The organism is Halolactibacillus halophilus (assembly GCF_900115605.1).
GTDB classification, from domain to species: domain Bacteria; phylum Bacillota; class Bacilli; order Bacillales; family Amphibacillaceae; genus Halolactibacillus; species Halolactibacillus halophilus.
Window position 1 is genome coordinate 1 of sequence record NZ_FOXC01000008.1, and the last position, 57,671, is coordinate 57,671.

Annotated in this window: 56 protein-coding genes and 2 pseudogenes (1 of these 58 running past the window's edge); 28 read left to right on the top strand and 30 right to left on the bottom strand. The window is 38.8% G+C overall.

Annotation, left to right across the window (positions count from 1 at the left end; translation table 11 throughout):
* On the top strand, positions 1-181 hold a 181-nt coding region (locus tag BM098_RS13670; RefSeq protein ID WP_234987411.1), incomplete at its 5' end, for a hypothetical protein.
* Positions 182-245: 64 nt separating this feature from the next.
* Complete coding sequence (locus BM098_RS04340; protein ID WP_089830796.1) at positions 246-872, top strand: chloramphenicol acetyltransferase; 627 nt, start codon at positions 246-248, stop codon at positions 870-872.
* A 275-nt stretch (positions 873-1,147) separates the two neighbouring features.
* Here the strand turns inward: BM098_RS04340 and BM098_RS04345 are convergent, their stop codons facing one another.
* Positions 1,148-1,801: a YkyA family protein gene (locus BM098_RS04345; protein ID WP_089830947.1), complete on the bottom strand. Its 654-nt coding sequence runs from the start codon at positions 1,799-1,801 to the stop codon at positions 1,148-1,150.
* A 231-nt stretch (positions 1,802-2,032) separates the two neighbouring features.
* Between BM098_RS04345 and def the strand changes: the two genes are divergently transcribed.
* From def to rnjA, 3 genes are all read left to right on the top strand, one after another.
* Positions 2,033-2,590, top strand: a complete 558-nt coding sequence (gene def / locus BM098_RS04350) for a peptide deformylase (RefSeq protein WP_089830797.1) — start codon at positions 2,033-2,035, stop codon at positions 2,588-2,590.
* 295 nt (positions 2,591-2,885) lie between these two features.
* Positions 2,886-3,095 (top strand): DNA-dependent RNA polymerase subunit epsilon, encoded by a 210-nt coding sequence (locus tag BM098_RS04355; protein WP_089830799.1) that lies wholly within the window; start codon positions 2,886-2,888, stop codon positions 3,093-3,095.
* A gap of 3 nt (positions 3,096-3,098) precedes the next feature.
* Positions 3,099-4,766 (top strand): ribonuclease J1, encoded by a 1,668-nt coding sequence (gene rnjA / locus BM098_RS04360; RefSeq protein WP_089830801.1) that lies wholly within the window; start codon positions 3,099-3,101, stop codon positions 4,764-4,766.
* A 96-nt stretch (positions 4,767-4,862) separates the two neighbouring features.
* Here rnjA and BM098_RS04365 read toward each other — a convergent pair whose 3' ends face one another.
* Entirely contained in the window at positions 4,863-5,534 is a 672-nt protein-coding gene (locus tag BM098_RS04365) for a potassium channel family protein (protein ID WP_089830803.1), read from the bottom strand.
* A gap of 99 nt (positions 5,535-5,633) precedes the next feature.
* Here BM098_RS04365 and BM098_RS04370 point away from each other — a divergent pair, with 99 nt between their 5' ends.
* Positions 5,634-7,667: a BCCT family transporter gene (locus BM098_RS04370; protein ID WP_234987412.1), complete on the top strand. Its 2,034-nt coding sequence runs from the start codon at positions 5,634-5,636 to the stop codon at positions 7,665-7,667.
* A 97-nt stretch (positions 7,668-7,764) separates the two neighbouring features.
* On the opposite strand, the gene BM098_RS04375 is transcribed toward BM098_RS04370, so the two are convergent.
* The gene (locus BM098_RS04375; protein WP_089830805.1) at positions 7,765-9,594 is read right to left on the bottom strand and encodes an ABC transporter ATP-binding protein; all 1,830 of its coding nucleotides are present in this window, start codon (positions 9,592-9,594) and stop codon (positions 7,765-7,767) included.
* Positions 9,595-9,614: 20 nt separating this feature from the next.
* The gene (locus BM098_RS04380; protein WP_089830807.1) at positions 9,615-11,363 is read right to left on the bottom strand and encodes an ABC transporter ATP-binding protein; all 1,749 of its coding nucleotides are present in this window, start codon (positions 11,361-11,363) and stop codon (positions 9,615-9,617) included.
* A 230-nt stretch (positions 11,364-11,593) separates the two neighbouring features.
* Here BM098_RS04380 and BM098_RS04385 point away from each other — a divergent pair.
* Positions 11,594-12,154 (top strand): annotated as a pseudogene (locus BM098_RS04385) (mechanosensitive ion channel family protein); the annotation flags it as partial.
* Positions 12,155-12,230: 76 nt separating this feature from the next.
* On the opposite strand, the gene BM098_RS04390 reads toward BM098_RS04385, so the two are convergent.
* From BM098_RS04390 to cbpB, 3 genes are all read right to left on the bottom strand, one after another.
* Entirely contained in the window at positions 12,231-13,352 is a 1,122-nt protein-coding gene (locus tag BM098_RS04390; RefSeq protein ID WP_089830811.1) for an N-acetyldiaminopimelate deacetylase, read from the bottom strand.
* A gap of 113 nt (positions 13,353-13,465) precedes the next feature.
* Positions 13,466-14,185, bottom strand: coding sequence for a 2,3,4,5-tetrahydropyridine-2,6-dicarboxylate N-acetyltransferase (gene dapD, locus BM098_RS04395; protein ID WP_089830814.1), 720 nt, complete (start codon positions 14,183-14,185; stop codon positions 13,466-13,468).
* A gap of 77 nt (positions 14,186-14,262) precedes the next feature.
* A complete protein-coding gene (gene cbpB / locus BM098_RS04400) occupies positions 14,263-14,721 on the bottom strand; it encodes a cyclic-di-AMP-binding protein CbpB (protein ID WP_234987413.1) in 459 nt (152 codons plus the stop codon).
* A 234-nt stretch (positions 14,722-14,955) separates the two neighbouring features.
* Between cbpB and BM098_RS04405 the strand changes: the two genes are divergently transcribed.
* From BM098_RS04405 to nfsA, 7 genes are all read left to right on the top strand, one after another.
* Positions 14,956-15,405: a YkyB family protein gene (locus BM098_RS04405; protein WP_089830816.1), complete on the top strand. Its 450-nt coding sequence runs from the start codon at positions 14,956-14,958 to the stop codon at positions 15,403-15,405.
* A gap of 56 nt (positions 15,406-15,461) precedes the next feature.
* Positions 15,462-16,610: an aminotransferase class I/II-fold pyridoxal phosphate-dependent enzyme gene (locus tag BM098_RS04410; protein ID WP_089830818.1), complete on the top strand. Its 1,149-nt coding sequence runs from the start codon at positions 15,462-15,464 to the stop codon at positions 16,608-16,610.
* 250 nt (positions 16,611-16,860) lie between these two features.
* The gene (gene lepB, locus BM098_RS04415) at positions 16,861-17,382 is read left to right on the top strand and encodes a signal peptidase I (protein WP_089830820.1); all 522 of its coding nucleotides are present in this window, start codon (positions 16,861-16,863) and stop codon (positions 17,380-17,382) included.
* 16 nt (positions 17,383-17,398) lie between these two features.
* Positions 17,399-18,553: a zinc-ribbon domain-containing protein gene (locus BM098_RS04420; RefSeq protein WP_089830821.1), complete on the top strand. Its 1,155-nt coding sequence runs from the start codon at positions 17,399-17,401 to the stop codon at positions 18,551-18,553.
* Positions 18,550-19,677: a S1C family serine protease gene (locus BM098_RS04425; RefSeq protein WP_089830823.1), complete on the top strand. Its 1,128-nt coding sequence runs from the start codon at positions 18,550-18,552 to the stop codon at positions 19,675-19,677. Before BM098_RS04420 ends, BM098_RS04425 begins: the two co-directional genes overlap by 4 nt.
* A gap of 112 nt (positions 19,678-19,789) precedes the next feature.
* Complete coding sequence (locus tag BM098_RS04430) at positions 19,790-20,527, top strand: hypothetical protein (protein ID WP_089830824.1); 738 nt, start codon at positions 19,790-19,792, stop codon at positions 20,525-20,527.
* Positions 20,528-20,558: 31 nt separating this feature from the next.
* Positions 20,559-21,305 (top strand): oxygen-insensitive NADPH nitroreductase, encoded by a 747-nt coding sequence (gene nfsA, locus BM098_RS04435; protein WP_089830826.1) that lies wholly within the window; start codon positions 20,559-20,561, stop codon positions 21,303-21,305.
* Between the two features lie 246 nt (positions 21,306-21,551).
* Here the strand turns inward: nfsA and BM098_RS04440 are convergent, their stop codons facing one another.
* A complete protein-coding gene (locus BM098_RS04440) occupies positions 21,552-22,538 on the bottom strand; it encodes a quinone oxidoreductase family protein (RefSeq protein ID WP_089830828.1) in 987 nt (328 codons plus the stop codon).
* A gap of 116 nt (positions 22,539-22,654) precedes the next feature.
* Here BM098_RS04440 and BM098_RS04445 point away from each other — a divergent pair, with 116 nt between their 5' ends.
* Entirely contained in the window at positions 22,655-22,933 is a 279-nt protein-coding gene (locus BM098_RS04445) for a hypothetical protein (RefSeq protein WP_089830830.1), read from the top strand.
* A 34-nt stretch (positions 22,934-22,967) separates the two neighbouring features.
* Here BM098_RS04445 and BM098_RS04450 read toward each other — a convergent pair whose 3' ends face one another.
* Complete coding sequence (locus tag BM098_RS04450; RefSeq protein WP_089830832.1) at positions 22,968-23,423, bottom strand: DUF6884 domain-containing protein; 456 nt, start codon at positions 23,421-23,423, stop codon at positions 22,968-22,970.
* Positions 23,424-23,702: 279 nt separating this feature from the next.
* Between BM098_RS04450 and ilvD the strand changes: the two genes are divergently transcribed.
* From ilvD to leuD, 8 genes are all read left to right on the top strand, one after another.
* Entirely contained in the window at positions 23,703-25,370 is a 1,668-nt protein-coding gene (ilvD, locus tag BM098_RS04455) for a dihydroxy-acid dehydratase (protein WP_089830834.1), read from the top strand.
* Positions 25,371-25,718: 348 nt separating this feature from the next.
* Complete coding sequence (gene ilvB / locus BM098_RS04460; protein ID WP_234987414.1) at positions 25,719-27,443, top strand: biosynthetic-type acetolactate synthase large subunit; 1,725 nt, start codon at positions 25,719-25,721, stop codon at positions 27,441-27,443.
* A complete protein-coding gene (gene ilvN / locus BM098_RS04465; protein WP_089830836.1) occupies positions 27,440-27,961 on the top strand; it encodes an acetolactate synthase small subunit in 522 nt (173 codons plus the stop codon). The genes ilvB and ilvN overlap by 4 nt, the downstream gene beginning before the upstream one ends.
* 122 nt (positions 27,962-28,083) lie before the next feature.
* Positions 28,084-29,115 carry a ketol-acid reductoisomerase gene (gene ilvC, locus BM098_RS04470; protein ID WP_089830838.1) on the top strand — a complete coding sequence of 344 codons (1,032 nt, stop codon included), beginning with the start codon at positions 28,084-28,086 and terminating at the stop codon, positions 29,113-29,115.
* Positions 29,102-30,631 carry a 2-isopropylmalate synthase gene (locus tag BM098_RS04475; RefSeq protein WP_089830840.1) on the top strand — a complete coding sequence of 510 codons (1,530 nt, stop codon included), beginning with the start codon at positions 29,102-29,104 and terminating at the stop codon, positions 30,629-30,631. Before ilvC ends, BM098_RS04475 begins: the two co-directional genes overlap by 14 nt.
* 5 nt (positions 30,632-30,636) lie before the next feature.
* On the top strand, positions 30,637-31,710 hold the full coding sequence (leuB, locus tag BM098_RS04480; protein ID WP_089830842.1) for a 3-isopropylmalate dehydrogenase: 1,074 nt from the start codon (positions 30,637-30,639) through the stop codon (positions 31,708-31,710).
* Between the two features lie 14 nt (positions 31,711-31,724).
* A complete protein-coding gene (gene leuC, locus BM098_RS04485; protein ID WP_089830844.1) occupies positions 31,725-33,125 on the top strand; it encodes a 3-isopropylmalate dehydratase large subunit in 1,401 nt (466 codons plus the stop codon).
* 18 nt (positions 33,126-33,143) lie between these two features.
* Positions 33,144-33,734 (top strand): 3-isopropylmalate dehydratase small subunit, encoded by a 591-nt coding sequence (gene leuD / locus BM098_RS04490; protein WP_089830846.1) that lies wholly within the window; start codon positions 33,144-33,146, stop codon positions 33,732-33,734.
* An 84-nt stretch (positions 33,735-33,818) separates the two neighbouring features.
* On the opposite strand, the gene BM098_RS04495 is transcribed toward leuD, so the two are convergent.
* The 13 genes and pseudogenes from BM098_RS04495 to BM098_RS04555 all read right to left on the bottom strand — a co-directional run.
* Positions 33,819-34,865, bottom strand: coding sequence for a lactonase family protein (locus BM098_RS04495; RefSeq protein WP_089830848.1), 1,047 nt, complete (start codon positions 34,863-34,865; stop codon positions 33,819-33,821).
* A gap of 202 nt (positions 34,866-35,067) precedes the next feature.
* Positions 35,068-35,604: an RNA polymerase sigma factor gene (locus BM098_RS04500; RefSeq protein ID WP_089830850.1), complete on the bottom strand. Its 537-nt coding sequence runs from the start codon at positions 35,602-35,604 to the stop codon at positions 35,068-35,070.
* Positions 35,605-35,676: 72 nt separating this feature from the next.
* On the bottom strand, positions 35,677-37,611 hold the full coding sequence (locus tag BM098_RS04505) for an MFS transporter (RefSeq protein ID WP_089830852.1): 1,935 nt from the start codon (positions 37,609-37,611) through the stop codon (positions 35,677-35,679).
* Positions 37,586-38,482: an ABC transporter ATP-binding protein gene (locus BM098_RS04510; protein WP_089830853.1), complete on the bottom strand. Its 897-nt coding sequence runs from the start codon at positions 38,480-38,482 to the stop codon at positions 37,586-37,588. Before BM098_RS04510 ends, BM098_RS04505 begins: the two co-directional genes overlap by 26 nt.
* Entirely contained in the window at positions 38,475-38,864 is a 390-nt protein-coding gene (locus BM098_RS04515) for a GntR family transcriptional regulator (RefSeq protein ID WP_089830855.1), read from the bottom strand. The genes BM098_RS04510 and BM098_RS04515 overlap by 8 nt, the downstream gene beginning before the upstream one ends.
* A 501-nt stretch (positions 38,865-39,365) precedes the next feature.
* Entirely contained in the window at positions 39,366-39,575 is a 210-nt protein-coding gene (locus tag BM098_RS04520) for a hypothetical protein (protein ID WP_089830857.1), read from the bottom strand.
* Positions 39,576-39,728: 153 nt separating this feature from the next.
* Entirely contained in the window at positions 39,729-40,172 is a 444-nt protein-coding gene (locus BM098_RS04525) for a DUF5392 family protein (RefSeq protein ID WP_089830859.1), read from the bottom strand.
* 153 nt (positions 40,173-40,325) lie between these two features.
* Positions 40,326-41,048 (bottom strand): amino acid ABC transporter ATP-binding protein, encoded by a 723-nt coding sequence (locus BM098_RS04530; protein ID WP_089830861.1) that lies wholly within the window; start codon positions 41,046-41,048, stop codon positions 40,326-40,328.
* Positions 41,041-41,700: an amino acid ABC transporter permease gene (locus tag BM098_RS04535; RefSeq protein ID WP_089830863.1), complete on the bottom strand. Its 660-nt coding sequence runs from the start codon at positions 41,698-41,700 to the stop codon at positions 41,041-41,043. The genes BM098_RS04530 and BM098_RS04535 overlap by 8 nt, the downstream gene beginning before the upstream one ends.
* 64 nt (positions 41,701-41,764) lie before the next feature.
* Positions 41,765-42,616: a transporter substrate-binding domain-containing protein gene (locus tag BM098_RS04540; RefSeq protein ID WP_089830865.1), complete on the bottom strand. Its 852-nt coding sequence runs from the start codon at positions 42,614-42,616 to the stop codon at positions 41,765-41,767.
* A gap of 93 nt (positions 42,617-42,709) precedes the next feature.
* Entirely contained in the window at positions 42,710-43,873 is a 1,164-nt protein-coding gene (locus BM098_RS04545; protein ID WP_089830867.1) for a M20 family metallopeptidase, read from the bottom strand.
* A gap of 321 nt (positions 43,874-44,194) precedes the next feature.
* Positions 44,195-44,971, bottom strand: a complete 777-nt coding sequence (locus BM098_RS04550; RefSeq protein ID WP_089830869.1) for a Cof-type HAD-IIB family hydrolase — start codon at positions 44,969-44,971, stop codon at positions 44,195-44,197.
* Positions 44,972-45,327: 356 nt separating this feature from the next.
* Positions 45,328-46,161, bottom strand: a pseudogene (locus BM098_RS04555) (S66 family peptidase); the annotation flags it as partial.
* Between the two features lie 134 nt (positions 46,162-46,295).
* On the opposite strand from BM098_RS04555, the gene BM098_RS04560 reads away from it, so the two are divergent.
* From BM098_RS04560 to metA, 4 genes are all read left to right on the top strand, one after another.
* Positions 46,296-46,517 (top strand): DUF1659 domain-containing protein, encoded by a 222-nt coding sequence (locus tag BM098_RS04560; RefSeq protein ID WP_089830873.1) that lies wholly within the window; start codon positions 46,296-46,298, stop codon positions 46,515-46,517.
* 40 nt (positions 46,518-46,557) lie between these two features.
* A complete protein-coding gene (locus BM098_RS04565) occupies positions 46,558-46,773 on the top strand; it encodes a DUF2922 domain-containing protein (RefSeq protein ID WP_089830875.1) in 216 nt (71 codons plus the stop codon).
* A gap of 71 nt (positions 46,774-46,844) precedes the next feature.
* A complete protein-coding gene (locus tag BM098_RS04570; protein ID WP_062322183.1) occupies positions 46,845-46,985 on the top strand; it encodes a YvrJ family protein in 141 nt (46 codons plus the stop codon).
* A gap of 130 nt (positions 46,986-47,115) precedes the next feature.
* Entirely contained in the window at positions 47,116-48,024 is a 909-nt protein-coding gene (gene metA / locus BM098_RS04575; protein WP_089830877.1) for a homoserine O-acetyltransferase MetA, read from the top strand.
* A 96-nt stretch (positions 48,025-48,120) separates the two neighbouring features.
* Here metA and BM098_RS04580 read toward each other — a convergent pair whose 3' ends face one another.
* The 5 genes from BM098_RS04580 to rlmN form a co-directional block, all read right to left on the bottom strand.
* Positions 48,121-49,794: an alpha-glucosidase gene (locus tag BM098_RS04580; protein ID WP_089830879.1), complete on the bottom strand. Its 1,674-nt coding sequence runs from the start codon at positions 49,792-49,794 to the stop codon at positions 48,121-48,123.
* A 73-nt stretch (positions 49,795-49,867) separates the two neighbouring features.
* The gene (locus tag BM098_RS04585; RefSeq protein WP_089830881.1) at positions 49,868-51,550 is read right to left on the bottom strand and encodes an alpha-glucosidase; all 1,683 of its coding nucleotides are present in this window, start codon (positions 51,548-51,550) and stop codon (positions 49,868-49,870) included.
* 392 nt (positions 51,551-51,942) lie between these two features.
* Positions 51,943-52,470 (bottom strand): permease, encoded by a 528-nt coding sequence (locus tag BM098_RS04590; protein ID WP_089830884.1) that lies wholly within the window; start codon positions 52,468-52,470, stop codon positions 51,943-51,945.
* Positions 52,461-52,949: a hypothetical protein gene (locus BM098_RS04595; RefSeq protein WP_089830886.1), complete on the bottom strand. Its 489-nt coding sequence runs from the start codon at positions 52,947-52,949 to the stop codon at positions 52,461-52,463. The genes BM098_RS04590 and BM098_RS04595 overlap by 10 nt, the downstream gene beginning before the upstream one ends.
* A gap of 189 nt (positions 52,950-53,138) precedes the next feature.
* Entirely contained in the window at positions 53,139-54,206 is a 1,068-nt protein-coding gene (rlmN, locus tag BM098_RS04600; RefSeq protein WP_089830888.1) for a dual-specificity RNA methyltransferase RlmN, read from the bottom strand.
* A 437-nt stretch (positions 54,207-54,643) separates the two neighbouring features.
* Between rlmN and BM098_RS04605 the strand changes: the two genes are divergently transcribed.
* Positions 54,644-54,844, top strand: a complete 201-nt coding sequence (locus BM098_RS04605) for a cold-shock protein (protein WP_062322196.1) — start codon at positions 54,644-54,646, stop codon at positions 54,842-54,844.
* Between the two features lie 153 nt (positions 54,845-54,997).
* On the opposite strand, the gene BM098_RS04610 is transcribed toward BM098_RS04605, so the two are convergent.
* The 3 genes from BM098_RS04610 to BM098_RS04620 form a co-directional block, all read right to left on the bottom strand.
* A complete protein-coding gene (locus tag BM098_RS04610) occupies positions 54,998-56,008 on the bottom strand; it encodes a PepSY domain-containing protein (protein ID WP_159430109.1) in 1,011 nt (336 codons plus the stop codon).
* Between the two features lie 88 nt (positions 56,009-56,096).
* Positions 56,097-57,443, bottom strand: coding sequence for a HAMP domain-containing sensor histidine kinase (locus tag BM098_RS04615; protein WP_089830892.1), 1,347 nt, complete (start codon positions 57,441-57,443; stop codon positions 56,097-56,099).
* Positions 57,444-57,445: 2 nt separating this feature from the next.
* Positions 57,446-57,671: the 3' end of a response regulator transcription factor gene (locus tag BM098_RS04620; RefSeq protein ID WP_089830894.1), read on the bottom strand. It continues 455 nt past the right edge of the window; 226 of the gene's 681 nt are visible here — the last part of the coding sequence; its start codon lies beyond the right edge, outside the window; the stop codon is at positions 57,446-57,448.

Below are 57,671 nucleotides of genomic sequence, written 5' to 3' on the forward strand. Positions count from 1 at the left end.
GGCTATCGCCCAACCGACATTCATCTCCCCCTTACCGTTGGGCTACGCCCTTCACACGCTTGAAGAGGGAGACTTCTTTCGGAAGTACGTTAAAATTATATTGGATGAAGAATTTTCAGATGTAAGGTTGGGCAATCCGATTACAACACAAATGACTCTATTGGTTATAGCAATGTTTTAAATGCAATGGTATACTTTTTAAGTACTATACTACCACTAAAAATCACTGTTTTAAGGAGGCAATTATGGAATACATTGATTTTGATAAATGGGATAGAAAAGAACACTATAAATTCTTTGAGCATATCGACTATCCTCAATTTAATATTTGTTTGAACCTAGACGTTACAAATTTCAAAAAATTTGTGGCAACTAATAATCTATCTTTCTATTATAGTATGATTTATGCATCAACCTATGTTATGAATCAGATTGAAGATTTCCGCTATAAGATCAGAGAAGGAAAAATCATCCTTCACAGTTCTTTACAACCATCTTTTACTGATATGGAGGCTGGAGAGCGTCTATTTAAAATCGTTACATTACCCTTATCTGAGAATATGAAGGCGTTCTCAAATATTGCAAAGAAAACGTCCCGATCTCAAAAGCAATATTTCCCTGAAAACAAGGTCGACCAAGATCAATTGATATACTTCTCATCCATTCCTTGGATTACATTTACTAGCATATCAAATGAAATCGTTATGGATAAAGAGGATTCTATTCCTAGGATATCATTTGGAAAATATTTCGTACAGGATGATAAAATATTATTACCCTATTCAATACAAGTAAATCACATGCTATTAGACGGGGTTCACGTTAGTGAATTTATAAATAAGTTACAAACATTACTTAATGAAGTTAATTGAAACCTCCCTTTCTAATAAACTTTAATACATGTTTTAGTATGAAATTTTTATTCATTAGTTGAAGTTTATGCACCTGGTGTCCTTAGGTTCTTCTTCACAAAAGATACACTCGTCATTCACTAACAGTTCTTACTGCCAAGTCTGGAGTGGATTTTCACTACCACGTTATTGCCTATACTTGGCGTACTAAAAAAGGTGGACAAACATTAATCTGTTTGTCCACCTTTTAATATCGATTAGCTACATAAATAACTTCATCACTTTCTACTCAAAACTTACTCTTCATAAGAAATATTCAGATCTGATTGTTCATAAAATTGACGCTTCGCTTCATTAAATGCATCTGTTTCTTCATTAAATAGTTGATTTTTATCAACAACGACTTGATATTGAGCATTAACTTCTTCTACTTGCTCAGAAAAAGTTGCTTCTTCTAAATCTTCTTGTTTTAACAATTCATATAACGCTTTATCAAGTGACAGCGAAGTTTGATAAGCATCATTGAGCTCAACAAAAGCATCATAGCGCTGGTTCATTTCTTCAATCATCGCTTCTGCCGCTGTCTTTAATTCGCTCTCTTCCAGTTCATCCACAAGTGGCACGACTTTATCAAATTCTTCTTTTGCGTTATCAATACTTGCTCGTTCATTATCTGTTAACGTTTCACGCTCTTCAATGGTCGTAATCGCTTCATCTGCTAATGTTTTGATTTCTTCATATTGATCAATACCTAAATCACTAATTTCTTGATAAATCGCTTGTTCTTGTTCTTCGAGTTCACTGATTGGTTGTTGTTGCTCAACAAAGCCTGTTTCAAATTCAACCGATGCCTCTAAATGTTGATAAATCTCTTCTTGGGTAGACTCACCTGAACATGCTGTTAACATGACGGCACTAAGTAGTCCAATTAATAATAGTTTTAATCGCACGTCTTTATCCTCCATTCATTCTGCCCTTTTTTCATATGCACGTTACATTATAACATAGGATGATCGTGTAAAAACAGAAAAAAATCTCTAGCGCACTAAACCAAGGTAACTAAAGCTTCTGTGAGCACTATTTTGAAGCGAATGTTTACCTTTCTTGTTTAAAATGTGTTACACTATGTTAAAGTTGGTCGTTCGTGATGGAATAATTTATATGCTAGAGGAGAATTTATTATGTTAACAATGAAAGATATCGTTAGAGAAGGACACCCTGCTTTGCGCGAAGTTGCAAAAGAAGTGGACCTTCCACTTAGTGCTGAAAACAAACAAATCTTATCGGATATGCTCGAGTTTGTTAAAAACTCACAAGATCCTGAAATAAGTGAGACATATGATTTGCGCCCCGGTGTCGGTGTAGCCGCCCCCCAATTAGGACTAAATAAACGTATGCTTGCTGTTCACTTTGAAAATTTAAAAGGTGAACTATATAGTGATGGCTATATTAACCCTAAAATCGTGAGTCATTCAGTCGAACAGACATATATCTCTACTGGAGAAGGCTGCCTATCAGTTGACCGAGAGGTACCTGGAATCGTACCACGATATAAACGTATAACAATCAAAGCTACCACCCTTTCTGGTGAGGAAGTGAAATTACGCCTTAAAGGTTATACTGCCGTTGTATTCCAACACGAAATCGATCACTTAAACGGCATTATGTTTTATGATCACATCAACAAAGACAACCCATTAGCACCACCACAAAACGCCACACCTTGTGATGTGGAATAAGAAATATTTTATCGAGTATAAGGGATAAAATGATGGTTTACTTTTAGTTAGGCGAAAAGTTTTCCAGTTGGACTTAGCAGGTTACTGTTTTCAAAAAGCCCAATTCGTACTATACTATAAGTATAAGGGTTGGATCGGATTATTAGTTTTTGCTTTTTGAAAGGAGCTGTTTCACATGTTAAGACGGCTAAGAGAAAAGCTTCGCAAGAAATGGAAAAGATTATTAAACCAAAATCGTGTCCCTAATGCTTAAGAATAAACACACAAATATAACGAAAAATTAAGGAGAGATGAAATGATATTTAAAGTATTATATCAAGATTTAGCATCAGAAGTACCCGTTAGAGAAAACACACATTCTCTATACATCGAAGCATCAAATGAGCGTGACGTGCGCTTTAAACTAAAGGACCGCGGCATCAACATCGAGTTTATCCAAACACTCGCAGGTGAGCACTTAGCTTACGAACAGCAGTCTGAAGATTTTTCACTGGAGACGGTGTAACCAATGAAATTCGTAAAAAATGATCAAACAGCTGTTTTTGCCATTGGCGGCTTAGGCGAAATTGGTAAAAACACATACGGTATTCAATTCCAAGATGAAATAATCCTTATTGATGCAGGGATTAAATTTCCAGAAGATGAATTGTTAGGGATTGACTATGTTATCCCTGACTATACGTATTTAATCCAAAATCAAGACAAAATTAAAGGTCTGTTTGTCACCCATGGTCACGAAGACCATATCGGAGGTATTCCTTACCTACTCAAAGAAATCAATATCCCTATTTACGCTGGTAAATTAGCAATGGGATTAATCAAAAACAAACTAGATGAACACGGCTTGTTACGTTCAGCTAAATTAAACGTCTACCAAGAAGATGATATCATTAAGTTTAGAAAAACATCGGTGTCATTCTTTAGAACAACCCACAGTATTCCCGATTCTTACGGTGTCGTTGTTAAAACACCACCTGGTAATGTTGTACACACCGGTGACTTTAAATTTGACTTCACACCCGTTGGCGAACCTGCTAATCTAGCTAAAATGGCTGAGATCGGAAAAGAAGGCGTATTATGCTTACTTTCTGACTCAACAAATGCCGAAGTACCAGGATTCACAATGTCTGAACGTGTCGTCGGTCAGAGCATTAATGATATCTTTAGCCGTGTTGATGGTCGTGTTATTTTTGCGACCTTTGCTTCTAACATTTACCGGCTTCAACAGATGGTTGAAGGTGCCGTAAATCATAATCGTAAAGTCGCTGTATTCGGTCGCAGTATGGAGAATTCGATTGCAATTGGACGTGAACTTGGTTATATTAATGCACCAGAAGATACGTTTATCGATTCACACCAAATCAATCGCTTACCAGCAAATGAAGTAACGATTCTTTGTACTGGTTCACAAGGTGAGCCGATGGCTGCTTTATCACGAATTGCTAACGGCACACACCGTCAAATTTCGATTATTCCTAATGACACGGTTGTCTTTAGTTCATCACCAATTCCAGGTAATACACTAAGCGTCTCACGCATGATTAATAGTCTTTATCGTGCCGGTGCTGAAGTTATTCACGGACCATTAAATGATATCCATACATCTGGTCACGGAGCACAAGAAGAACAAAAACTAATGTTACGTCTATTACGTCCAAAATTCTTCATGCCAATCCACGGTGAATACCGGATGCAGATGGAACACGTAAAACACGCTGTAAGCTGTGACGTCCCACAAGAGAATTGTTTTGTCATGGATAACGGTGATGTTCTTGCTTTAGGTAAAGACCACGCCCAACTAGCAGGTAAAATCCCTTCTGGTTCTGTCTATATTGATGGTAGTGGTATTGGTGACATTGGTAATATTGTCTTACGCGATCGCCGTATTCTATCTGAAGAAGGTCTTGTCATTGTTGTTGTCAGCATCAATATGAGAGAATTTAAAATCGCTTCAGGTCCAGACATTATTTCACGCGGTTTCGTTTATATGCGCGAATCTGAAGATCTCATTAACGAAGCACAAAAGCTAGTTGAGAAACATGTTTCAAAAGTGATGGAAAGAAAAACGACCCAATGGTCTGAAATTAAAAATGAAATCACAGATACGATTCAACCTTTCTTATTCGAAAAAACAAAACGTCGTCCAATGATTTTACCAATCATTATGGAAGTGTGATTTACAAAAAAACACCAGAACTGCCCAAAGGCATTCCTGGTGTTTTTTATTTGAATAAAACCCCTTCTTGATATCACAGACATCAAGAAAGGATTTTTAATCTTCAATAACTAATTGTTTTTCAAATCGGGAAATATCTTTGTCAGCACCAATAATGACAAGCGTGTCGCCTTCTTTAATCTTTTCAGAGGCCATTGGTGAGACATTAATATCATTAGAATTGGTCGATTTAATCGCCACAACGTTACAACCATAATTAGCTCGAATATCTAAATCTACTAACGTTTTTCCAACAATTTTTTTACCTGCTTTAATTTCCACAATACTGTGATCATCTGATAGTTCTAGGTGATCCAAGATATTACTTGAAATAATCGAATGCGCAATTTTCTTACCCATGTCTCGCTCTGGGTGAATAACTTGATCGGCGCCGATCTTCGTCAGTACTTTTTCATGATAATCATTTTGAGCTTTGACGGTAATCTTTTTAATACCAAGTTCTTTTAACATTAGTGTCGTTAAAATGCTCGCCTGAATATCCTCACCAATCGCAACAATAACATGATCTATATTTCTAATACCTAATTCTTTTAATACTTTTTCATCAGTCGCATCCGCAATCACCGCATGTGATGCAATATTTCGGTACTCATTAACTTTTGCTTCGGTTGAATCAATCGCTAGCACATCCATACCCTCTTTGCTGAGCTCACGACAAATACTGCCACCAAAACGTCCTAAGCCAATAACAGCAAATTCTCGTTTCATATTAAACCAGCCTCCTCTACACTATCCAATACCTAGTCTAGCATACTCTAGAAAAATGACAATAATAAAGTTTAAGTATTTTTCGGTTAAAGTTTAGACATGACAGATGCTATCATTGTCAAACTATCATTAAGAAAGTATAATATAGAAGTTGCAAATTATTCGAAAGGTGTGATTGATTATATGTCGAATGAAACCGACAAGAAAAAGGCATCAAAAAAGCAATCTAAAGAGGAATTAAAACAAAAGCGCACAGAAGAAAGAAAGCGTTTAATAATGGAACAAGAAAAGCGTAATCGCAAATTGGAATCTGAACGCGAACTTGCAATTAAGTTACGTAAAGCTGAAGTCTCCGCAAGAAAAGAAGCAATTAAAAATCGTGAGCCGTTTAAAGGGTTGCAAATCAATCCTACCGTTTCGTTATTTGATGAAGCTGGCAAAGAAAAAGTCGGCGAAAGAAACTGGGTACGCTTTGGGTTTGATATTCACCCACAAGTTACCATTGCCTCATCTTTAATTTTACTCTTATTCATTACCTTAACACTCATTTTTCCAACAGAAGCACAAAATTTATTCAATAATATTTTAACCATCATAACGAAAAATACGGGCTGGTTCATGATTTTTTCTGCGAATGTTTTTATTATTGCTGCTCTATTCTTTGCCTTTAGTCGTTACGGAAAGATTATCATCGGTGGACAAGAAGCAAAACCTGAATTTACTCGCTTCGCTTGGTATGCGATGCTTTTAAGCGCAGGTATGGGAATTGGTCTTTTATTCTGGTCTGTTGCCGAACCCATTCTGCACTTAGGTTCACCATCACCGATGTTTGATGCGATTGAACCTAATTCACCTGCCGCCGCCCAAGCAGCGATGGCATCAACTTTCTTTCACTGGGGAATTCACCCATGGTCGATTTACGCTATTGTTGGGCTTGGACTTGCCTTTTTTAGTTACAACAAAGGATTACCCCTTACAATTCGTTCATTATTCTACCCTTTAATCGGCAATAAAATTTACGGCTTATGGGGGAATATCATTGATGTTTTATCTGTCCTTGCTACTTTAATGGGACTAGCGACATCCTTAGGTCTTGGTGTGTCACAAGTAAATGCTGGCTTAAATCATTTATTTGGTATAGGAATCAGTACAACAACACAAGTGATTTTGATTGCTGTTATTACTGGTTTTGCCACAATTTCTGTTGTTATGGGATTAGATGGTGGTGTCAAACGCTTGAGTGAGATTAATATGATTCTTGCAGGCATCTTTTTAATCTTCGTTCTCGTCGCAGGCCCAACGGTTTACGTATTAAGTGGTTTTACGCAGAATATAGGCTACTACATTGCAAATTTCATGGAAATGAGTCTTTGGGCTGAAACCTTTAGAGCAACCAATTGGCAAGGGAGTTGGACCGTCTTTTACTGGGCCTGGTGGATCTCTTGGTCACCCTTTGTTGGTATGTTTATTGCCCGCATCTCTAAGGGCCGTTCTGTTAAAGAGTTTATTGTTGGTGTCATCGTTATACCAACCGTCATTTCATTTTTATGGATGAGTGTCTTTGGTGGCACCGCCATTTTTCAACAACTAAGCGGTGTCAGTGATTTAACGAGTATCATAGAGGTCGATGAATCTTTAGCTCTCTTCTCAATGCTAGATAACTTACCGATCTCGAGTGTATTATCTATTGTCGGCATTATTTTAGTGACGGTATTCTTCGTGACATCTTCCGATTCCGGCTCGCTCGTCGTTGATCACTTAACTTCAGGTGGTAAGATGGACTCCCCTGTGCCACAGCGGATTTTTTGGGCCGTAATGGAGGGCGTTGTTGCTGCTACATTGCTCATTGGTGGCGGTTTAACGGCTTTACAAACAGCGTCTATTATTACAGGACTCCCGTTTACTATCATTCTGTTAGTAATGATTTATTCACTTTATCTCGGCCTCCGACAAGAATTCTTGATTGAACGCGCCGTTGACCAGAAATTACAACAAGTAACAGACGACCACATCATATCAGAAGTGATTCAATCACGCGTGCATGATGAAGCGCTAGTCGATGCTGTTACTGAAATTTTAGTTGAAGACGCGCTATCAGATAAACAAGAAGACTCTTCATCAAAGAATACGTAGTGAGTTATATAACTCGAGTCATCAATTAAATCACTCTTATATGGTAAATAGAAAAGCACCTAAAACCTTTATTTAAGGTTTTAGGTGCTTTTGTTTGTTATAACTCATCCAGCATTTCGAATTGAGACTTCACGAGTTGATAATACTCCCCTTCATGTTCAATCAGCTGATTGTGATTTCCTTGTTCTAAAATTTCACCATGTTCAAGTACAATAATATTATCCGCTTCACGAATTGTCGATAATCGATGGGCAATCATAATCGCTGTCCGTCCTTTTAGTAATTTCTTTAAGGCTTCCTGGATTTTCATTTCTGCTTCTGTATCGATACTCGCAGTCGCTTCATCCAAAATTAAAATCTTTGGATTAGCTAACAAGGCGCGCGCGAATGAGAGTAATTGACGTTCACCGGCCGATAATATATTCCCCCGCTCTTCTACTTCTGTTTCATATCCATTCGCAAGGCGCATAATAAATTCATGTGCCCCGACAATTTTCGCTGAGTCCATCACTTCTTCATCTGTCGCTTCAGGACGACCAAAACGAATATTTTCCATAATAGAGCCAGAGAATATAAAAGTATCTTGTAAGACGACACTGATATGTGAGCGCAAGCTTTGAACTTTCATATCACGTAAGTCTTGACCATCAATCAACACACGGCCATTCGTTGGGTCATAAAAGCGACTAATCAAGTTCGCAATCGTTGATTTCCCCGAACCTGTATGACCCACTAAGGCGACTGTTGTACCCGGTTTGATATCCAATGATATATCATGTAAAGCAATCCGCTCATCATCGTAAGAAAAACGGACATGATCAAAGGTAATATGACCGGTCATATCATTAAACGGTAACGCATCATCTTTTTCATCAACATTCGGTTGTTCATCAAGAAATTCAAAAATACGCTCAGATGATGCCATCGCCACTAGCAATTGATTATAAATCTGCCCCAACCGAGAAATAGGTTCCCAAAACATCCCGAGATAAAAGGCAAAAGACACAAAAATACCAACAGAAATTGTTTCATTAATAATTAAATGAGAACCGTAAGCAATTAAAATAACCGTACCGATCGCATTGCTTAACTCTACAAATGGACCGAAATAAGCACTCTTTTTCATCGCCAAACGTTCTTTTTCAAAATTATTGGCATTAACGCCGTTAAAGTATTGCGTATTCTCTTCTTCTTGAATAAACGACTGCGTAATACGGACCCCTTGAATACTTTCATTAAGGTGTGAGTTAAGACGTGATTTCTGTAGTCGCACATCTTGCCAACTACGTCTAATATTCCGGCGAAGCTTTGTTGAAATATAAAACATAACCGGTAATATAACAAGTACCGCTAAAGCGAGCTGTGGACTCAAGAAGAACAGAATTGCCACAATCCCAATAAGCATCATCATGTCCATTAACAAATTGATAATCCCGTTTGTAAATAATTCTTGTAACGAGTTGACATCGTTTAAAATACGGACGAGAATGGAACCGGCCGAACGGTTATCAAAAAAGTTATGCGATAATCGTTGCACGTGTGAAAACAGTTCTTCTCTTAAATCATAAATCGTTTTTTGACCAAGCGTATTAACAATTTTAATCCGGTAGCGGTTCGCAATATAGTTTGCTAAATATAACACAGCAATCCCAATAATCAAATACATCAACAACGTTGTGTTACGATCGGCGATTGCTCTGTCAACAACATAGTCACCAATCAAAATTGGTACGGTTAATCTTACAATCATGTTAATGAGCATGACTGCCATTGCCAATGGCACAAGAGTTTTCATGTAAGGTTTTAAGTAGTTTAATAGCCGGGCCATTTGTTTCCAGTTAAACGGTTTTTCAACTGCAGATTCTTGCGGATAAAAAAAGCGTTTAGTATAAGCACTGTCAGCTGAAATTTTCTTTATTTTCGCCATGATTACACACTCCTTTCTCTCTATTGTTTACCCATGATTTGTTTCTTATCTTGATATTGAATGTCATAAATACGTTGATAGGGACCGCCATTATTTAATAAGTCGTCATGAACACCACGTTCAACAATTTCACCGTCTTCTAACACCAGAATCTCATCAGCATGTTTTAAGGATGAAATTCGATGAGCAATAATAAAGGTCGTCCGGTCCGTCATGACCTCTTTTAATGCGCGCTGAATTTGAAACTCTGTTTCCATATCAACAGCTGATGTTGCATCGTCTAAGACAAGAATACTCGGATTAATAAGTAATGCGCGTGCAATCGAAATCCGCTGACGCTGCCCGCCACTTAAGCCCATACCGCGTTCACCAAGCATCGTGTCATACCCTTTTGGCATCTCCATAATAAATTCGTGTGCCTGCGCACGTTTTGCTGCTACCACAATCTCATCTATCGACGCATCTGGATTACCGTAGGCAATGTTTTCCTTAATTGTCGTTGAAAATAAAAAAGGTTCTTGTAAGACAAAGCCAATATGACGTCTTAACGTTTTTAAGTCATAATCTGCGACATCTTTTCCATCAATATAGACATGCCCTTCAACTGGCTCATAAAAGCGGGTCATTAACTGAGTAATACTTGACTTTCCTGCCCCTGTTGAACCAATCAAACCAATCACTTTCCCTTGCGGAACATGGAAGGAAATATCTTTTAGAGCCGCATCATCGTCTTCAGTATACTTGAGCGTGACATGATCAAACACAACATCTCCATTAATGTGCGCATCTTCTATGGCTGACGTTTTTGATGTGATTGATTCTTCTGCTTCAAGAATATCAAGTAATCGTTCACCCGCTGCTTTTGCTTGGGAGAACTGGTTAACAATAAAACCAAGACGCATCAATGGGCCAATAATATAGTTCACTAAACTAAAGAAGGCCACTAACTCACCAAGCGATAATTGATCGTTCATAACGAGCCATCCACCAAAAATAAGCAAGGAAATCATCGCTAAATTCCCGATAAACTCCATGAACGGAAAGTACTTTGCCCAAATTGACGCCGTATTAATGTTCACCTCTTGATACTTTTTATTATCCGTTGTGAAGCGATCAATCTCAAAATCTTCTTTAGATAATGATTTAATTGTGTTCATCCCACTTACATTCTCTTGAATCCGCGTATTTAAATTCCCTAGCGATTTTCGAATCGAACGAAATGCCGGGTGAACTTCTGCATCGAATTTTTTCACGACAATAATTAGAAACGGCATCACCGCCATCGTAACAAGTGCGAGCGGCACCGAGTAATAAAACATAACAGCTAAACTCGTAAGCATCAAAAAGACGACTCGAATTAACTCTTTAAAACCAGCAGCTAAGAAGAACTTAAATCCTTCCACATCCATCGTTAAACGCGACATTAAATCACCGGTCCTCGCGTTATCATAATAAGTAAACGATAAACGTTGTAATTTTCGGTACAAGGCATTGCGTAAATGATACACTGCCGTCACACCAAATAAGTCACCTAAGTATTGTTGCGTGAAGTTAGCCATCCCCTTCACAATCATTAAAATGATAAAACCGATTGATAACACTGGAATCAAGTCATAATCTTCAGCTAAAATAACATCATCAATAGTAATTTGAAGCACCATGGGGTAAATAACTGTAATCGCTGTCACAATTAACACGAAAATAAGTGACGTTAAAAAATAGCGTTTATAAGGCCAATAAAATGCTTTCAATTTTTTAAAAATATCCATAAAAATAACCTCCTCTTCGCTTTATCTTTTACTAATATATCGGGTATCGAAATAAATTACTAGTAGTTTGCTTTATTTTTTGTAAAAATCTAAAAAATCAGCCCTAGGAATCAGACATTATTTTTCATTCATTAGACACACTTCGTTCACGTTCTATCGCCACCTATGTTTATTACCTCATTAGCTATTGGAAGGAAAATTATTTCAAAAATCCTCCATTCATCTACAAAGAAATAGAACCGCTGATTGCGAGTGCCGGTGTGGTTGGTTTGGCCGCTGGTTTTGGTGCTCAAGGGTTATTAAGTGGTGTCGTGACTGGATTCTTCATTTTACTCGGAAAGCAAATTGAGGTTGGAGAATATGTCACGACAGCCGGCTATAACGGGATTGTTGAGGAACTCGGTTTACGGACGACACAAATTAGAAGTTTTGACGGTACCCTTAACTTTATACCAAATCGTCATCTCGAGGGTATAAGCAACCACTCACGTGGTACGATGTGCGCACTTGTTAATATTGGTATCAGTTATAGCGATAATATCAATCATGCCAAAAGTGTCTGTGACTCATTCAGTGCAGATGAACGCTTCGTTGATGGTCCACAAGTCGGCGGCGTTCAGGTACTAGGCAATTTAGACGTTGTATTACGGGTCATCGTCCAAACACAAAGCATGGAACAATGGCAATGTGAGCGTGATATGAGAAAAGCCATTAAAGAAGCTTTTGATCAAAACGGGATTGAAATTCCCTTTCCCCAACAGGTCACACACATCGCAACAGAAGAGGCTTAAATAGATTTACGAAAAGGATGAGTAATGGCTCATCCTTTTTAATGATCTACTATATTCGGTTATCTAATCTCAAAAATTAATTAGTCATTAAATCCTGTAGTGTGCGGTATACAATATCTACACCGATAGCTAAGGCTGATTCATTTGGATTTAACTTTGCGTGGTGCAGGCCAAATGTCGAATCAACCCCCAGCCAAAACATAAACCCTGGTAAAGCTTTTAGGAAATAACCAAAGTCCTCACCCGTCATTGCTTCCTGCGCTTCTCGATATGTGTATCCACTTGATTCAACAGTGTTTTTAAACAGATTAACGAACCGCTCATCGTTATACACACCATAATAGTTCGACCCATAATCAATCGTAATCTCGCAGTGATGACTAATTTCAAAAGCACGAGCAAAGGCTTCAATCTCTGTTTTGATTGTTTGAATCGCCTTTGGATCGGTCGTTCGAATCGTTCCTTCTAATCGTGCCGTTTCTGCGATGATATTTTGTACCGTCCCAGCGGACATCTTTCCTACTGTTAGCACAGCCCCCTCAATCGGATTGGTCCGTCGTGATACGATTTGTTGAACGTTAACAAGAAAGGTACTGGCAGCTACTGCCATATCATGTGTGAGATGAGGGTAGGCCGCGTGTCCACCTTTTCCTTTAAAGTCAATAAACAGTTCACTTGTATTCGCAAACAACAGGCCTGGTTTCGTCGAAACGGTTCCAACCGGTAATTCTGGTGCAATATGCAAACTGAAAATTTCATCTACTTTAAGTGCCTGAAATTCCTGTGTTGCTAAAATTGGTTCCGCTCCGCCTGGCCCTTCTTCTGCTGGTTGAAAAATAAACACGACGTGATCTCTCAGAGGCGCTTTAATCACTTTTTCTAACACCCCTAAGGCAATGGTCATATGAAAATCATGACCGCACGCATGCATGGCACCTGGATGTGTTGATTTAAACGCTAAATCCGTTTGTTCATCAATTGGCAAGCCATCGATATCCGCTCGATAAGCAACTGTTTTTTGCGGATCGGTGCCGGTGACCTTAACAAATAAACCTGTCTTCCATTTGGTGACTTGTACGCGCTCGGTTTTCATTGCATCTATTTGCTCCAGTAATAATTGTTGCGTTTTTACTTCCTTAAAACCTAACTCCGGGATCTTATGCAATGCTTGACGTACGCTATGTAAATCCACGATTATTTCCTCCTATCCTTCTCTTTTGATTATTGTATATACGGGCAATGTCTTTAAACCCTTTCACGGAAAAAAGCAGGAGTTCCCTCCTGCCTTAAGTCTTTGTCATCTTTTACCGACTAGTCATTTAATTTTCGTAAAGCTTGCATAATTTCCGTTTTCACCTTTGTTTTATCATCAATTTCTTTTAAGACACGTGCTGGTGTTCCACCAACAACGGTATTAGCCGGTACATCTTTTGTGACAATAGCACCGGCAGCCACAACGGCTCCTTCGCCAATTCTCACACCTTCTAACACAACTGCATTAGCACCAACAACGACACCGTCTTCTACAACAACTGGATCAGCTGAAGGTGGTTCAATTACACCTGCTAAAACAGCACCTGCGCCAATATGACAGTTGTTACCGACAGTCGCGCGCCCACCAAGTGTCGCATTCATATCAATCATCGTTCCTTCACCAATGACCGAACCAATATTAATAACGGCACCCATCATAATAACCGCCCCGTCACCAATTTCAACTTGATCACGAATCACTGCGCCTGGTTCTATCCGGGCATTAAATTGTTTGAAATCAACCATTGGAATCGCTGAGTGGCGACGATCGTTTTCAACAACATAATCGTTGATTTTAGTTTCGTTTGCCTCTAGGTCCTCTTTTACTATATCCCATTCCCCGAACAAGACACCTGTTTTTGATTCAACAAATGCTTGCACCCCTTCAGAAAATCGAACGGTATCTAACGCTTCACCTTTTACATATACTTTCACTGGTGTTGCTTTTTTACTATCAGATATAAAACGAATAATTTCTTCTGCATTCATTTTGTTCATTATTTTTCCCCCTCTGGATTCACTAGTGTTACTTTACCAAAAAATGATTTGGTTTGACAAGTCTATTTTTTGAAAACTCACACATCTTTAAATAACGATTTATTTACGTGGATATATTTATTCATTTCCTTTAATAACGCCCGTCTTGTTAAGATACCATCAAAGTCACCTTGTTTATTCACTACCGCAATATAAGGATGATCAATTAAATATTTTAAACAGCGCAAGAAATGTTCCGATGGTAGGACAGTTGGGATATTTGTATCCATGACTTCATTAACTGTGACATCTGACAACCGTTCCATTTCAAATCGCTCAATCCCTAAAATTTCATTTAAGATAACATTCTTACTAATAATGCCGTGAAATTGATAATGCATATCTAACACTGGCACGGATGAATAACCGGATTTGACTAAAATAAGTAACGCATGTTCCAGTGGGTTATTAATTTGAACATGGGCAACCTTTTCTGATGATACCATTAATGATTCTGCTGTTAATTGTAATAATGGTAAAGCTTTTATTAAGCTCACAGCTTACAACTCCTTTAACTCACTAATCACTCACACCCTTTAGTGTATCATAATCATGCGAAAATAAGAAATAAAGTCCCCTAGGATTTTCACCAAATTCTAGACAAGATTTAGCTTAAATAATTGACAAAAGAATCAAACAAATCATAGTTTTTCCTACGCATTCATGATAAAATAAGAGACAAGTATTTTTCAGTCAACACTATCATTACGACAAAGGAGGCCTGACATATTATGAAACCATCAGTCAATGAGATCGCCCAAGCGTTGTTCGTCATTAATCGTCACGCTAAAACAGCTATCGATCCTAAAGAACTTTATGGATTAAAAAAACAAACCATTGATCAATTATTGAAAACCAATCAAGCCAAAAAAATTGGCCTGCAATATTCAAATCGCCCTAAACTCTCCTGCCAACACTCCACATTACTTGTGAAAGTCGGTCAATATTTCTTTCATATACCGCCTACAAAACAAGATTTTAAAACGTTTGAGCATCTCGGTGAGTTAGATCAGAATTATCGTAACCCACAAGTAAGACTATCTTTAAAACAAGCCAAGCGCATTCTTAATATTTATTTAGGCATTAAAGAACCATCTCAATCCTCCAAGAAAAAATCTACATATATGCCCTCCTTACTCGGGCGATGGAATTATGCCTATCACAAACAAAATAAACGCTAAACGTAACCAGAATAATATGTGTGATGCTATTGCTTCACAAGAAAGGTCGATATTGTATGCCTAAATCTATTAATTCAGCTGTTGAAGCGATTGAATTGTCTGGGATCCGGAAATTTTTTAACCTCGTCCAGGACAAAGATGATGTGCTATCACTTACCATTGGTCAGCCTGACTTCACCACACCAGAATCAGTGAAACAAGCGGCTAAAGATGCACTTGACACTAATAAAACCAGTTACACACAAAATCAAGGACTTTTTGAATTACGCGATAAAGCCAGTCAGTACATCAATGACTTATACAATACAACATGGACACCGGAACAAGTACTTATTACAGTTGGCGCATCTCAAGCAATTGATATCGCCCTAAGAACATTACTTACACCAGGTGATGAGGTTATTTTACCCTCTCCGATTTATCCAGGATATGAACCTCTCGTGACCTTACAAAACGCATCCGTCGTTGAAGTGGACACGACACCGACCGATTTTAAGTTAACGCCAGAGGCACTAGAGGCGGCCATCACAAAACAAACAAAAGTCGTGATTCTCCCCTATCCTTCAAACCCAACCGGGGTGACGTTAACAAGAGAAGAACTCAATCAGATTAAAGATGTCATTATTAAACATGACCTCTACCTTATCACAGATGAAATTTACAGCACCATCTCATTTGACACGCCCCATGTATCGATGGGTGTATTTGAGGAATTATCTGAACAATTAATTGTCATTAATGGTCTTTCAAAATCTCATGCGATGACCGGTTTTCGTATTGGCTTCTTATTTGGACCACGCAAATTAATGGATCAATTTACAAAAGTTCTCCAGTATAATGTGTCTTGCGCAACATCAACCAGTCAGTACGCAGCACTTAATGCTGTAACAAAAGCAAAGGATGCGCCTGTAAATATGCGCAAAGCTTATCTAGAGAGGAGAGACTATGTCTATCAAAGGTTAACGGCGATGGGACTTGAAGTTGTTAGACCGGGCGGTGCGTTTTATTTTATGTTTAAACTTAATGATTCTCGTCCATCTTTCGACTTAGCGCTTGATTTAGTTAACAAAGCTCGAGTCGCTTTTGTGCCTGGGTCTAGCTTTGGCCGTTACGGCGAAGGTTACCTCCGTCTCTCATATGCGTATAGTTTTGACACATTAAAAGAAGGGCTCGACCGATTAGAACAGTATTTATTACAACAATGACATAGACACGCCGTGCATTTTTCTTGATTGCACGGCGTGTTTAGTGTTTTATCACTTTAAAATGCACCCTACATGTCTCAATCACTTTACGGCAAACAAGCACTCACTTTAAATATCAGTTAATTCGATCATGAAGTCATTCTATTTAGTGGACAATTAACATAGGCAATATATTCAACCTGGTTTTTTTATGATATGATAAAAAAGGTACAATAAACGTGTCAATGAGAGCAGGAAAGGGACTTTTAGCATGACAAAACCTCACTTCACAAAAAAACAACGCATTGTATTGAGCGTTTTGACGTTCTTTTTTATCGCGTTTTTTATTCATCTGTTTATATTTAGAACAGCTATCGTCGATGGCCACAGTATGGCGCCAACCGTCAATGACAAACAAACGATTATGTATAATCGTCTCAGTTATTTATTCGACTCGCCTCACCGGGGGGATGTTGTTGTTATTAAGCGTGATGAACAAACGTACATTAAACGCATCATTGGTCTACCGACTGAAACATTAAGTTATCAGGACCAACAGTTATATATAGATAATATTCCGTATCGCCAAACCTTTATGACAGATGAAAGAAGTTTTTGGACCCATAATATTAAACCTACTTATATTCCCGAACAGTATTATTATGTCATGGGCGATAATCGCCAAAATAGTCGCGATAGCCGTAATTCACTCGGCTTGATTTCAAAAGAAAACATCATTGGTCGAGCTGAAATTATTATTTATCCTTTTGACGAATGGCAAGTGATTTATTAATGAAAGAAGTGATGATATGGGTTATTGTCCTAAGTGTGGGGCAAACGTGCATGATGATGAATTATTTTGTGTCGCTTGTGGAACGAAGTTACCTACTGACAAACATTTACGATTTCAAGCTAAAAAAATGACCAAAACAATATGGCTGATGCCGTTAATTAGTTTCATCGTGATCAGCCTTGGCTTTATTGGCATCAAGTGGTTACATCAACAAAGAGGAAATGAAGCAACAGAAGTATTCGAACAAGCTACAACTGCTTTTTATGACGAAGATTATGAGAAAAGTTTAGCTTTAACCGAGGAAGCAATGTTAATTTATCCTGCTTTTCAAGCAGCGGAAGATTTAAATAGATTGTTAACGTTATATCTTCATGATCATAACATCGACGATACATTATCTTATCAGGAAAAATTAGAACAGCTCCACCAGTTGCAAATTACATTAGATGATTACTCGGGTGATGCGATTGATCGATTCATTATGGACATCAAACAAACACAAGAACAACTCCAACTCGAGCAAATTGATAGCCGTCTTACAGATGATTTGTCTATTCAAGACTTACAAACATTGGTCTGGGAGATTGACGCCATTCATTCAACGGAAGCTTTATTGTTGAAACAACAATTACGCGAACGGCTGTCATCATCGATTGGTAGTTTCGCCAATAGTTACTTGGCTGACAATCGGTTCAATGATGCAATGGAACTCGTTGATAACGGTCTTTATTATCTACCAGAAGACCCGCGTCTATTAAGTTTAAAAGAAACTATTAATTTAGCACAAAATCAATTTGTGACGGCACTGGAAGAACGCATGCAAAAGGCGTATCAATCTTATGAAGAAGAAGTTGCCTTTAATCAATCACAAGCTGTCGATGTGTCTGATGTGTCCTTAACAGAAACATCATCACAGCAATTGAAAGTAAAGGGGCTGGTGAAAAGTGAAGCGACGGTTCCTATTTACCACATTGAAGTGACCTTTGAATTGTTAGATGAGTCAAATGATGTCATCGATACTCGCACGACATTTGTCTACCCTGATGTCCTCTATCCATATGATGAAGGACAGTTAGATTATATCTATTTAGATGATGAATTTAATGATGAGGCTGTCGATGTAAAGATCACCCGTATCTCTTGGTTATTGAATGAGGAGGAATCATCATGACATTTTTTCAAAAACGCTTCTCGCTTCTTGTAACCATCACCCTTCTTTTTGCAGGTGCCGTTTTTTTATATCACACTTATCAACAAACCTTTGATGAACCTCTTACGGCAGAACCTGTCGTCACGTATGAACCGACGAATAACCGCACCCAAACATTACAGCAAATCATTCATGAGGCACAGAAGAATGTTGTAAAAATATCCGTTGAAACACCGACATCGACAAGAGTAGGTTCGGGTTTTCTTTATAATAATCGCGGTGATATTATCACCAATGCGCACGTCATTGAAAATGCTTCTGTTGTCGAGGTGACGTTGTCGACGACCGAAACCTATCCAGCTGCCATTGTAGGTATGAGTAAAGAAAAGGATATTGCGGTCATTCGGGTCCCACAACTGATCAATCAGCGCCCTATGACGATTGATACAACCCAGTCCATTGATATTGGGACGGATATACTTGCGCTCGGAAGCCCACTCGGTTATCAAAATTCTGTGTCTGTTGGCATCATCTCTGGTACAAATCGTAGCTTTGATATTGATGGCTATTCCTATGATGAAGTATATCAAATCTCTTCAAATATCACGCATGGAAACAGTGGTGGCCCGCTGATTGATCAAACGACAGGAAAAGTTATTGGAATTAATTCAGCTGGTATAAGTGACACAGACATTGGTTTTAGTATTCCAATTAAAGATGTGATTGATGAGGTGACCGATTGGTCTGCGAACACATCAAATGACGCCCTTACCTTCCCATCAACGATTCATAATCAGTTAACATCCATTGATGATTACAAAGAAGACAGTTATTATCTTGTCCAATATTTTATCGATAGTCTGGCGATTCACGATTATATTAATGCTTACGCCTTATTAGGGAGTGACTATCAAAGTAATCATAACTATACCGATTTTAGGGAACATTATATTTCTTTAAAAACGATTGATCTAATCGAGCAACAACAAGCGGCTGTGGAAGATGATCAGTGGGCATTCACTGTGTTAGTAGAAGAATTCCGGGCTGAACAAGAACCAGAAACAGACACGTATACCTTTAAAGTTGGACTTGAAAATGATCAGCTGAAAATTATTGCGTACACAAATAATCATGATGAAGCTTAGATTCCTACCTGCTTTATCATGATTGTTTTAAATATTTTAGATATGACCATTCATTTTTGATTCAATAACCCTTATACTAAGAATAATCACAGATTGAATGGAGTGAACCTTAGTGCGATATCAAACTTTAATCTTTGCGATGGCAATGACGCTTATTTTCATTCTAGCTGGTTGTAGAGACAACTCACCTATCGTCGTTGAAGAACAAACGGAAACAATTGACCAAGAAGAAACAAGCCTCGTAGAAGAAACTGTAAAAGATGAAACAGTAGAAATCATTGAATTTCAATTAAAAGAAGAAATTGTGAAAATCAGCTTAGCCGATATCCCGATTATCGACCACTACTTAGCTCAGCACCAAAATAGAACGCGTGCAATTGAACAGATGACTCTCGCTCCAATTGAACTAACAGATAAAACGTTATATATCTTAACCTTTGCAAAACAAGATACAACTGGGAGTTACTTATTAATTAACACATCAGAACAAACATCAGTCTTAATAGCTGACCAAGTGACTTTAGAACGCTACGACTTATTGAATGAGGAAACGCTATTATTTAATTTTAGTGAGTCACATCGTGATGTTAATCTCAATCGCCACCAACTATTAGCTTACAATACAGATAAACTAGCAAGCCTGCCACTTGTAGTCACATCGGACAGCTTAAGCTTAACCCCCCTTAGTCTACAAACATTCACATGGCCCTTTATAGATGTTGTCATACATGACAATGAAACGATCCATTTAACACTACCAGCTATCATTGAACCAACAGATGAAGCGATCAACACCTGGGCCTCACTTGATGAAGCCCCTACGCAAATGGTTGACGTGACCATCGAATAATTTCACATTAATATTTAAAGGAGACCCACTCATGAACTCAATCATTGATACGATATTAAATCACCGCTCAATTAGAAAGTTTACCGAACAACCTCTAATAGCGGAACACTTAGACATGATCATTGATGCCGCAAGAAGCAGCTCTACCTCAAGTTATTTAATGGCCTACACTATGATTGGGGTCACAGACCCAGAGAAAAAAGCTGCCTTAGCTTCGATCTCTAATCAACCATATATTAAAGATAATGGCCACTTTGTCTTATTCTGTGGCGACTATCATCGTCATATGCTTAAAGCAAATGAACAGGAAAAAGTAACAATGGCGTATAATGTACAGAGCACAGAATATTTTATGATTGCGACTGTCGATGCAACAATCGCTGCCCAAAATATGACCGTTGCGGCTGAATCTCTTGGTATTGGCGCCTGTTATATCGGGAGTATTAAACGTGATCTTGATTTAGTAAGTGACTTGTTTGATTTACCTGAACATGTTGTACCGCTTTTCGGTTTAGCTTTGGGTTATCCTGATGAACAACAAGAAATTAAACCGAAGTTACCAAAAGAAGCGGTTTACTTTGAAAACACGTATAAAGACGACGTGGCGCATAAAGCCGCGCTCGAACAATTCGATAAAACAATTGAAACCTATTACCGCACCCGTACGACAAACAAGCGTGAAGATTCATGGACAAAACAAATGGTCAAAACACTGCATAACCAGCGCAATGACCGTCTCACACCGTTTGTGAAAGAGAAAAAGTTTAACACGCGTTAGTCTTATACTTACACAACCAAGACATACTTATATTCCTGGTTGTGTTCTTATATTTCTCTCACTTAATTCTAAAGGGTGTCGCTTATTATCAAATTATAACAGCTAAAAACTTGACCCCTTTCTCTTCATTTAATGCCACTAAGCGCGTGATCGTTTCGATGAGTCATGACTCCATTATTATAAAACATAAACAAGCATTAGGACATACGCCCAATGCTTGTTTTTCTCTTGTTTACTGTTAAACGTTCAATCATGATTAAACTTAAGAGCGATTTTACCGAGCTGTTTCGACTCTTTGATATAATTAAATGCCTCGTCGTATTCTGTATAATTGAAAATCGTATCAACAATTGGGTGAATACGCTTGTCTTCAATAAATGCTAACATGGCGCGTAATTCTTCTCGACTTCCCATCGTTGACCCAAGAATCGTTTGTTGATTATAAAAGAACTGTCTCACGTTAAATGATACAACATCATCCGTGGTAGCACCAAAAGTAACCAACCGGCCACCCTTCTTTAAAACTGCTAATGATCGATCAAAGGTTTTTTGACCAATACTATCAATCACGCAATCAATCGTTTCATTTTGAAGCGCTTCTTCCCAATCATCATCAGTTAACAATGTCACATCCGCACCAAGTGCTTTTAAGTTCGCTAATTTATCTTTATCACGTGATGTCGTCAATACACGTGCGCCAATCGCTTTAGCAAAGGTAATGATATAAGTACTTACCCCGCTCGAACCACCAGGAATAAAGATCGTTTCATCTGATTTTAGTTGCCCTTTCGTAAAAACAGCCCGGTAAGCCGTAAGAGCGGACAGGGCTAATACGCTTGCTTCTACATTCGTTAAGTGTGCTGGTTTACGTTCAAAGTAGGTTTCATCTTGAATATAATAGTCACGGAATGTCCCGTGATGCGGATAGCCGACAATTTCTAACGTATCTGGTGACGCAATGGTACAATCTTGCCAATGTAAACCTGGATTAACAATCACTGTCTCACCAATGTTAAATCGCGTTACCGCCTCTCCTACTCTTGTCACAATACCAACCCCGTCAGAACCAAGAGCAATCGGAGCTGTTTCATCCCCTCGCCTTAATCTGATCATTAAATCTCTCCGGTTCAGTCCAGCATATAAAATCTTCACTTCAACTTCATGACCTGTTGGCGTGTTAGCTTCGATTTCCATCAACGTCGTTTCTTTATTTGCATCAACAATGGCTTTCATACTTGATCCCTTCCCCTTCTAGTTTATATTGGTTTGAACGTCCTATAACTCATTCAGACAAACCTTTTGCATTATCTGGCCATATCTTTCATACTAAAGATGTGGAGGTGAAAATAGTGACTCAAATATTAACAACGCATATGACAACACGACACATCATTGATAATCAAATCACGATTCAAAAACAACATGATACACTTGAATTAACAGCGGAGGGCGTCTTATCATCCGAAAGTTTTTACCCTTATCAAAAAATCTTTGATGTCAGCTCACGGCGGATGACAGCGCATACCTTTGCTCTTTACATTCATGCAGATGAAGGTGTGAAAACGTTTCTAGCTGAACATGACCCTTCATCGTTCACTCAATCACTCAAGATGAAAATTAATCGCTAGACTCAAGGTACTATTTATATAGTAGAAACTCGTCTTAGTCTAATGGTGTTTTATTCTCGATGGCCCACTTTAAGCGTTGCTGCATCTCACCTATCCCCTTTGTACCAAGTAGCGGGAAGCGATCATCCGATGTAATACCTCCGATTGCCTCGATCACTCGTTGATGTTTTTTACCCGTTAGAATAATAGCACGGTCATATTGATCTAACCCTTGATGATATAGTTGTTGTTTTAACTGATGTAAGGAAATGACATCCGCCTCTTTCATTCCAAATGTGATATCATAATCTTCATTAATCATCTCATCTTTAGAACAAAATCCGTGTTTACCTGACAAAATAACCCATTCATCTGCGAAAATTTCAGCATATTGACGCGTGAGACGGTGTAATGTACCGATGTAGACATCCTTCACTTTCATCGGCCCTACATCTGGTGTTTGATTCCAAATTTTTCTCTTACCACATGGAAGAACCGCGAGAACTCGCATGTTTCCTACCCCTCTTTTCTACATAGTATCTGATTCTATTGTAACGAATTAAAAGATGATTGCAATATCCACCCGCCTATTTAACCGCTTACATATTAGATTATTTTCAAATGTGATAAAAATCAGAAAATTTTAATAAAACCTGTTGATTATTTTCTGAAATGATTGTATGATTGCAAACAACATATAAAGTTTTTAATTTTTCAGTCAACAGTCGGTGGAAAATTTTCTGAATAATCATTTTTCATCAGGCGTGTGATGAAGTAAGGGGCGAAACATATGCGTAGTGACATGATCAAAAAAGGTTTAGATCGAGCTCCCCATCGTAGTTTATTACATGCGACAGGGGTTAAAACAAAAGATTTAGGCAAACCCTTCATTGGCGTTTGCAACTCATATATTGATATTATTCCCGGCCATATGCATTTAAATAAATTTGCAGAAGTTGTAAAAGAAGCTATTAGAGAAGCTGGTGGTATTCCTTTCGAATTCAACACCATTGGTGTTGACGATGGGATTGCGATGGGACACATTGGGATGCGTTATTCCCTGCCGAGTCGAGAAATTATTGCTGATTCAGCTGAAACAGTCATTAATGCTCACTGGTTTGACGGGGTCTTCTACATCCCGAACTGTGACAAGATTACACCGGGTATGTTGATGGCAGCTGTTCGAACGAATGTACCAGCTGTTTTTGTCTCAGGTGGTCCAATGGAAGGTGGTGTCTCACCTACTGGTGATACGTTAACCTTAAGTTCAATGTTTGAAGGCGTTGGAGCTGTTCAATCAGGTAAGATGACAGAAGATGAACTGACAGAACTTGAAACACTCGCGTGTCCAACATGCGGTTCTTGTTCCGGTATGTTTACGGCCAACTCGATGAACTCATTGATGGAAATGCTTGGTTTAGCTCTTCCGGAAAACGGCACGATCTTAGCCACATCACCCGAACGTCATCGCCTCATTAAAGATGCAGCGAAACACTTAATGAATCTTATTGAAAAAGATATAAAGCCCCGTGACATTGTTACAAAAGATGCGATTGATGATGCTTTTGCTTTAGATATGGCAATGGGTGGTTCAACCAATACTGTTTTACACACATTGGCGATTGCGCATGAAGCAGGTATTGATTACGATATTGAGCGGATCAATGAAGTAGCTAAACGCATTCCTTATTTAGCAAAAATTGCACCTGCATCAGATGTCACAATGCATGATGTCCACTTAGCTGGTGGTGTACCTGCCGTTATTAACGAACTTTGCAAGATCCCAGGTGCACTAAATAAAGACCGTATTACCGTGACTGGTAAATCGGTATATGAAAACGTTAAAGACCATCCAATTAAGAATCCTAATGTGATTCGTCCATTGGATAATCCATATAGTTCAGTCGGTGGTTTATCAATCCTCTTTGGTAATATTGCACCAAATGGTGCCGTCATTAAAGTAGGCGCGGTTGATCCATCAATCAAAGTCTTCAAAGGCCGAGCAGTCGTCTTTAACTCACAAGACGAAGCGCTTGAAGGTATCGCTGATGGCACCGTTGATAAAGGTGACGTTGTTGTCATTTTGTATGAAGGACCTAAAGGAGGTCCAGGGATGCCAGAAATGCTTGCGCCTACGGCTGCGATTGCTGGACGAGAGCTCGGTAAGGATGTTGCCCTCATTACTGATGGCCGCTTCTCTGGAGCCTCTCGGGGTATCTCAATTGGACATATTTCACCTGAAGCACAAGAAGGTGGTCCGATTGGCTTAATTAAAACGGATGATACGATTATTATTGACTTACCAAATCGCACCATTAACCTTGACATTAGTGAGAAAGAATTAGCTGAGCGTCAGACTGCTTTTGAAATACCCGAACCAAAGATTACAACTGGATACTTAGCCAAATATGCAAAACTTGTCACCTCTGCTAATACTGGCGGTGTCATGAAAATATAACAAAGCGATGATTAGAAAAAAGAGTAAGTATAAGTATATTCACAGAGAGCCGGGGTTGCTGGAAGCCCGGAAATATACGCTAACTCGACATCCTCTAGGAGTGTTAAGTTGAAGTCTTTTTAGATAGTATACTTAACCGGGTCCACTCGATGGGACCCGTTATCAAAAGAGAGAAACAGATGTTTCTCTCATGAGGTCAACACAGCTGTGTTGATAAATCAGGGTGGTACCGTGAAAAGTAAAGATCTTTTCTCCCTTGTAATTCTGCTAGTAGGTAGATTATGACGTGAGAAAAGGTCTTTTTTCTATACTTTAAATTATTTTCATTTTAGCTTAGGAGGTTATAACATGGCGATGACAAAACATCAAAATAAAAACGAAACTGCTCAGATGCCGAAAACGGGTGCTGACTTGTTAATTGAAGCACTAATTGAACAAAATGTTGATACATTGTTTGGCTATCCAGGTGGGGCTGTCTTACCAATCTTTGATGCACTATATAAGAAGAAAGACCATTTTAATCAAGTGTTAGCGCGACACGAACAAGGCTCTATCCATGCGGCTGAAGGTTACGCAAGAGTATCCGGTAAACCCGGTGTCGTCATTGGGACATCTGGTCCTGGCGCCACCAACTTGGTAACAGGTATAACTGATGCGATGCTTGACTCATTACCGCTTGTTGTTTTCACTGGTCAAGTCAACCAATCGGTAATCGGGACAGATGCTTTTCAAGAAGCCGATGTGATCGGAATTACCACTCCAATCACAAAGCACAATTATCAAGTGCGTAAAATTAGCGACTTACCGCGCATCATAAAAGAAGCGTTCCATATCGCCACCTCAGGACGACCTGGTCCGGTGGTAATTGATATTCCAAAGGATGTACAAGGCAATCCGTGTGAGGATAGCTATGACTCTAGTTATGACCTACCCGGCTATCAACCAACGATTAAACCGAACCCGTTGCAAATCAAAAAACTAAAAGAAGCACTCGAACAAGCCTCGAGTCCTGTTATTCTAGCAGGCGCAGGTGTTCAATTTGCAAAAGCATCCAAAGAATTAATTGAATTTGCGGAGACACACCAAATACCTGTCGTGAACACGCTTCTCGGCCTTGGCACCTTCCCAGGTGAACATGAACTTTCACTTGGTATGGGCGGCATGCACGGCACTTATGCATCTAATATGGCCTTGTATGAAACCGACTTATTGATTAACATCGGCTCGCGATTTGATGACCGCCTCACTGGTAATCTTGATCACTTTGCTCCTTCGGCAATTGTGGCTCATATTGATATCGACCCAGCAGAAATCGGGAAAAACATTAATACCCATATTCCGATTGTTGGCGATGCTAAAGAAGCCTTATATAATATGAAAAAACAAATTAAAACAACGCCTGACTTTAGTGACTGGCTCAATACATGTCAGCAAAATAAAACAGACTACCCACTGTGGTTTAAAAAACCAGAACAAGATATGGTCGGTCAATGGGTAATTTCAGAAGTTTACAAAGCAACAAAAGGTGAAGCTATTGTTGCAACAGATGTTGGCCAACATCAAATGTGGTCAGCACAGTATTACAAATTCAATCAACCGAATCGCTGGGTTACAAGTGGCGGCTTAGGAACAATGGGCTTTGGCTTCCCTGCTTCGATAGGTGCGCAGCTGGCTAAACCTGATGATTTAGTTGTTGCGATTGTCGGCGATGGTGGCTTCCAGATGACGCTGCAAGAACTATCGATTCTTCAAGAACGTCGTCTACCAGTTAAAATTATTATTGTCAATAATGCAGCACTTGGTATGGTCAGACAATGGCAAGAAAAGTTCTACTCTGAACGCTACTCTGAATCAATTTTCAGTATTCAACCTGACTTCGTCAAGTTAGCAACAGCTTATGAGATCAAAGGGGTAAAAATTGAATCCCAAGCTGATTTTGCTAACCAAATTGAAGCACTACTTCAAACCGATGGTCCTGTCTTAATCGATGCCCGCGTCTTACAACAAGAAAACGTGTATCCAATGATTGCCCCTGGTAAAGGAATACATGAAATGATAGGAGTGAAACCATGAAACGAATCATTACCGCCAAAGTTAAAAACCGTAGTGGTGTCTTAAATCGCATTACTGGCTTACTCCAACGTCGGCAGTTTAATATTGAGAGTATTTCAGTCGGCCGTACTGAACATGAAGAGATGTCACGGATTACCTTTGTTGTCGATGTTGAAGATTTTCAAAAGCTTGAACAAGTGACAAAACAACTCAACAAACAAATTGATGTCATTAAAGTATCTGACATTACCGATAAAGCGATTGTTGCACGCGAACTTGCACTCATTAAGATTCAAAGCAACCCACAATTACGACATGAAATCCAGAGCATTATCGATCCCTTTAGAGCAACCGTTATCGATGTATCAAAAGATACCATCTCGATTCAAGTAACAGGTAAACAAGAAAAAGTCGAAGCATTGATTGAGTTACTCAGACCTTACGGCATTAAAGACATTGCCCGCACTGGTCTTACTGCCTTTTTGCGAGGGCAACAGCCGTCAAGCTCAGACCAATCAAGTTTTAGCCTGTTGCATTAGAAATTATAGTGACGTTATTGACAGCTAGTCCGGGGAGTTTGCTCCCCCCTACTCTATTGTTAAATGCATAGACATTTACACATATAAAAATATAAATGGATAAATTGAAAGGAAGATGACAAATGGCAAAAGTAGTATACAATCAAGATATCAATGAGGCAGTATTAAAGGATAAGAAAGTAGCAATTATCGGTTATGGTTCACAAGGACATGCGCACGCTCTTAACTTAAAGGAAAGTGGTTTTGATGTCGTTGTTGGTTTAAGACAAGGTAAATCTTGGGACCAAGCAGTTGAAGACGGTGTTGATGTAAAATCAGTCGCTGAAGCAGCAAACGAAGCTGACATCATCATGATTTTACTTCCAGATGAGCACCAACCAAAAGTTTATAATGAAAGTATTAAAGATAACCTTGAAGAAGGTAACGCCTTAGTATTTGCCCATGGTTTTAACGTGCACTTTAACCAAATACAGCCACCAGAAAACGTAGACGTCTTCTTAGTTGCACCTAAAGGACCTGGTCATCTTGTGCGTCGTACGTATGAAGAAGGTGCGGGTGTACCGGCATTATATGGTATCTTCCAAGACTATACAGGTAAAGCAAAAGACATTGCCCTTGCTTATGCAAAAGGTATTGGTGCAGGTCGTGCTGGTATCTTACAAACAACGTTCCAAGAAGAAACAGAAACCGATCTTTTCGGTGAACAAGCCGTGCTTTGTGGTGGAGCAACAAGCCTTGTTAAAGCAGGTTTTGAAACATTGGTTGAAGCTGGATACCAACCAGAAGTGGCTTACTTTGAGTGTCTACATGAGCTTAAACTTATTGTCGATCTCCTTTATGAAGGTGGACTTGAAAACATGCGTTACTCAATCTCTGATACCGCTCAGTGGGGTGACTTCGTATCTGGCCCACGTGTCATTGATGCCGGTACAAAAGCACGCATGAAAGATGTATTAACGGATATCCAAACAGGTAAATTCGCAAAAGAATGGTTGCTAGAAAACCAAGCAAATCGTCCACAATTCACGGCCATCAACAATGCTGAAAATAACCACTTAATTGAGAAGGTAGGTAAAGAGCTGCGCGGCTTAATGCCTTTCGTTAACCAAAGAAAGACAGCGAAAAAGGAAGTGGCTGGTAATGACAACAATTAAGATTTTCGATACGACTTTACGTGACGGTGAACAGTCACCCGGCGTAAACTTGAATAACCTTGAAAAACTTGAAATCGCTAAACAACTTGAACGCTTAGGTGTTGATGTGATGGAAGCAGGCTTTCCTGCTTCCTCACAAGGCGATTTTGATGCTGTAAAAAAAATAGCTGATACTATATCAAGCTCTACAGTTGCAGCACTCGCAAGAGCCAATAAGCATGATATTGATCGTGCATGGGATGCGATTAAGGGCGCTGAAAAGCCACGCATTCATGTCTTTATCGCAACGTCACCGATTCACATGCAAGATAAGCTAAAAAAAACACCTGAGGAAGTGATTGACATTGCGGTCAATATGGTCAGCTACGCAAAGAGTAAATGCGACGATATTGAATTCTCCGCAGAAGACGCCTCTCGGTCTGAACTCCCCTTCTTAGCTGACATTATTGAAAAAGTGATTACTGCTGGTGCAACAGTCATTAACCTACCCGATACGGTTGGGTATACAACGCCGAAAGAATACGGAGCGATGTTTAAATATATGAAGGCTCATGTCAAAAATATTGATCAAGTTGATCTTTCAACCCACTGTCATGATGACTTAGGGATGGCTCTTATTAACTCGATTGCTGGTGTTGAAAACGGAGCCACCCAAGTTGAAGGAACGATCAACGGCATTGGTGAACGTGCTGGCAATGTTGCACTGGAAGAAATGGCCGTCACTTTCGAGATCCGTAAAGACTTTTACCCTTTTGAGACGAACTTAATATTGAACGAGATTAAACGTACAAGCGATATTATTTCAAAATTGACTGGCATGGTTGTCCCTGGTAACAAGTCAGTGGTTGGTCGTAATGCTTTCGCACATGAATCTGGTATTCACCAGGACGGGGTTCTTAAAAATGCTCAGACATATGAAATTATCACTCCAGAACTTGTTGGGGTAACATCTAATAGCCTTGTCCTTGGCAAGCACTCAGGACGACACGCGTTTAAAGATAAAATAAAACAACTTGGGTTTAGTTTGGATGATGATAAAACAGCCGTTGCTTTTGATCAATTCAAGCAACTAACTGACCGCAAGAAAGAAGTCACAGATGACGATTTATTCGTCATTCTTATGGATGTTCAAACAGATATTAAAGCACGCCTGCAGTATCAATTAAAGAACTTTAAAGTCGAATACAATTCATCGACCTCCCCTACCGCAACCGTATCACTGATTACACCAGGACTGAATACAATTGAAGGTCAAGGAACAGGTAATGGGAGTGTCGAAGCTTTATATAATACGATTGAAGAATTAATCGAAGAAGAGATTCAACTAACAGACTTTACCCTTAGTTCCGTTGGTAAAGGAAAAGACGCTCTTGCTGAAGTCCACGTGAGTATGACCGTTGATTCTCAACCTGTTAGTGGTCGTGCAACGGCGCAAGATGTGTTAGAAGCATCACTGAATGCATTTATAAATGCGATTAATCGCGTATTTATCATTCAGGTAGCTGAGAAGGAGTGACAAGAATGGATAAACAGATTTTAATTTTAAGAGGCGACGGTATTGGTCCAGAAATTATGGACCAAGCCATTCGTGTCTTACAGACGATTGGTGACACATTTGGTCATTCGTTTCATTTAACCGATGGATTAATTGGTGGGGCCGCGATTGACGAAGCCGGCACACCTCTACCAGAAGCCACGATTGAAAAGGCAAAATCAAGTGATGCGGTGTTACTTGGTGCCGTTGGTGGGCCAAAATGGGATCAAAATCCTTCCGACTTACGCCCAGAACGCGGGTTACTTGGGATAAGAAAAGCCCTTGATTTATACGCTAACCTTCGACCAGTGAAAGGTTTTAAAACGTTAACAGATGCTTCTCCGCTGAAGCGAGAGGTTATCGAAGGTTCTGATCTATTAATCGTACGTGAATTAACAGGCGGCTTATACTTTGGTCGTCCAAGTGAACGGCGTGAAGATGGTCACGTTGTGGTCGATACGTTACACTACACCAAAACTGAAATGACGCGGATTATTAAAAAAGCATTTGAAAGCGCTCAGTTACGCAGTAAAAAATTAACGTCGGTTGATAAAGCGAATGTACTTGAATCTAGTAAAATGTGGCGTGAAATCGTTGAAGAAGAGAGTAAAAATTATCCAGATGTAACTGTTGAACACGTCCTTGTTGATGCTTGCGCGATGAAGCTAATTACTTCGCCAACAGCTTTTGACACAATTGTCACTGAGAACATGTTTGGTGATATTTTAAGTGATGAGGCTAGTGTTCTTACTGGCTCACTCGGGATGCTTCCTTCTGCATCACTGTCAGAGAGTGGTGTTGGATTATATGAACCTGCTCATGGTTCTGCCCCTGATATTGCGGGTGAGAATATCGCTAACCCAATTGCGATGATTCTCTCAACAGCGATGATGTTGAGACATTCCTTTCATCTTGATGCTGAAGCAACCGCAATTGAATGTGCGGTCGAACAAGCAATTAACAACGGCTACCACACAAAAGATCTACAAGTATCCATTGGCACATGCCTATCAACGACGGATATGACAAATCAAATTATTAAACACATAATGAAAGAATAAAGGAGTGACAACACATGACAACACCAAAAACTATTGTTGAGAAGATTTGGGATAAAAACGTCGTTTATGAAGAAGAAGGTAAACCGGCCATCTTATATATCGATCTTCATTTGGTCCATGAGGTTACATCTCCACAGGCATTTGAAGGTCTACGCCTAAAAGATCGTACTGTGCGACAACCAAAGCGTACATTTGCGACGATGGACCACAACGTTCCAACGGTGCATGCGAATGTAATTAAAGATGAAATCTCAAAACTGCAGATGGATACATTAAGAAAAAATTGTGAGGAATTTAGTGTACCACTTGCCGGTATGGGACATGAACATCAAGGGATTGTCCACGTTATTGGACCAGAGCTTGGCCTAACTCAACCGGGTAAAACGATTGTCTGTGGTGACTCACATACGTCAACTCATGGAGCTTTCGGTGCTCTTGCCTTTGGTATTGGGACGAGTGAAGTTGAACACGTACTTGCCACACAAACGGTTTGGCAACAAAAGCCTAAAACGTTAAATGTGCAAATTGATGGTACGCTTGGAACCGGCGTGACCGCAAAAGACCTGATCCTTGCCCTTATCTCTAAATACGGCGTCAATTTTGGTACAGGCTACGTGCTTGAATATACCGGGGAAGCCGTACGTAACCTCTCAATGGAAGGCCGAATGACCATCTGTAACATGTCGATTGAAGCAGGTGCTCGTGCTGGTCTTGTCTCACCTGATGAAACGACGGTTAACTTTATTGAGGGACGCCTTCATGCTCCTAAAGGAAAAGATTTTGAACAAGCGAAACAGATGTGGTTGTCACTTCGCTCAGATGAAGGGGCTGTCTATGACAAAACTGTGACCTTGAATGCATCAGAGGTTGAACCACAAGTCACCTGGGGAACAAACCCAGCACAGTGTATTCCAATCAATAGTCAAGTGCCTAACCCTGAGACTGCAAAAACAGAAAATGATAAAAATGAAATCAAACATGCTCTTTACTACATGGGTCTTGAACCGGATGTCAATATTACTGACGTACCTATTCAACACGTCTTTATCGGCTCTTGTACAAACTCACGTGTTGAAGACTTAGAACAAGCAGCAAGTGTGATTCACGGCCGTAAAGTGAATGACAGTGTCACAGCAATTGTTGTTCCTGGTTCACAAACGGTTAAGCGACAAGCAGAAGAAAAAGGTTTAGACAAGTTGTTTATAGAAGCTGGGTTTGAGTGGCGTGAGCCAGGTTGTAGTATGTGTCTAGCGATGAACGGTGATGCAGTACCTCCGAATGAACGGTGTGCTTCCACATCTAACCGCAACTTTGAAGGTCGCCAAGGCACTGATGCTCGCACCCACCTTGTAAGCCCTGAAATGGCTGCAGCCGCTGCCATCGCTGGACATTTTGTCGATGTCCGCTCATTTTAATTTAAAGGAGGCATTCAAATGGAACCACTAAAAATGCATACCGGTCTTGTTTACCCATTAAATCGAAGCAATGTCGATACCGATCAGATTATTCCGAAGCAATTTCTAAAACGTATTTCTCGGCAAGGCTTTGGTCAATATTTATTTTATAACTGGCGCTTTGATGAAAAGGATCGTCCTCGTGAAGATTTTTCACTTAATGATCCAAAATATAAAGGAACGTCTATCCTAGTAGGTGGTGAAAACTTTGGTTGTGGCTCATCACGTGAACATGCACCCTGGGCGCTAGAAGATTACGGTTTCCGTATTATTATCGCACCGAGTTTTGCTGATATTTTCTACAATAACTGTACGAAAAACGGTATTTTACCTGTCGTTTTAACAGAAGATGAAGTTCAGACTCTAATAGACAATGCTGAAAAAGGTGATTATCACTTAACTGTCGACTTAGAAAATAAAGCTGTCACCGACAATCATAGTTTTAAAGCAACGTTTGACTTGGCTGAATATTCACGTCAAATGCTTCTAAATGGCTGGGATGAAATCTCAGTGACACTCACGTACGAAGATAAAATTACTGAATTTGAAAAAGAGCACATTGTTTATTAAATAACTCAAAACCCCTCAACCCATATAATCTATTGGGTTGAGGGGTTTTATTTACTGTTAGCATCGTACTGTGTTTAGTTATGACTAGAGAAACTTTACACACACAGCTTCAGGTGCGGTAATATCCTGCTCGACAGCGGTTAATTCCCCTGTTTCTTCATCGCGCTTAAACACGGTCAGAGTGCCACTGTTTTGATTTGAACAGATAAGGTACTGATCATCTGGTGTTAAGGCAAAGTCGCGGGGCCAGTCACCGAGTGATGGTTGATAATCAACCAGCTCAATACTAAATAAATTTTGATTCACTTTGAAGATGGTTATAGAGTTGTGACCACGATTTCCGACATAAACAAACTTGCCATCATTCGTCACATGAACAGCACTTCCGTCATTAACAGTTGTATGCGTGTCTGGAATGGCTTTAATAGTATTGATTAATGTAAACACGCCGGTCTCCTCGTCATAAGAGAGCGTTAATACAACAGACGTTAATTCCGTCATGACATACGCAATTTTTTTATTCGGGTGAAACGCAATGTGTCTTGGACCGCTGCCATGCGGTGCTATAAAGACCGCTTCTTTAGTTAATGTCCCGTCTGTTTCGATTGAATAAGACGTAATCTCATCACTACCTAAGTCAATCGCAATCACGTAACGTTCATCCGGTGTAAACCCACTAAAGTGCATATGGGGTTTTTCTTGGCGTTCGTGTGGGCCGCTTCCGTCATGTTCTTTAATATCTGCAATGCCTTTAATGGATCCATCTTCATTTAACTGATAGCTTATAATTTCTTTCGTATGATAATTCGCTGTCACAAGTAACGTATTGGCTTTATTAACACTAACGTGGCACGGCGGTGAGCCAACCTTTTTAACGCTATTTAATCGGGTAAGTGCTTTTGTATCCGGATCGATTTCAAACGCTGTGACACCCCCTTCATTGCCTTCTTTAGAGACAGCATATAAATACTTACCATCACTTGAAGGGGTAACATAGGTCGGATTATCAACACGACCAACCGCATCAACTGATGTAATTTTTTCTTTGTCTGTATCGAAAGTAAAGCGATAAACCCCCTCACTGTCTTTTTTTGTATATGTACCGAGATATCCTGTAAATACTTGTCCCAAATTTATCGACTCCTTTTGTCAAAATATTTGTATATTTCCTATCTATTATAACAAGTTTTTTAGTTTTTTTAAAACAAAAGGCAAAAGAAGTCAGTTGCTTCTTTTGCCTTCATCAGTCGATGCGTTTACTTAATACAGTCATATAAGCATTTCATGTCGTGACATTTATTTAATCATCCTATCAAATATGTCAATATACTTACTAAAGGCATGCCGACGCTTCACGCAAAGATGCTAATTGCTTACGGGCACGGTGAATTCGGGTTTTGGCCGCAGATAATGAAATATCTAAAGTATCGGCAATTTGTTGATCACTTAAATCATCTTCATATTTTAACGTGATCACCTCTTTAAGCTTTGGCGATAAATCATCAAGTAAGTTATGGACTTCTTGATACATACATTGAAACGTCACAGATCTTTCAACGGTATCATCACAATAACATAATTCAATCCCTTGTTCAGTTAAAGCCTCAAATGACACAAGTTCTTTTTTCTTTTCTTTTCGGTACGTATCGATTGCCGTACGAATCACGATTGTACGAAACCACGCTTTTAGTTTTTCTGGTTCTTTTAAGTGTTGATAGGACCGCATCGCTTTCATGAGTGCGTCTTGCACAACGTCTTCTGCCTTTTGGTAGTCATAGACGACACGCTTTGCGACATAGACCATTTCTTGATAGTAACTAAACAGATGGTTGATATCAAGTGATGTCTCTTTCATTGCAACGGCTTCCACGGTGACCACCTCCTCTGTCGTAATAACTATTTGGCTTTTACACTTAGCTTTAGTTATCCGGATTGGTTATACTTAATCTGGAAAAACAAATGATTGACCGACTGTTTGCATCATTGGTTCACTCAAATGTTGTAAATAAATCATCATCATGTACGTCGGTTCACTGCCATCAGATATCATTTGACGAAGCAACGAATCAATTTGTTCAGTTGAGGTATACACCTGTCGTTCCTCATCAGAAAAAGCTGTTTCATAACTTGCCGGCTCATAATATAAATCTTCTTTAAATGGCACGATTACGATTTTTTCTACATCCTCCGCTAGAATTAATGCTTCTTCTGATAAACCTTGTTCGTCAAACCATTCTAGCGTTGCTTCGTGGTCATAAGTTAAATTAATATAGACTTCTTGTTCACCTGGAATATGAATCGATAAGATATTCATCATATAGGCTTGCTCTTCTTGGGGCAGGGATAATGCGTCTTGTCGTAACCTGTCAATCAGCTCAACAATTTGATCACGGTTCGTTATTTTCAATTCTTTGTAGTTATAATAAGTGGATTTAACCTCAATTTTATTTGCTTTTGCTGGATCAATATAAAACAGCGGGTCACTGTATCGTCGGTACATAGGGTGATTATTAATATGGTAGTTATCAAATAGCTCAAATTTTTCTTCACCCAAACTATACTCCCTAACCACTTCAGAGCCATCTGTTAAAATATACATAACTTTAATTGAGCGGTAATAATTTATGAAGTCATTGCGCTCAGCCGAGTTAATTAAGTCCTCGTGCAACGCTTGAATCGTTTTTATATCATCCGGGTCAGTAAAACCAGGCTGTCTACCGTAATAATTGGTACGTTGATTAAAGTTATAATCATCATCAATCACATACGCTTCCTCAATCTCATCAAGGTCTGGCATCCGGTGAACAAAGCCCGTAATATCTAAACTGAAGCCAATGATTAAAATAGTTGCCCCAACTATAAAGAAACCATATTGCTTCACTTTACCAAAAACACGCCATGTTTTTTCAACAATCATTTGGCTAATATAATAACCAATGATAGAAAAAATCAAGTACATTAAAAACAATATCGGTAATTCATATTGAAAGACACCGGCATACATACCACCAATCATCATAAAACTACCGGTAAAACTATAAATAAATATTGGTTTTAACGAGTGAAAGGCAATCGCTTGATTAGCCGATTCCACTGGGCGACGCTTATATAGAAAGTAGCTAAATACAAGTAAAATGACTGCAAGCCCATAATAGACCGTCACTTTCGTCCAGTTTAAATTGGCTTCCATAAAGACGTGATTGATATCAGTCAGCGGTGAAAAATGCAGAATCACATCTTCAACGAGGTAATTCATCGATAAACCCGGTAGAGCATAATGTAGGTTAAAGACCACTAGTAAGGTTAAGCCGACCGGTAAAAATAAAAAGATATAGGTGAAAATCAGTTGAACGAGCGTCACTCCAGTCAACATAGCGACAAATACACTGACACCAAACACGATTAAGGCGGTCGATGCACTTAAGTGGAACCAGTTATTAATATCCACCAAGGAAAGCAAGCAGTGCTGGTCCATCGTCTGATTCACGATTAAAAGACTGATATAAGTCAATAATTGCGGGATTAAGATACTAATAACACCAAATACCGCATGATGCATGTAAATCACTTTTCGTGTACTCGGTAAGCTATGGATAAAGTCACTTGCATCTTGTTTATGTAAATAACGAAACAATACAAGTGCCGTGAGTGTGGGCATAATAAACAAGAGAACGGCTGGAATAAACCCGCCATGAAGCATTAAATTATCGTAATAATAATAATCACCTGGGTTTTTATTAGCTTCAGCTAACATGTTGATTTGGCCTAAAACGATCGTTAATAATAAGACAATAAAATAACCGACAGAGAGCCAACCAGCTAGTCTAAAATTTTGTTTGGTTAATTCTTTTTTACACCAAGACGTGATCCATCGCATAGCCAATTCCCTCCATTTCGTACACAAAGATTTCTTCTAAGGTTAGTGGTAAAACATCAGATAAAATCGGTGCTGTCTCTTTAATGTAGCTATCGATTGCATCCAAATCACCTTTAATAATAAACATATGGACCGAACCTCTTGTTTCGTGATGCAACACGTTAAAATTAGAAAAGAGTGCTTTGGGTGTTGTTTTATAAGCAATTTGAACTTTATGCACATCGGTCTTTAAATCATCGATATCACGGTGAATCACATATTTCCCGCGGTGAATAATGCCAATATAGTTACATAAATCTTCAACCTCTCGCAAGTTGTGTGATGAAATAAGTACCGTCATATTACGCTCGGCCACATCACGCACGATAAGGTTTTTAATTTTCTTTCGAACGACTGCGTCAAGACCATCAAATGGTTCATCTAAAATTAAGTAATCAGGCATGGCCGATAGTGCAAGCCAAAATGATACTTGGCGCTGCATCCCTTTTGAGAAAGTGTGCACTTTTTTCTTGGTATCGAGTTTGAAAATTTGCTCGCATTCGTTAAAACGCGCTTCATCAAATGACGGGTATTGTTCCCGGTAAAAGTCAGCCAATTGTCTAATCGAGTAATGTTGAAAGAAAAAGGGTTGGTCTGGAATGAAAATTAGCCGCTCTTTTAACTTTTTATTCTCATAGATTGGTTCGTTTTCAAATAGAATTGTCCCCGTTGTTGGCTTTATAATACCTGACAACATTTTTAGTAAGGTTGTTTTACCCGCCCCATTTGAGCCGAGCAAGCCATAAATCGTTCCCCGTTCAATCATGACGTCATCTATATCAACTACGCATTCTTTTTCAAATTTTTTCTTTAAGTGCTGTACGCTAATCATTCCCACTTACCTCCTTCTGTTTCTTCATCACTGATTGAATCCATTCAATCAGTGTCGTTTCCTCTACTCCAAGAAACAACGCCTCTTTCACCAATGGTTCAAGATCTGTTCGGATTTCTTCAATTCGCTCACCCGCAACATGATTTTCAAGTGCCTGTACAAAGCTCCCACGACCTTTAACTGAGTATATAAAGTTTTCCTGTTCTAACTGACGATACGCTTTTTGAATCGTATTAGGGTTCACCGTTAACTCTTCTGCCAATTGACGGACCGATGGCAGTTTTTCATCTGGCTCTAAAATATGATTCATAATCAATTGTTTATATTTATCAACGAGTTGTTGATAAATCGGATCGCGACTGCGTAAATCAATATCAAACATTAGGTTCACCCTTTCTATCGATCATCTTTCTCTGATACTTAAAGATAAAACATCTATTCCTATCAATTGCACGAGTGTATTAACTGTATTAGTTCAAGTAGTACACTTATTAGTATAATATAACTTTGTTATTTGTAAAGACTTATTTTAATTTTTCTTTTTTTACCCCATTGGTTTTCAATCTAATTAAGACAATATTTTTTATCGTTAAACAAACAATCATAAAAAACACTTACAGACGTGTTGATTCTGTAAGTGTTTTTTTACCTGTTCTTATGCTTTAGGTGCCCGATTTTCTTCGTACCATCGTTTAGCACGATCGATTTCTTCATTGGAGAGTGCATGGCCATGATTAGTATAAGTCACTGATACAGCGATGCCTTGTTTTTCAAAGGAATTGATTAATTCTTCTGTTTCCGCTTGATCAGCGAGCGGGACATGCTATTTTCATTCACATTATCCCTAACCGATAAAGAGATGTTTCATTTTCTAAAAATACCTCTAAAATACAAGCAATATCCACAATACAATCACAAGCGTCGTTACCGTTCCAATAATGGCACTACGCATGCGTCTTGATAACGGATTAGGAATCAAATGTAACAGTAAAGTTAGTGTTAATACGGTAATACCAACAACAGCTAAGAAATAAATAAATAAGCCTAAAATATTATTAAAAGGATCGGCCATCGCCGCTCTGATTAAATCCATTCTTTCACCTCATCTCTTACACGTACACTAAATCATCTTTTTTCATTTTAATGTATCATCCAGCGTAAAACAACAGATAAACCAATATTTACGACCAATGACCTGGTCAGTTGTTTAAAACCAATCACAAGCTGATGTGATTGGTTTTAAACGTTACCTATATTGGCGTTCTTTTCGTTTATGTTCTTCCGTTAAAAAATGAAAGAATAGTGGTAAATCCATCTGTTTTTGTTTATTGACTCGCGTTACATAACGGTTTTTTTCGTGTTCTTCTATTAAAATACTTTTCTTAATTCGTTCAGCAATATAGCGCTTAACACTTTGGTGCATTTGCTTTTTTAAGAACTGTGATTCCCTAAATAAGCTAAGGCCAACAGCCGCTAAGAGCGCATACACAACCCGCGCCGTCATTGAAATCGAACTAAATTCCGCGCTTAAAAACGGTAACACCATATTTAAGATGCCTAAAATTAAAAGCGGTAAACCAATCATATAAAAGAGTGACACTTTTTTCATTAATGGACGGATCATTGTCGCAATCTTATCCATTTCTTGTTGAATGAACGGTGGTAATGATTTTGAGTTAATGGTTTGCATTACGATTGCCCCTCCTTGTTAACACATAGTAATTAGTACTATTATATGATGATTCAAGTAATTAAGCAACGCATATGAACGTTTTATAAGGAAACGTCTGAGTACAGCTTAAGAAAACACCAATAGCCTGAGCCAGTGATGTTTTCATTATCGTTATAAAATTTTGTCTAAAAAGTCTTTTGCCCGGTCGGATTGTGGATTGTTGAAAAAGGTATGCGGTTCGCCTTCTTCAATGAGTAACCCTTGGTCTAAGAAGATGACCCGGTCGGCAACCTCGCGAGCAAAGCCCATCTCATGGGTAACAACAAGCATCGTCATACCAGACTCCGCCAAGTCTTTCATAACATCTAGCACCTCTTTAACCATTTCTGGGTCAAGGGCGGATGTCGGTTCATCAAATAACATTAAGTCAGGCTCCATCGCTAACGCCCTGGCAATCGCCACCCGTTGTTTTTGACCACCTGATAAACTGCTTGGGTAAGCGTCCTGTTTATCACTTAAGCCTACGCGCTCAAGGAGGGCGAGTCCTTTTTCTTCTGCTTCAGCTCTAGAGATTCGCTTCACTTTTAACGGCGCATACGTTAAATTCTCAAGCACCGTTAAGTGCGGAAATAAGTGAAAGTGTTGAAATACCATCCCTATTTTTTCACGTGCTTTCGTGACATTGGTCTTTTTATCCGTTAAGTCCACACTAGCGACAGTGATGTTACCTTCTGTCGGTGTTTCTAATAAATTAATACAACGCAAGAACGTTGATTTACCAGACCCACTTGGACCGATGACCGAGACCACTTCTCCTTGCTTAATTTCAATCGAAATGTCTTTCAATACTTCATTCTTACCAAAGCTCTTATATAAATGTTCGACATTAATCACCTTTACTCAGTCTCCTTTCAACCCATTTACCTAGTAAGCTTAATACCATAACGAGGCCCCAGTAAATCAAACCAACAAATAAAAGTGGTTCGAAGTTTCGATAAAGATTGGCACCCACAACTTGTCCACGACGCATTAAATCCAAGTAACCAATCGTTGAAACGATGGCTGATTCCTTCGTTAGTGTAATAAATTCATTCATCAAAGCAGGTAAAATATTTTTAAGTGCTTGTGGTAAAATAATATCAATCATCATCTGACGGTACGGCACACCAAGTGCCATGGCTGCTTCTGTTTGTCCTTTATCAACCGCACTGATACCCGCACGAATAATCTCTGACACGTAAGCGGACGAATTTAACCCAAATGCTAAAACCGCAGATAAAAAGGGGGAAATATCATAACCGGTTAACTGCGGGACAGCTAAATAAATAATCATTAATTGTAAAATAAGCGGTGTTCCGCGGAACATCGACGTATAAACATCCGCAAATAAGCGGAGTGGTTTTAATGATCCAATTTTAAATAACGCTAGCACCGTCCCGATAATAAACCCAAACACAATCGAGACAATAACAAATTGTAATGTGACCCATATTCCTTCCAACATAAAAGGAATATAAGGCACGATTTGGCTCCAATCCAAATTCATGCCTTACACCTCATTTCGTATTAAATTTAATGTTAAGTTAAGTACAACCTTAACCTCTTAGTTTTTATTCTTCTGATAAAAATTCTGCTTCAAGTTCGGCGAGTTTACCGCTGTCGATAATGCTATCAAGTGCCGCGTTCACATCTTCAACAAGCGCACTTCCTTTAGGGAAGGCGACTGCCATACCTGGTGATGCATCAGTTGGATCGTCAAACCCTGCTAAGTCTTGTACTTCAATAAAGCCTTTTGCGACTTGCTTATCTAAGTAAATGACGTCGACACGGTTTGTGATTAGTTCTTGCACGAGCATTTGCGCATCATCTAATGCTTTAAGTTCAAACTCATAATCTTCTTGAATGGCTTTGGCACCCTCTTCTTGAATTGTTCCAAGTTGAACACCAACTGTTTTGCCTTCTAAGTCAGCTAAATCCGTCATAGGTTCATCTTTACGCGTGACGAACATTTCGCCTGATGAGTGATACTCATTTGAGAAGTCGACATTTTGACGACGGTTTTCCGTTGCTGACATACCTGAGAGTACCATATCCACACGCTCTGCTTGAAGCGCACCAATTAATCCATCAAATTTCATATCGCGAATTTCTAGCTCCATTCCAAGTTCTTCAGCTATTAACTTCGCCAATTCAATATCGAATCCAACAAATTCCCCATTTACATCCAATGACTCAAATGGTGGGTAATCCGGTGATGTGGCCATTTCTAAAATATTATCTTCAGCATCTGAATCTGCGTCTTGGTCTGTCTCATCTGTTTCACCATCTGTATTTTCAGCTGGTTCATCTCCACTTGTGTCATCAACATTCGGTAGAGCATCATCTTCACCGGCACCACAAGCTGTTAAACCAATCATTAAAGTTGCGACTAACATAAGAAATAACATCGTAAGTTTTTTCATTTCTTTCTCCCCTTCATTTGTATATTTATTCATGATTATGAATTTTAACAAATTTATTCGCATTTGGGAAGTAAAAAGTTTAAAATAATCAAATTATTTTTTTCTCTGATTAAATTCACGTTTAATTTCGGCCAACAATTCCGGGTCGGTTATGCATTTAAGGCCCGTTAACGCCATTGACAGTGCCCCGCGTCGTAACGCCAGTTCGCCAGCTTTAGTCATCGTTTGATCGCGGAAAGCTGTCGTATGCGCGACAAGTCCTGCTTTACCCATTCCAATATAAGGATGAATTGCCGGCACGCGGTGACTGACATTACCAATATCCATTGATCCTAAACCACCTCGCGCTTCTTCTATTTCGGTCTCACCTGCTTTATAAAGTTGTTCTGCATAAATATTCGATAACGTTTGATTGGTGATCATATTATCGTAGCTAAGCTCATAGTTTCGCATCGCTAACGTGGCACCTGTCATAAGTGCTGCTCCTTCTGCAATTTTTTTCACTTTTGCTACGACATCGTTTACATCACGGCGTTCTTTCGCCCGAATATAGAACTGACTGATCGCTAAGTCTGGAACAACGTTGGCTGCTTGACCACCTTCAGTGATGACACCATGAATTCTCACATCATCCTTTAAATGTTGTCTTAAAGCATTGATACCATTATACAGTTGAATCACACTGTCAAGCGCATTAATGCCTTCTTCTGGTGATGCTGCTGCGTGACTCGTTTTCCCCTCGTAACGGAATTCAATCGCATCCATGGCTAATGACTCGCCGCTTTTGGCCGATACACCTGCCGGATGCACCATCATCGCTACATCACAAACATCAAACATGCCTTCGTCTGCCATTGGCACTTTCGCACCATTGGTTTCCTCTGCTGGTGTGCCATATACAATTACGGTGCCACCCGTCTCATCAATCACCTTACTAAGCAGAATTCCTGCGCCAATCCCCATCGTCGCAATTAAATTGTGGCCACAGCCATGCCCCACACCCGGTAGTGCATCATATTCAGCCATAATTCCAATGGTCGGACCTGCTTTTTCCCCTTCATATATCGCCTTAAACGACGTTGGTCGCCCAACTAATCCCGTCTCTACAGTAAAAGCATGTTTGTTCAAATAACTAACCAACGTTTCTTGTGCGATAAATTCCCTATCGCCAAGCTCTGGGTTTTCAAATAAGTGTGTGCGAATATCAAGTAAATCCTGTTCAATCTGATCCATCCAGTCAAATAATTGTTGTTCCATCTTTATCTTCCCCTTTATTTATTTATTTTATTCCTCATCCACCATAAGTGGAATAATGACATAGACGTGCGCTTAATTCACTCAAGCAGCCGCATATATGACTTAGTGTACCATATTACAAACGATTTCAACTAAAGCAGTGCGTCAGTCGATTTGGTAGCCATCTTCCTAGACAATAGTCATTCTATATTCACATGCTATGCCTCTTTTTTTCGGTGATTATAATAATATCAGAAAATATTGAAAACGACTAGATGACTATCTCAGTTTATAAAAAAATTAAAGCAGTTGCCACGTTGTGACAACTACTTTAATTTCAACTTATAATAAGCCCATTTCTTTAATTCCTAGATACAACCCATCTTCATCAACATCAGCCGTCACATAATCTGCCACTTGCTTCGCCTCTGAACAGCTGTTACCCATTGCTACACTGTTATGAATATTTTCAAGCATCTCAACATCATTTAATCCATCACCGAAGGCATAGACATCACTTGGGTCAATGTTTAAGTGATCAATCAATTGTTTAATCCCTCGCCATTTCGATCCCCCTGCCGGTATAATATCAACAGAAAGTGGATGCCAACGAACGAAGTCAAACTCTGGATATTGGCCTTCATATTGTTTAATTTCTTCTTGATCAACAAAAAACAAGGCTTGATATAAATCACGTCCTGCATGATAACTCGGATCATAATCAGGGGTGAAGGTTAATTTAAGGGACGCAATACTTTTATCAATCGATGGATGATTCTCCACGTTTTGGCGCATATTTTGATGATCCATAAACATCATCGGATGATTATTATTATGTCCTTCAACTTCAAGTTGAAGCAGTGCCCGCTTATCAAGTGGTGTTGTGAAAATGACGTTTCCTTGATAGACGACAAACGACCCGTTATAACTGATGTAAGTATCTATTCCTAGTGACGCCCGAATATCTTCATACATAAAGGGGCCCCGTCCAGTTGCAATGGCCACAGTATGGCCCTTTTCTTTTAATATGTTAATAGCTTCGATCGTTTTTTCTGGTAACTGTTTATTATGGTCCAACAGCGTACCGTCAATATCGAAGAAAATTAGTTTTTTTGTCATGAATGTTCCCGCCTTTGTCTCTTTTTTGTTTCTAACAATAGTATACCATATCCTATAAGCTATGACCGATTGATCATTGCCTCAGGTTTGTTTTAAGTTATTCTCGATAAGATTATAAATTAAGGTTTTAAGTGCACATTTTTTGCTACCGCGTTGATTAAGTTAAGATAGCTCTTAATCTATTATTCGCATGTACTTAAGAAACCTAACCATACTAAAGGCACCTGTTTGACTCCAATGCCTAACACACTCATTATTATAACAATGCCAATGATCCAGTCAATACATTTCCGTTATTAGACGTGTTCTCTCTTGTTTTAGACAATTTATTGTTTCAAGGCTTAAAAGTCTGTTTTATAGTTTCCGTGACTTCGACCAAAGAGTATTCCGGAACATCCTTCAAACCAACCCGCTAACTTCATTTGTACCAAAGACCTTCTCAAATCAGTCGTATTTAATTCGCAGTTCTCTAAATACCATACAACCGGTTCATTCGGTATGTATTTATCTCGAAATCTTTTTACGTCCCCATAAGGCGTGCCAATTAAATGGCGAATCACATCAATACACCCACCAAGAAGACGACCTTCTATACAGATTGGTTGATTATTGATAGTTTTCCAATACGTTTTTTCAGTTAGATTAAAGACACAAGATGACGGATTATTGTGGCTCCACTCCTTTTGATATAGTGGTGATGACTTTTGCACAATCGTTTCACCTCTATTAGTAGCTAAAACGGACGCCCACATAGCCGTTGTTTCATCAGAATATTCCCCTCTTAAATCAACTAAATTTGTACCATGGGCTGTGGCAAGACCTTTTGATAATGTAATAGCTAATAACAATACACTTAGATCAGAATAGCCTAGGATCCATTTGTTTTGCATCTTATCAAATTCAACATATTCTAGTATGTCGATTAAAAGCTCCCCACCCCATGGAGGAATAATAACCTCAATTTCATCATTTTTAATCATTGAGTTAAACTCCTTGGCACGTTTCATTGCAGGTGCGGACTTTGCTTTATTCTGAGTCCAAGCAGTCTCGCCTGAAACAACATTAAATCCTTTAGTTTGCATTCGTTTAATTGCTTGATTGAGTATATTATGTCGTTCTTCTCCAACACCCGATGACGGTGCTGGTACTCCGATGGTTGAACCGTTTGTAAATACTGGATATGTTATCATTTTGCACCTCTATTTAAGTTTTGATTAGAAGAAATCAGTTGATAATTAGATATCATCATAGCACAATTCGTCGTATTTTTCCGCCTCCTTTATTTTCTCATAACGATTATAGTTGTGAAAGGAGGTGAGGCACCATGGCTACTCAAGTTACCACAAACTCACGTTTACAGTTATACTTCATCACCGGCGCAGATTTAGAAGGCAAAGACATCGTTAAAACAAAGTCATTTAACAACGTAAAAACCGATGCAACACCAGAAGCTTTACTTGTTGTAAGTAACGCACTTAGCTCAGTTCAACAGTATCCTCTAATGGAAATCAAACGTAATGACACGTCGCTAATCTCTCCAGAGTAATTAGCGACAATGATTGCTAAGGAAAGGAGGTGGACATACTATGAAAGTCTTAGAACTTAAGTTTAGAAATATCGATGATAAAATCGTCACACTTTCACTCGACACACCCATTGAACCGGTTGATCCGGCTTTAATTAACACTGTTATGGATACAATCGTAACCGAAAATGCGTTTATTTCTTCAGGTGGTGATCTCGTTAAAAAAGAGAGTGCCCGTATCGTTGAACGTCAAGTCACTGATATTACCCTTGGTTAATCACATGACTTAACATAGGAGGCCTTTCTGGCCTCCTATTTGTTTATCACTTGTTGAGAGGAGGTTTGTAGATGGACCCTCAATGGATCCAATTAATCGCTGATTTAGGTTTTCCGATTGTGGTAACTTTTTATTTGTTGCACCGGATTGAAACAAAACTCAACACATTAATTGAGTCAATTGTTACCTTACCTGATCGCTTAAAAATATAACCAACGTCCTCATGGTCTGTTTAAGACAGACCATGAGGACTTTTTGTCTGAATTTTCTTAAATTTGATTGAATCCATATACCAACAAAGCTATAATAGACAAATAAAGTTAACGAACGGGGGGATTTTGATTGCCTATAAATGTACCACGTGCACTACCCGCACGACCAATATTAGAAAAAGAAAATATTTTTATTATGGAATCCGATCGAGCGACGACACAAGATATCCGTCCGCTTAATTTATTATTATTAAATCTGATGCCTGAAAAAGAGCGGACTGAGACTCAACTGTTGAGGTTACTAAGTAATTCACCGCTACAAGTTAATGTCGATTTTATTCACACTGCTACCTATGAATCTAAAAATGTGACAAAATCACACTTAGAGAAATTTTATCAAACCTTTGATGCAATAAAAACCAGGTATTATGACGGGATGATTATCACTGGTGCTCCAGTTGAACACCTTGATTTTGAAGATGTTGAATACTGGAAAGAGATGGTTGAAATCATGAATTGGTCCAAGGACCATGTCACGTCGACCTTGCACATCTGTTGGGGTGCACAAGCGGCGCTTTATCATCATTATGGAATTGATAAACAACCGCGTGATAAAAAGATTTCTGGCATCTTTATGCATCAAAGGATTGAAGCGACAAATAAGTTAATGCGCGGCATTAACGATGAATTTTTAGCTCCACACTCACGTAAAACCGATGCCATTTACCAATACATTAAGCACCACCCAGATTTATTAATGTTGGATGATTCAAAAGAAGCTGGCCCCTTACTCATCGCATCAAAAGATGAACGACATGTGATGATTACCGGTCATATTGAATATGATGCTGATACTTTAAACGAAGAATTTATTCGTGACTTAAATAAAGGCATCAAGGTTGATGCGCCGACAAACTATTTCCCGAACAATAACCCAAATGAAGACCCTAAAAACCGCTGGCGTTCGCTTGCCTATTTACTGTTTTCAAACTGGTTAAACTATTACGTGTATCAAGAAACCCCGTTTAAGTGGGATTAAACAAACAAAAAACCAAGTGAGCGAGATTTTTTCGTCACTTGGTTTTTTGTCTTACTATAAAAGAAGGCTTAGCAATATTTAAATCACTTGTTTCACTTATTTTTTCGGTAAGACTTTATAAACCCTTGCCTCATAAGGACGCAGTTTTAAGCTAAGTGTCTTTTCTGTTACAACATAATTTGATAAAACACAGTCAATAAGCTCATAATCATCAGCAAAGTCAATCGTTGTATTTACGGCAAACATATTAATGGCAATGATATATGCCTCGTCATGTTCTTCGTCGTGTCGTAAATAACTATAGACGTGTTCATGCTCACCTTGAATAAGGGTATAATGACCATAAATTAATACATCACTCGCTTTTCTAATTTCAATTAAACGTTTGTAATAATGATAGACCGAATGTGGGTCTTCGACATTGTGCTTCACATTAATATCGGGATAGTTTGGATTCATTTTAAGCCAAGGCGTTCCTGTCGTAAAACCAGCCATTGGTGATTGATCCCAGTGCATCGGTGTTCGCGAGTTATCACGACCATTCTTCCAAATTGAGGCCATAATCTCGTCATGAGACTTTCCTTCTTCTCTTTCATGTTTATAACGGTTTTTAATCGCAACATCGTTATAGTCATCAATCGAGTCAAACTGAACGTTCGTCATCCCAATCTCCTGACCTTGATAAATAAACGGTGTCCCCTGCATAAGGAAGTAAAGTGTTGCGAGACCTTTCGCTGACGTTTGACGTAAATCTGAATCATTTCCCCACGTTGACACTGAGCGAGGTTGGTCATGATTTTCTAAGAATAGCGCATTCCAGCCATGGCCATCTAAACCAACTTGCCATTTTGTTAAAGCGGCTTTTAAGGCGGCTAAATCAAGACCACCATCGACACTCGTTCCCCAAAGGCTTAAATGATCAAATTGAAAAATCATATTAAAGTAACCATCTTCTGCCCCAATCCATTTATCCGCATCATCCAGTGTTACCCCGTTCGCTTCACCAACTGTCATAATATCGTAGTTTTTTAATGTTTTTTGGGCGAACTCTGATAAGAATGTATCGATTCCCGGTTGATTCATATGGTGATCAAAAGACGGAACATACTTTTTGTTTTCTGGATTAGGTAAATCAGGAAAACCTTCGCGCTTTTTAATATGAGAGATGGCATCCACTCTAAAGCCATCAATTCCTTTATCCAACCACCAGTTGACCATGTCATAAAGGGCATCTCTCACCTCTTTATTTTCCCAATTTAAATCGGGTTGCTTTTTACTAAAGACATGCATGTAATATTCAGCCGTTTGTTCATCACGTTCCCACACAGACCCACTAAAGATAGACTCCCAGTTATTTGGCTCTTTTCCGTCTTTATCTGGATGCCAAATATACCAATCACGCTTAGGATTGTCTTTTGATGCTCGTGATTCAATAAACCACGGGTGTTCATCAGAGGTATGGTTAATAACTAGGTCCATAATGATTTTCATGCCACGTTTATGTGTTTCTCTCAGCAACTCATCAAAATCTTCCATTGTGCCAAAGTCAGCCATAATGTCTTGGTAATCGCTAATATCATACCCATTATCATCGTTAGGTGATTCATAAATTGGTGAGACCCAAATCACATCGATACCGAAATTCTTTAAGTAATCGAGTTTTTCAATAATCCCTCTAATATCGCCAATTCCATCACCATTTGAATCATTAAAACTACGCGGATACACTTGATAAGCGACCGCTTCTTTCCACCAAATTTTCTTTGTCATATTGCTGCACCCCTATTATCTTTTTAAAATCCTTATTTGTTTGTTACGTCATGACTTATAGAATCTCTTTTCTTTACTTGTTATTTAACAAAAACGCATAGGCCCCGTATGGCTGTAATGTGTAGCCCGTTTCTGTTTGTTTGATCGCTTCTGTCTCATTCGTAATTAAACAAGTTGCCTTCGTTAAATCAGCAGCTAGGTCAACTGAAACAACATCATCGGTGAAATTTGTTAAAACGAGCAGCACTTGGTCATCTAATAGGCGCTCATAAACATAAACATCTTCACGTGTAGGATAAAGTAGTTGATACCGTCCTGTGACAATTATCTCATATTGTTTTCTTAGTTCAATCAATTGCTTATAGTAATAGAAAATTGAATCTTCTCGCGCTAAGGCATCTTTTACATTAATATCTGTGTAATTCGGATTAACTTTAACCCAGGGTTCACCTATTGTAAAGCCAGCATTAGTCTCACTAGACCATTGCATCGGTGTTCTTGCATTATCACGGCCACGTTTGTAAATAGCGGCCATCATTTCATCCTCTGAAAGTAGCCCCTTCGCTGTTAATTCATGATAGGCATTGATTGACTCAAGGTCTCGGTAATCCTCAATCGAGTCAAACTGAACATTGGTCATACCAATCTCTTCTCCTTGAAATACATAAGGGGTGCCTTTTAACATATGCAAACACGTCGCAAGCATCTTACCTGATTTTTCGCGGTACTCGTTTCGGTTATCACCAAAGCGAGAAATCGCCCGTGGTTGATCGTGATTACTCCAATACAAACTATTCCATCCGACTTGGTCAAGCCCCTCTTGCCAGCGGGTGAAAATTTGTTTTAATTCTGTTAGTTTCCATGCTTCAGGTGTCCACTTCCCGAGTTCACCATCACCTAAGCCGACGTGATCAAAGTTAAACACCATATCTAATTCTTTACGGTCCTCAGCTGTATAGAGCTTCGCCTGCTCTAAACTCACATTTGGCATCTCACCAACGGTAATGGTTTCATAGTCCGCCAAAGCAGCTTGATGCATCTCTTTTAAGTAGTCATGGACTTTGGGTCCGTTGAAATAATACGGGCTACCGTCAGTATAACCCGTTTTCATGACCTCACCATCAGGGTACCGGGGATCTTTTGAAATCATATTAATAACATCCATTCTAAAGCCGGCCACGCCTTTATCTAACCAGTTACGCATCATTTGGTAAACATCACGGCGCATCGCTTCATTTTCCCAATTTAAATCAGGTTGTTTCTTACTGAATAGATGTAAGTAGTATTGACCTGTCTTCTCATCAAACTCCCAGACGCTACCACCAAATGCCGCCGCCCAGTTTGTTGGTGGTTCACCATTTACTTTTGGATTATGCCAAATATAATAATCTCGCTTGTCGCTTGTTTTACTTTCTCTTGATTCAATGAACCAGTGGTGTTCATCTGATGTGTGATTGACAACTAGGTCCATCATAATCTTTAATCCTAATCGATTTGCTTCCGCTGACATCCGGTCATAGTCTTCCATTGTTCCAAACTCATCCATAATCGCTTCATAATCACTAATATCATATCCGTTATCATCATTCGGTGATTGATAGACGGGTGATAGCCAAATAATTTCTATTCCTAATTGTTTTAAGTACGGTAACCGCTCGGTAATACCATTGATATCGCCAATACCATCCCCATTTGAATCGTTAAAACTGCGTGGATAAATTTGATAAACAGTACTGTCTTGCCACCATTTCCCCATATTGACGCCTCCTTAAATTTGTGAAAAGTTTGCGCATTGTGTCATTTTTATACAGCCTAAGTATTTAGTTAAGATTGTTGAATAGTCGATCGACTATATTCCCGCGCATGAGGAATATCTGCAACCGGATACATTTTTAATCATATGGAAATACATTAGGCAAACGGTTGCACTTATTAGCTATCAAAAGAATAGCACACTTTAGTTTGAGCCGCAATATATTTACTTAAATTATTTTCTAAGTCTCTGGTCTACTCGCCTCCCTGAATATGCTATTCTTTTTTTATCATCACTATCACTAAGATAGAAGTAACTGTCACATAACTATTTAATTTTATAATAGAAAAAACCTCTCACACGGACGCGCCGAATGAAAGGTTTTGAGATGAAGATTATTCATTGCTTGTAATATCTTCTTTTAATAACGTGTTTGGATCAAATCGCTTCTCGAAAAAGACACCAACAAGATAAAAGAAAATCAATCCAACAGACACATGAATCAAAGTGTATTTCCAGCCAAATGCCGCAACTTCAAATAGCACAATCGGTAATTTAGCCGTTGTCCACACACCTAAGAAAAATACAACATAACGAATATTTGCCCCCTTCTTTAATAATGTGATCGCAATTGGAAAGGCTATATATAACGGTCCTGCCGCAAGTCCACCGAGTAATAAGGCGATGATGACTCCTAGAAACTTTGAGTCATCTCCCATAAATTTAATTAAGACTTGTTTATCAACCCACTGATCAATCAGACCCACTAGTACAAGAATTGGGGGCAATAATGAAAACATGTCAATTAAGCTAGCACTCGTTAGTGATAACGCTTGTGTCCCGCGTTCAGGGCTAATCAAAGAAAGACCTAACAGAATGATACTTAAGATAATAAGCGCACGATATCGTTTTATTATAGCCATGGTAACACCACCCAAATAATGAAGCTGAAAATAAACGCCATAAGCATGGCTGATAAGTTCCTCATGTACGTGAATTCTTTACCAAAGATACGCCTCTCCATCGGCAAACTAGCAAAACCAACCGAAACAAGTGTCGCAATAAAAGCAGACACCTGGACAAGACCAGCGCCGTTACTCACCAATGTATCCGCAAGTGGAAATACGACAAAACTTGGTAACATCGCAAAGGTTCCAATAAAACTCGCGATAAATACACCGATGACACCCGATCGTTCCCCGATTAGAGATGAAATCGTCTCAGGTGTTAAAATAGATAAACTTAAGCCGACAAACAAAAGAATGGCAAGCAGTTCTGGTGCAAGCTTGACTAATATATTTTTAGCTTTCATCAGTGCTTTTTTTGTCTTTTGTCGGTCTTTAAACCATGATAGACCTGTTAATATCGCAATTAGGCCATACAAAAATATTGATTGACTCATTATACCACTCCTTATATACCCCTAAGAGTATACAAGAATTTATGTTTCATGTCAAAATATCTAAGCGTCAAACTTAAATACTTACGCATCAAACAGCTAATATACAAAAGGACACTTATGTGTAGTTACTATTATCAATCAACAAAAAGACAAAACCTAAAAGCGTGCTCAGAGGTTTTGTCTTTAAAATTAAGCTTGTTGTTTTTTCATTTGTTTACTACGTAATTGACCACAGGCTGCATCAATATCTGACCCTTGTTCTACTCGCACCCCACAATTAATACCTTCATTGAGTAACGCTTCGTAAAAAGCTAAAATCTGTTTTTTCTCACTGCGGTCATATTGATTGTGTTCAGCCACTGGGTTATACGGAATGAGATTGACATAACTTAAGTGGCGTTTATCTTTTAGTAACTTAGCCAACTGTTTTGCTTCTTTCACATGATCATTAACATCTTTTAAGAGAATATATTCAAATGTGATCCGTCGATTCGTTGTTTTCAAATAGTAATCAATGCTATCCATTAACTTTTGAATTGGGAAAGCTTTATTGATCTTCATGATTGACGTTCTTAAGTCATCATTAGGTGCATGGAGTGATACAGCTAGGTTGACTTGTAAATTCTCATCAGCAAAATCTCTGATTTTAGGAGCAAGGCCGCTTGTTGATACAGTAATGTGACGAGCACCAATTGATAATCCTTTTTGGTCATTAACGATACGTAAAAAGGCCATCGTATGATCATAATTATCAAATGGTTCACCAATCCCCATGACAACGATATGACTAACGCGCTCATCTTTACCTTTTTCATCTAGCGCGTGTTGAACTTTCATAATTTGTTCAACAATTTCACCACTTGTTAAGTCTCGGTTTTTCTTCAGTAACCCGCTGGCACAAAACGTACAACCAATATTACAACCAACTTGTGTTGTTACACAAACAGATAGACCATAAGAAAAGCGCATCAGAACTGTTTCAATTAAGTTACCATCTGACAGTTTAAATAGGAACTTAATCGTACCATCTTTTGATTCTTGTTTAATTTCTTCTTCTAATGTACCAATCGTAAAATGAGTTTCTAATAGATCGCGTGTGTCTTTAGGTAGGTTTGTCATATCTTCAAAGGTTTTCACCCGTTTGACATATAACCAATCCCATACTTGTGTTGCTCTAAATTTCTTTAATCCTTGACTCAAAAACCAATCGGTTAATTGATCTTTCGTTAAGCCATAAATGGATGTTTTGTTAGACATTTATCATTTCCCCTTTATTGTTAAATCCGCCGAGCATTTTAATCCCTTACTTATATTATAGGTTCACCTCTTTTTACGCAACCATTTCCTCTCATTAAATAGCTGAAAATAATAGAAATCATCAAAAAAGCGATCATTTCTAACTTTTTTTAAAAAAAGTTATATTTATTTCAATTTCTTTTATTGGTTCAAAACCCTATCATATCAAGGTTTATTTCTTATCTTTTGAAAAAAGTCAGAATTTTATCGACGAAAGCGACAATTTCTCTTCCGATAGGGTTGCATTTATCAAAATCGCCTGCTATAATGAACTTAGCTATTTTGTTCGACTGCAGAAACACTTCAAGTAACTAGCAACGTGAAAGTTTTCGTTTTGATGCTTGAGCAAGAATAGTAATACAATTGTGTGGAACGACCACACTAGGAGGAAAAGTAATATGGCACAAGGTACAGTAAAATGGTTTAACGCAGACAAAGGTTTTGGATTTATCGAAGTAGAAGGACAAGACGATGTATTCGTACACTTCTCAGCAATCCAAGGCGATGGCTTTAAAACACTTGAAGAAGGACAAGCAGTAACTTTCGATATCGAAGAAGGTAACCGTGGACCACAAGCAGCTAACGTTGAAAAGAACTAATTAGACCTAACTCACAAAGGAAGCGATTTGATCGCTTCCTTTTTTTGTTGTCTTTTTTGTTAGTTGTTGGTTATAACGTTAGGCACCGTCGTCCAATATACAGCTAATCCTCCTTTAAAGAAAAAAAGAGAGGCATACGCCCCTCTCATCTTATTAATCATCTTCACGATCATCATCGTCATCGTCATCATCTTTATCTTCAACTTCTTTATCGAAGTCTAGTACATCGCCAGTTACGGCATCTAATTCCATTTCAATTTCTGTTCGTCCAGATTTCAACTCAATTTCATAGACCATTTGACCATCATCTTCATCTAATTCTATTTTTTCGATACGATAACCAGCATAACTTTTATCAATAAGTTGCTCAATGGCCGCACGTGACATGACTTGACTATTTGTTGACACTTGATCGTCGCGTTGTTCCATCTCAATAATGAGTACTTTACCGGTAAAGGCATCGATCTCCACTTCAAATTCATGTGTCTCATTTTCAAGTTCAACTTGATAGTAAGTCGCCCCATCATCTTCTTCTAATTCTATTTCTGTCACTTTAGCATTATCTGCCTTTTCTCTGGCGATTTTTTGAGCTTCGCCCTGATTAATCATAACAGCCGGTGTCGTTGCTACTTTCTCTTTTGCGACATCAGATGCTTTGTCATTAGGTATCGATTTGGCATCTTTATCATCCGTTGTTGATGGTGGTGTTGCTTCTTCAGCGTCTGATGTTGATTCATTTGTATCATCACTCGTTGTAGTAGTGTCAGTCGTATCAGTCACTTGATTTTCATCATTGTTAGACACTTCAGTGGTGTCATCTGTGTTTTTTTCTTCAGATGTTTGATTAGCTTTCACTTCCACATTATCCGTTGTGGCAACGATTTGATTTTTTTCTTCTAAGTAAAGAATTTCTCCACTTGTTGCATCTAACACTAACTCAAATGATTGTGTTTCTGTTTTAATTTCAACCTCATACGTATCGTCATCATATTCTACCTCGATGATTTCTCCAGGAAAGCGCTCACTGGCCAGAGCTTCAATTTCCTCTATTGACATTTTAGCTTCTGCCGTACCCATAGCGAATTGAAACACGTATGCACTAACTAAAAATACGGTTAAGCCACCAATAAGACTACCGACGACTTTGATCATTGTTGATTTCATTTTTATCATCCTCCCTTTGTTACTTTAAGTATAGCAACCGAAGATGAAAGCCTTTTAAACGCTTCATGAGAAATTAATGAGAATACGGTTAAAGGGGGAGAAAAATACGGAAGGTTGTTCCCTCTCCTAATGTGGAATCGACTTCAATTCTCCCCTCATGTTGGTCAACAATAGCTTTAGCAATGGTTAACCCAAGACCAGTCCCACCTGTTTCTCTCGCACGCGCTTTATCGACACGGTAAAACCGATCAAAGATGGCCTGTTGGTCTTGTTTACTTAATCCTTCACCATAGTCTTTGACTTCAATCACCGCATCTGTTTCTGTTTTCTTTAAGCTCAACCGTATTGCTTTTTCTGAGTACTTTTGGGCATTATCTAATAAAATATAGACCAATTGTTTAAGCTTTTCTTCATCTCCAACAATTGTAATGTCTTGTTCAGTCATTTCAAATGTAATTGTCCGGTCAAACGCTAGCGCTATTGATTTACTTGCTTGTTTTAACAATGGCCGTAAGGCCACTTGTCTAAAAGTGAATAATTCTCCTTTTTCAATCGATACAAGTGTTAACATTTGTTGAATTAAGTGATGCATTCGGTCTGTTTCGTAATTAATCGTCTCAAGCGACTCTTCCATAACATCTGGATTCGTCTTCCCTTGACGTTCCATGAGTCGTACATAACTCTTAATCACGGCTAGTGGCGTTTTTAATTCATGTGAAGCATTCGCAACAAATTGTTCTTGTGTATCAAACATCGATTTTAGTCTCGAATTCATTTCATTAAAGTTTAATGCCATATGGCCGAGCTCATCTTTACGGTCACTAAATTCCACTTTTTCCCACTTACCATCAGCTTGATTATGTTGCATCGCTAGTGATAAACGTTCGATTGGCTTAATAATAATTCGTGCGATCGCTTGACCGATAAAAACACCAGGAATGATCATCATAAAGAAGCTGAAGATGAGGACAAGAATGAGGACATCTAAGGCATCGTCAATATATTTTAATGGTTGCACTACCTCGAGCGCTTTTACTTCTTGGTCAACATAAATAATTGGCATCGATACCTTCGCAAAACGTTCACCATCATCAATTGTAAATTCATCTGTCGATGTTTGATTTGTAAATTGCCCGTCTAAAGTTGTTAACCGCTCATCTTGCGTTATGACTTGAATAATCTGTCCGTCATCATCAATCAGACGAATCATCCCGTCTGTCGGAACGTACGCTTTAAATAGTTGCACCGGGTCGACGTTGCTAATTTCATCTTGCGCAAAAGCTTCCAGTAACGTCGTCGCTTGGGCTTCAATCCGATCAATTTCTTGGCTTGTCATAATTTGTACAAAACTAAAATAAATGAGCGTTTCAATCACAAATAGAAATAATAAAAAACCGATTGTGTTAAATAAAACAAGCTTTGTCTTAAGTTTCATTGTTATTCACTCCGAACCATATAACCCACACCACGTACGGTTTCAATGAGCTCATAGCCTAATTTTTGACGCAAGTATCTGACATAGACATCGACTACATTCGTCTCGCCCATGTAGTCATAGCCCCAGACTTCTGCTAGTAGTTGATCGCGGGTTAACACTTGATTTTTATTTTTTACTAAAAAGGCGATCAGTTCAAATTCTCGTTTGGTAAGTTCAACAGGTGTT

Bases quoted from the DNA above. Each gene is read 5' to 3' on its own strand.
- BM098_RS04340 (WP_089830796.1), top strand. From the start codon at position 246: ATGGAATACATTGATTTTGATAAATGGGATAGAAAAGAACACTATAAA.
- def (WP_089830797.1), top strand. From the start codon at position 2,033: ATGTTAACAATGAAAGATATCGTTAGAGAAGGACACCCTGCTTTGCGC.
- BM098_RS04355 (WP_089830799.1), top strand. From the start codon at position 2,886: ATGATATTTAAAGTATTATATCAAGATTTAGCATCAGAAGTACCCGTT.
- rnjA (WP_089830801.1), top strand. From the start codon at position 3,099: ATGAAATTCGTAAAAAATGATCAAACAGCTGTTTTTGCCATTGGCGGC.
- BM098_RS04365 (WP_089830803.1), bottom strand. From the start codon at position 5,534: ATGAAACGAGAATTTGCTGTTATTGGCTTAGGACGTTTTGGTGGCAGT.
- BM098_RS04370 (WP_234987412.1), top strand. From the start codon at position 5,634: ATGACAGATGCTATCATTGTCAAACTATCATTAAGAAAGTATAATATA.
- BM098_RS04375 (WP_089830805.1), bottom strand. From the start codon at position 9,594: ATGGCGAAAATAAAGAAAATTTCAGCTGACAGTGCTTATACTAAACGC.
- BM098_RS04380 (WP_089830807.1), bottom strand. From the start codon at position 11,363: ATGGATATTTTTAAAAAATTGAAAGCATTTTATTGGCCTTATAAACGC.
- dapD (WP_089830814.1), bottom strand. From the start codon at position 14,185: ATGAACAAAATGAATGCAGAAGAAATTATTCGTTTTATATCTGATAGT.
- BM098_RS04405 (WP_089830816.1), top strand. From the start codon at position 14,956: ATGAAACCATCAGTCAATGAGATCGCCCAAGCGTTGTTCGTCATTAAT.
- BM098_RS04410 (WP_089830818.1), top strand. From the start codon at position 15,462: ATGCCTAAATCTATTAATTCAGCTGTTGAAGCGATTGAATTGTCTGGG.
- lepB (WP_089830820.1), top strand. From the start codon at position 16,861: ATGACAAAACCTCACTTCACAAAAAAACAACGCATTGTATTGAGCGTT.
- BM098_RS04420 (WP_089830821.1), top strand. From the start codon at position 17,399: ATGGGTTATTGTCCTAAGTGTGGGGCAAACGTGCATGATGATGAATTA.
- BM098_RS04425 (WP_089830823.1), top strand. From the start codon at position 18,550: ATGACATTTTTTCAAAAACGCTTCTCGCTTCTTGTAACCATCACCCTT.
- nfsA (WP_089830826.1), top strand. From the start codon at position 20,559: ATGAACTCAATCATTGATACGATATTAAATCACCGCTCAATTAGAAAG.
- BM098_RS04440 (WP_089830828.1), bottom strand. From the start codon at position 22,538: ATGAAAGCCATTGTTGATGCAAATAAAGAAACGACGTTGATGGAAATC.
- BM098_RS04450 (WP_089830832.1), bottom strand. From the start codon at position 23,423: ATGCGAGTTCTCGCGGTTCTTCCATGTGGTAAGAGAAAAATTTGGAAT.
- ilvD (WP_089830834.1), top strand. From the start codon at position 23,703: ATGCGTAGTGACATGATCAAAAAAGGTTTAGATCGAGCTCCCCATCGT.
- ilvB (WP_234987414.1), top strand. From the start codon at position 25,719: ATGGCGATGACAAAACATCAAAATAAAAACGAAACTGCTCAGATGCCG.
- ilvN (WP_089830836.1), top strand. From the start codon at position 27,440: ATGAAACGAATCATTACCGCCAAAGTTAAAAACCGTAGTGGTGTCTTA.
- ilvC (WP_089830838.1), top strand. From the start codon at position 28,084: ATGGCAAAAGTAGTATACAATCAAGATATCAATGAGGCAGTATTAAAG.
- BM098_RS04475 (WP_089830840.1), top strand. From the start codon at position 29,102: ATGACAACAATTAAGATTTTCGATACGACTTTACGTGACGGTGAACAG.
- leuB (WP_089830842.1), top strand. From the start codon at position 30,637: ATGGATAAACAGATTTTAATTTTAAGAGGCGACGGTATTGGTCCAGAA.
- leuC (WP_089830844.1), top strand. From the start codon at position 31,725: ATGACAACACCAAAAACTATTGTTGAGAAGATTTGGGATAAAAACGTC.
- leuD (WP_089830846.1), top strand. From the start codon at position 33,144: ATGGAACCACTAAAAATGCATACCGGTCTTGTTTACCCATTAAATCGA.
- BM098_RS04505 (WP_089830852.1), bottom strand. From the start codon at position 37,611: ATGCGATGGATCACGTCTTGGTGTAAAAAAGAATTAACCAAACAAAAT.
- BM098_RS04510 (WP_089830853.1), bottom strand. From the start codon at position 38,482: ATGATTAGCGTACAGCACTTAAAGAAAAAATTTGAAAAAGAATGCGTA.
- BM098_RS04515 (WP_089830855.1), bottom strand. From the start codon at position 38,864: ATGTTTGATATTGATTTACGCAGTCGCGATCCGATTTATCAACAACTC.
- BM098_RS04520 (WP_089830857.1), bottom strand. From the start codon at position 39,575: ATGGATTTAATCAGAGCGGCGATGGCCGATCCTTTTAATAATATTTTA.
- BM098_RS04525 (WP_089830859.1), bottom strand. From the start codon at position 40,172: ATGCAAACCATTAACTCAAAATCATTACCACCGTTCATTCAACAAGAA.
- BM098_RS04535 (WP_089830863.1), bottom strand. From the start codon at position 41,700: ATGAATTTGGATTGGAGCCAAATCGTGCCTTATATTCCTTTTATGTTG.
- BM098_RS04540 (WP_089830865.1), bottom strand. From the start codon at position 42,616: ATGAAAAAACTTACGATGTTATTTCTTATGTTAGTCGCAACTTTAATG.
- BM098_RS04545 (WP_089830867.1), bottom strand. From the start codon at position 43,873: ATGGAACAACAATTATTTGACTGGATGGATCAGATTGAACAGGATTTA.
- BM098_RS04550 (WP_089830869.1), bottom strand. From the start codon at position 44,971: ATGACAAAAAAACTAATTTTCTTCGATATTGACGGTACGCTGTTGGAC.
- BM098_RS04560 (WP_089830873.1), top strand. From the start codon at position 46,296: ATGGCTACTCAAGTTACCACAAACTCACGTTTACAGTTATACTTCATC.
- BM098_RS04565 (WP_089830875.1), top strand. From the start codon at position 46,558: ATGAAAGTCTTAGAACTTAAGTTTAGAAATATCGATGATAAAATCGTC.
- BM098_RS04570 (WP_062322183.1), top strand. From the start codon at position 46,845: ATGGACCCTCAATGGATCCAATTAATCGCTGATTTAGGTTTTCCGATT.
- BM098_RS04580 (WP_089830879.1), bottom strand. From the start codon at position 49,794: ATGACAAAGAAAATTTGGTGGAAAGAAGCGGTCGCTTATCAAGTGTAT.
- BM098_RS04585 (WP_089830881.1), bottom strand. From the start codon at position 51,550: ATGGGGAAATGGTGGCAAGACAGTACTGTTTATCAAATTTATCCACGC.
- BM098_RS04590 (WP_089830884.1), bottom strand. From the start codon at position 52,470: ATGGCTATAATAAAACGATATCGTGCGCTTATTATCTTAAGTATCATT.
- BM098_RS04595 (WP_089830886.1), bottom strand. From the start codon at position 52,949: ATGAGTCAATCAATATTTTTGTATGGCCTAATTGCGATATTAACAGGT.
- rlmN (WP_089830888.1), bottom strand. From the start codon at position 54,206: ATGTCTAACAAAACATCCATTTATGGCTTAACGAAAGATCAATTAACC.
- BM098_RS04605 (WP_062322196.1), top strand. From the start codon at position 54,644: ATGGCACAAGGTACAGTAAAATGGTTTAACGCAGACAAAGGTTTTGGA.
- BM098_RS04610 (WP_159430109.1), bottom strand. From the start codon at position 56,008: ATGAAATCAACAATGATCAAAGTCGTCGGTAGTCTTATTGGTGGCTTA.
- BM098_RS04615 (WP_089830892.1), bottom strand. From the start codon at position 57,443: ATGAAACTTAAGACAAAGCTTGTTTTATTTAACACAATCGGTTTTTTA.